Annotated in this window: 66 protein-coding genes and 1 pseudogene (1 of these 67 running past the window's edge); 49 read left to right on the top strand and 18 right to left on the bottom strand. The window is 44.0% G+C overall.

From position 1 onward, the window contains the following. The coding region (locus F6K49_RS12150; protein ID WP_293096912.1) for a hypothetical protein at positions 1–284 on the bottom strand (284 nt) is incomplete at its 3' end. A 589-nt stretch (positions 285–873) separates the two neighbouring features. Between F6K49_RS12150 and F6K49_RS12155 the strand changes: the two genes are divergently transcribed. The 14 genes from F6K49_RS12155 to F6K49_RS12220 all read left to right on the top strand — a co-directional run bounded on the left by F6K49_RS12155 (position 874) and on the right by F6K49_RS12220 (position 19151). Then, a complete protein-coding gene (locus F6K49_RS12155) occupies positions 874–1869 on the top strand; it encodes a sugar transferase (RefSeq protein WP_293020036.1) in 996 nt (331 codons plus the stop codon). 96 nt (positions 1870–1965) lie between these two features. Further along, positions 1966–3111: a glycosyltransferase gene (locus tag F6K49_RS12160; protein ID WP_293020021.1), complete on the top strand. Its 1146-nt coding sequence runs from the start codon at positions 1966–1968 to the stop codon at positions 3109–3111. Positions 3112–3695: 584 nt separating this feature from the next. Next, positions 3696–5957, top strand: a complete 2262-nt coding sequence (locus F6K49_RS12165; RefSeq protein WP_293020019.1) for a polysaccharide biosynthesis tyrosine autokinase — start codon at positions 3696–3698, stop codon at positions 5955–5957. A 141-nt stretch (positions 5958–6098) separates the two neighbouring features. Beyond that, the gene (hepC, locus tag F6K49_RS12170) at positions 6099–6896 is read left to right on the top strand and encodes a heterocyst development glycosyltransferase HepC (RefSeq protein WP_293020017.1); all 798 of its coding nucleotides are present in this window, start codon (positions 6099–6101) and stop codon (positions 6894–6896) included. Between the two features lie 202 nt (positions 6897–7098). Beyond that, on the top strand, positions 7099–8172 hold the full coding sequence (gene gmd / locus F6K49_RS12175; protein ID WP_293020016.1) for a GDP-mannose 4,6-dehydratase: 1074 nt from the start codon (positions 7099–7101) through the stop codon (positions 8170–8172). Between the two features lie 319 nt (positions 8173–8491). Then, positions 8492–8752, top strand: a complete 261-nt coding sequence (locus F6K49_RS12180) for a GDP-mannose 4,6-dehydratase (RefSeq protein ID WP_293020034.1) — start codon at positions 8492–8494, stop codon at positions 8750–8752. A 51-nt stretch (positions 8753–8803) separates the two neighbouring features. Next, positions 8804–10675 carry a heterocyst formation ABC transporter subunit HepA gene (hepA, locus tag F6K49_RS12185; RefSeq protein ID WP_293020015.1) on the top strand — a complete coding sequence of 624 codons (1872 nt, stop codon included), beginning with the start codon at positions 8804–8806 and terminating at the stop codon, positions 10673–10675. Between the two features lie 81 nt (positions 10676–10756). Then, complete coding sequence (locus F6K49_RS12190) at positions 10757–11671, top strand: alpha-1,2-fucosyltransferase (protein WP_293020014.1); 915 nt, start codon at positions 10757–10759, stop codon at positions 11669–11671. Positions 11672–11710: 39 nt separating this feature from the next. After that, positions 11711–12739 carry a glycosyltransferase family 2 protein gene (locus F6K49_RS12195; protein ID WP_293020013.1) on the top strand — a complete coding sequence of 343 codons (1029 nt, stop codon included), beginning with the start codon at positions 11711–11713 and terminating at the stop codon, positions 12737–12739. A gap of 17 nt (positions 12740–12756) precedes the next feature. Next, positions 12757–13863 carry a polysaccharide pyruvyl transferase family protein gene (locus F6K49_RS12200; RefSeq protein ID WP_293096915.1) on the top strand — a complete coding sequence of 369 codons (1107 nt, stop codon included), beginning with the start codon at positions 12757–12759 and terminating at the stop codon, positions 13861–13863. Between the two features lie 135 nt (positions 13864–13998). Then, positions 13999–14922, top strand: a complete 924-nt coding sequence (locus tag F6K49_RS12205; protein WP_293020011.1) for a beta-1,6-N-acetylglucosaminyltransferase — start codon at positions 13999–14001, stop codon at positions 14920–14922. A gap of 270 nt (positions 14923–15192) precedes the next feature. Then, the gene (locus F6K49_RS12210) at positions 15193–16314 is read left to right on the top strand and encodes a glycosyltransferase family 4 protein (protein ID WP_293096918.1); all 1122 of its coding nucleotides are present in this window, start codon (positions 15193–15195) and stop codon (positions 16312–16314) included. Between the two features lie 435 nt (positions 16315–16749). Further along, a complete protein-coding gene (locus F6K49_RS12215; protein WP_293020009.1) occupies positions 16750–17775 on the top strand; it encodes a glycosyltransferase family 2 protein in 1026 nt (341 codons plus the stop codon). A gap of 443 nt (positions 17776–18218) precedes the next feature. Continuing rightward, positions 18219–19151, top strand: coding sequence for a glycosyltransferase family 2 protein (locus tag F6K49_RS12220; RefSeq protein WP_293020007.1), 933 nt, complete (start codon positions 18219–18221; stop codon positions 19149–19151). Positions 19152–19340: 189 nt separating this feature from the next. On the opposite strand, the gene F6K49_RS12225 is transcribed toward F6K49_RS12220, so the two are convergent. Continuing rightward, entirely contained in the window at positions 19341–19514 is a 174-nt protein-coding gene (locus tag F6K49_RS12225) for a hypothetical protein (protein WP_293020006.1), read from the bottom strand. Positions 19515–19567: 53 nt separating this feature from the next. Between F6K49_RS12225 and F6K49_RS12230 the strand changes: the two genes are divergently transcribed. The 17 genes from F6K49_RS12230 (at position 19568) to csaB (ending at position 35455) form a co-directional block, all read left to right on the top strand. Further along, complete coding sequence (locus F6K49_RS12230) at positions 19568–21112, top strand: O-antigen ligase domain-containing protein (protein ID WP_293020004.1); 1545 nt, start codon at positions 19568–19570, stop codon at positions 21110–21112. Positions 21113–21174: 62 nt separating this feature from the next. Beyond that, on the top strand, positions 21175–22254 hold the full coding sequence (locus F6K49_RS12235; protein ID WP_293096921.1) for a glycosyltransferase: 1080 nt from the start codon (positions 21175–21177) through the stop codon (positions 22252–22254). Between the two features lie 44 nt (positions 22255–22298). After that, a complete protein-coding gene (locus tag F6K49_RS12240; RefSeq protein WP_293068243.1) occupies positions 22299–22490 on the top strand; it encodes a hypothetical protein in 192 nt (63 codons plus the stop codon). Positions 22491–22492: 2 nt separating this feature from the next. Continuing rightward, positions 22493–22684, top strand: a complete 192-nt coding sequence (locus tag F6K49_RS12245) for a hypothetical protein (protein WP_293068246.1) — start codon at positions 22493–22495, stop codon at positions 22682–22684. A 26-nt stretch (positions 22685–22710) separates the two neighbouring features. Then, the gene (locus F6K49_RS12250) at positions 22711–24903 is read left to right on the top strand and encodes a hypothetical protein (protein WP_293019996.1); all 2193 of its coding nucleotides are present in this window, start codon (positions 22711–22713) and stop codon (positions 24901–24903) included. 47 nt (positions 24904–24950) lie between these two features. Beyond that, on the top strand, positions 24951–26312 hold the full coding sequence (locus F6K49_RS12255; RefSeq protein WP_293019994.1) for a glycosyltransferase family 4 protein: 1362 nt from the start codon (positions 24951–24953) through the stop codon (positions 26310–26312). Between the two features lie 84 nt (positions 26313–26396). After that, positions 26397–27548 carry a glycosyltransferase family 4 protein gene (locus tag F6K49_RS12260; RefSeq protein WP_293019993.1) on the top strand — a complete coding sequence of 384 codons (1152 nt, stop codon included), beginning with the start codon at positions 26397–26399 and terminating at the stop codon, positions 27546–27548. An 801-nt stretch (positions 27549–28349) separates the two neighbouring features. Continuing rightward, positions 28350–28976: a hypothetical protein gene (locus F6K49_RS12265; protein ID WP_293019992.1), complete on the top strand. Its 627-nt coding sequence runs from the start codon at positions 28350–28352 to the stop codon at positions 28974–28976. 50 nt (positions 28977–29026) lie between these two features. Then, positions 29027–29500: a hypothetical protein gene (locus F6K49_RS12270; RefSeq protein ID WP_293019991.1), complete on the top strand. Its 474-nt coding sequence runs from the start codon at positions 29027–29029 to the stop codon at positions 29498–29500. 54 nt (positions 29501–29554) lie between these two features. After that, entirely contained in the window at positions 29555–29719 is a 165-nt protein-coding gene (locus tag F6K49_RS12275; protein WP_293019990.1) for a hypothetical protein, read from the top strand. 296 nt (positions 29720–30015) lie between these two features. Beyond that, a complete protein-coding gene (locus F6K49_RS12280) occupies positions 30016–30240 on the top strand; it encodes a hypothetical protein (RefSeq protein WP_293019988.1) in 225 nt (74 codons plus the stop codon). Between the two features lie 98 nt (positions 30241–30338). Then, a complete protein-coding gene (locus tag F6K49_RS12285; RefSeq protein WP_293019986.1) occupies positions 30339–30485 on the top strand; it encodes a hypothetical protein in 147 nt (48 codons plus the stop codon). Between the two features lie 417 nt (positions 30486–30902). Next, positions 30903–31595 (top strand): hypothetical protein, encoded by a 693-nt coding sequence (locus tag F6K49_RS12290; RefSeq protein WP_293019984.1) that lies wholly within the window; start codon positions 30903–30905, stop codon positions 31593–31595. 51 nt (positions 31596–31646) lie between these two features. After that, complete coding sequence (locus F6K49_RS12295) at positions 31647–31802, top strand: hypothetical protein (RefSeq protein ID WP_293019982.1); 156 nt, start codon at positions 31647–31649, stop codon at positions 31800–31802. Positions 31803–32267: 465 nt separating this feature from the next. Continuing rightward, the gene (locus F6K49_RS12300; RefSeq protein WP_293019980.1) at positions 32268–32447 is read left to right on the top strand and encodes a hypothetical protein; all 180 of its coding nucleotides are present in this window, start codon (positions 32268–32270) and stop codon (positions 32445–32447) included. Positions 32448–32689: 242 nt separating this feature from the next. Next, positions 32690–34219 (top strand): YifB family Mg chelatase-like AAA ATPase, encoded by a 1530-nt coding sequence (locus F6K49_RS12305; RefSeq protein WP_293019979.1) that lies wholly within the window; start codon positions 32690–32692, stop codon positions 34217–34219. Between the two features lie 192 nt (positions 34220–34411). Further along, positions 34412–35455 carry a polysaccharide pyruvyl transferase CsaB gene (gene csaB, locus F6K49_RS12310; protein ID WP_293019978.1) on the top strand — a complete coding sequence of 348 codons (1044 nt, stop codon included), beginning with the start codon at positions 34412–34414 and terminating at the stop codon, positions 35453–35455. Here the strand turns inward: csaB and F6K49_RS12315 are convergent. From F6K49_RS12315 to F6K49_RS12350, 8 genes are all read right to left on the bottom strand, one after another. Continuing rightward, entirely contained in the window at positions 35385–35609 is a 225-nt protein-coding gene (locus F6K49_RS12315; RefSeq protein WP_293019976.1) for a hypothetical protein, read from the bottom strand. The genes csaB and F6K49_RS12315 overlap by 71 nt on opposite strands. Before the next feature lie 490 nt (positions 35610–36099). Then, the gene (locus F6K49_RS12320) at positions 36100–36612 is read right to left on the bottom strand and encodes a hypothetical protein (RefSeq protein WP_293058579.1); all 513 of its coding nucleotides are present in this window, start codon (positions 36610–36612) and stop codon (positions 36100–36102) included. Positions 36613–36614: 2 nt separating this feature from the next. Continuing rightward, positions 36615–37865 carry an AAA family ATPase gene (locus F6K49_RS12325; RefSeq protein ID WP_293068253.1) on the bottom strand — a complete coding sequence of 417 codons (1251 nt, stop codon included), beginning with the start codon at positions 37863–37865 and terminating at the stop codon, positions 36615–36617. Continuing rightward, the gene (locus tag F6K49_RS12330; protein ID WP_293096926.1) at positions 37858–38799 is read right to left on the bottom strand and encodes a cobalamin-binding protein; all 942 of its coding nucleotides are present in this window, start codon (positions 38797–38799) and stop codon (positions 37858–37860) included. Before F6K49_RS12330 ends, F6K49_RS12325 begins: the two co-directional genes overlap by 8 nt. 3 nt (positions 38800–38802) lie before the next feature. Then, a complete protein-coding gene (locus tag F6K49_RS12335) occupies positions 38803–38943 on the bottom strand; it encodes a hypothetical protein (RefSeq protein ID WP_293019970.1) in 141 nt (46 codons plus the stop codon). A 228-nt stretch (positions 38944–39171) separates the two neighbouring features. After that, entirely contained in the window at positions 39172–39507 is a 336-nt protein-coding gene (locus F6K49_RS12340; RefSeq protein ID WP_293019968.1) for a XisI protein, read from the bottom strand. Next, complete coding sequence (locus F6K49_RS12345; RefSeq protein WP_293068259.1) at positions 39495–39911, bottom strand: XisH family protein; 417 nt, start codon at positions 39909–39911, stop codon at positions 39495–39497. Before F6K49_RS12345 ends, F6K49_RS12340 begins: the two co-directional genes overlap by 13 nt. Positions 39912–40213: 302 nt before the next feature. Further along, the gene (locus tag F6K49_RS12350; RefSeq protein ID WP_293019964.1) at positions 40214–40465 is read right to left on the bottom strand and encodes a hypothetical protein; all 252 of its coding nucleotides are present in this window, start codon (positions 40463–40465) and stop codon (positions 40214–40216) included. A gap of 114 nt (positions 40466–40579) precedes the next feature. Between F6K49_RS12350 and F6K49_RS12355 the strand changes: the two genes are divergently transcribed. Continuing rightward, on the top strand, positions 40580–41020 hold the full coding sequence (locus tag F6K49_RS12355) for a hypothetical protein (RefSeq protein WP_293068261.1): 441 nt from the start codon (positions 40580–40582) through the stop codon (positions 41018–41020). On the opposite strand, the gene F6K49_RS12360 is transcribed toward F6K49_RS12355, so the two are convergent. Then, entirely contained in the window at positions 41010–41195 is a 186-nt protein-coding gene (locus F6K49_RS12360; RefSeq protein WP_293068263.1) for a hypothetical protein, read from the bottom strand. The genes F6K49_RS12355 and F6K49_RS12360 overlap by 11 nt on opposite strands. 152 nt (positions 41196–41347) lie before the next feature. Here F6K49_RS12360 and F6K49_RS12365 point away from each other — a divergent pair, with 152 nt between their 5' ends. After that, complete coding sequence (locus tag F6K49_RS12365) at positions 41348–41548, top strand: hypothetical protein (protein WP_293096931.1); 201 nt, start codon at positions 41348–41350, stop codon at positions 41546–41548. Here the strand turns inward: F6K49_RS12365 and F6K49_RS12370 are convergent. From F6K49_RS12370 to F6K49_RS53325, 4 genes and pseudogenes are all read right to left on the bottom strand, one after another. Beyond that, complete coding sequence (locus F6K49_RS12370; protein ID WP_293096934.1) at positions 41505–42557, bottom strand: glutathione S-transferase family protein; 1053 nt, start codon at positions 42555–42557, stop codon at positions 41505–41507. The genes F6K49_RS12365 and F6K49_RS12370 overlap by 44 nt on opposite strands. Before the next feature lie 136 nt (positions 42558–42693). Then, positions 42694–42894, bottom strand: coding sequence for a hypothetical protein (locus tag F6K49_RS12375; protein ID WP_293019959.1), 201 nt, complete (start codon positions 42892–42894; stop codon positions 42694–42696). Positions 42895–42955: 61 nt separating this feature from the next. Continuing rightward, complete coding sequence (locus F6K49_RS12380; RefSeq protein ID WP_293096938.1) at positions 42956–45385, bottom strand: penicillin-binding protein 1A; 2430 nt, start codon at positions 45383–45385, stop codon at positions 42956–42958. Between the two features lie 319 nt (positions 45386–45704). Continuing rightward, positions 45705–45803 (bottom strand): annotated as a pseudogene (locus F6K49_RS53325) (four helix bundle protein); the annotation flags it as partial. 174 nt (positions 45804–45977) lie between these two features. Here F6K49_RS53325 and F6K49_RS12385 point away from each other — a divergent pair. Genes F6K49_RS12385 through F6K49_RS12395 form a run of 3 tightly spaced genes read left to right on the top strand, consistent with a single transcriptional unit; the run spans position 45978 to position 48371 of the window. Next, complete coding sequence (locus F6K49_RS12385) at positions 45978–47594, top strand: radical SAM protein (RefSeq protein ID WP_293068269.1); 1617 nt, start codon at positions 45978–45980, stop codon at positions 47592–47594. Between the two features lie 5 nt (positions 47595–47599). Then, positions 47600–47758, top strand: coding sequence for a hypothetical protein (locus F6K49_RS12390; protein ID WP_293068271.1), 159 nt, complete (start codon positions 47600–47602; stop codon positions 47756–47758). After that, positions 47751–48371 (top strand): class I SAM-dependent methyltransferase, encoded by a 621-nt coding sequence (locus F6K49_RS12395; RefSeq protein WP_293096943.1) that lies wholly within the window; start codon positions 47751–47753, stop codon positions 48369–48371. The genes F6K49_RS12390 and F6K49_RS12395 overlap by 8 nt, the downstream gene beginning before the upstream one ends. A gap of 134 nt (positions 48372–48505) precedes the next feature. Here the strand turns inward: F6K49_RS12395 and F6K49_RS12400 are convergent, their stop codons facing one another. Continuing rightward, positions 48506–49114 (bottom strand): CDP-alcohol phosphatidyltransferase family protein, encoded by a 609-nt coding sequence (locus F6K49_RS12400; RefSeq protein ID WP_293019955.1) that lies wholly within the window; start codon positions 49112–49114, stop codon positions 48506–48508. Between the two features lie 431 nt (positions 49115–49545). Next, positions 49546–49707, bottom strand: coding sequence for a hypothetical protein (locus tag F6K49_RS12405; protein WP_293046509.1), 162 nt, complete (start codon positions 49705–49707; stop codon positions 49546–49548). A gap of 23 nt (positions 49708–49730) precedes the next feature. Between F6K49_RS12405 and F6K49_RS12410 the strand changes: the two genes are divergently transcribed. The 13 genes from F6K49_RS12410 to F6K49_RS12470 all read left to right on the top strand — a co-directional run bounded on the left by F6K49_RS12410 (position 49731) and on the right by F6K49_RS12470 (position 56784). Continuing rightward, positions 49731–50024: a hypothetical protein gene (locus F6K49_RS12410; protein ID WP_293046512.1), complete on the top strand. Its 294-nt coding sequence runs from the start codon at positions 49731–49733 to the stop codon at positions 50022–50024. 42 nt (positions 50025–50066) lie between these two features. Beyond that, complete coding sequence (locus F6K49_RS12415) at positions 50067–50246, top strand: hypothetical protein (RefSeq protein ID WP_293019951.1); 180 nt, start codon at positions 50067–50069, stop codon at positions 50244–50246. A 258-nt stretch (positions 50247–50504) separates the two neighbouring features. Continuing rightward, a complete protein-coding gene (locus F6K49_RS12420; protein WP_293068276.1) occupies positions 50505–50789 on the top strand; it encodes a hypothetical protein in 285 nt (94 codons plus the stop codon). A gap of 13 nt (positions 50790–50802) precedes the next feature. Continuing rightward, positions 50803–51159, top strand: coding sequence for an SH3 domain-containing protein (locus F6K49_RS12425; RefSeq protein WP_293019947.1), 357 nt, complete (start codon positions 50803–50805; stop codon positions 51157–51159). A 106-nt stretch (positions 51160–51265) separates the two neighbouring features. Next, the gene (locus tag F6K49_RS12430) at positions 51266–51439 is read left to right on the top strand and encodes a hypothetical protein (protein ID WP_293046518.1); all 174 of its coding nucleotides are present in this window, start codon (positions 51266–51268) and stop codon (positions 51437–51439) included. A gap of 318 nt (positions 51440–51757) precedes the next feature. Continuing rightward, entirely contained in the window at positions 51758–52102 is a 345-nt protein-coding gene (locus tag F6K49_RS12435; RefSeq protein WP_293046521.1) for a hypothetical protein, read from the top strand. A gap of 1 nt (position 52103) precedes the next feature. Beyond that, positions 52104–53744, top strand: coding sequence for a S8 family serine peptidase (locus tag F6K49_RS12440; protein ID WP_293068279.1), 1641 nt, complete (start codon positions 52104–52106; stop codon positions 53742–53744). A 377-nt stretch (positions 53745–54121) separates the two neighbouring features. After that, positions 54122–54295: a hypothetical protein gene (locus F6K49_RS12445; RefSeq protein ID WP_293046527.1), complete on the top strand. Its 174-nt coding sequence runs from the start codon at positions 54122–54124 to the stop codon at positions 54293–54295. 254 nt (positions 54296–54549) lie between these two features. Next, a complete protein-coding gene (locus tag F6K49_RS12450; protein ID WP_293046529.1) occupies positions 54550–54723 on the top strand; it encodes a hypothetical protein in 174 nt (57 codons plus the stop codon). A 241-nt stretch (positions 54724–54964) separates the two neighbouring features. Continuing rightward, on the top strand, positions 54965–55138 hold the full coding sequence (locus F6K49_RS12455) for a hypothetical protein (RefSeq protein WP_293046527.1): 174 nt from the start codon (positions 54965–54967) through the stop codon (positions 55136–55138). Positions 55139–55459: 321 nt separating this feature from the next. Beyond that, positions 55460–55603 (top strand): hypothetical protein, encoded by a 144-nt coding sequence (locus F6K49_RS12460; RefSeq protein WP_293096947.1) that lies wholly within the window; start codon positions 55460–55462, stop codon positions 55601–55603. A gap of 127 nt (positions 55604–55730) precedes the next feature. After that, positions 55731–56471: a hypothetical protein gene (locus F6K49_RS12465; RefSeq protein ID WP_293046145.1), complete on the top strand. Its 741-nt coding sequence runs from the start codon at positions 55731–55733 to the stop codon at positions 56469–56471. A gap of 58 nt (positions 56472–56529) precedes the next feature. After that, positions 56530–56784: a hypothetical protein gene (locus F6K49_RS12470; RefSeq protein WP_293096950.1), complete on the top strand. Its 255-nt coding sequence runs from the start codon at positions 56530–56532 to the stop codon at positions 56782–56784. On the opposite strand, the gene F6K49_RS12475 is transcribed toward F6K49_RS12470, so the two are convergent. Then, positions 56774–56933, bottom strand: the 3' end of a protein-coding gene (locus tag F6K49_RS12475) for an aldehyde dehydrogenase (RefSeq protein WP_293068285.1). It continues 1226 nt past the right edge of the window; the window shows 160 of its 1386 coding nt (coding positions 1227–1386); its start codon lies beyond the right edge, outside the window — the gene reads right to left on this strand; it ends in the stop codon at positions 56774–56776. The genes F6K49_RS12470 and F6K49_RS12475 overlap by 11 nt on opposite strands.

Below are 56933 nucleotides of genomic sequence, written 5' to 3' on the forward strand. Positions count from 1 at the left end.
AATTCAGGCAATGATTTACTATCAGAAATCCTTCGACAATACTGGAATCTGTATGCTCCAGGTTGCCAAAAGTCTACTCTGCCGACCACAACAATCTGTGCCAACAGTTTTTGGGATCTCAGAATCAGAACTGATATCAAATCCGGTAATCCCCTAGAAAGGGTGCATCTCAGTTTTGCAATTAGGCAAAAATTCCGGCGAAAATTCCCACACTTCCCGCGCCCCCGCCCCGCGCCCCCGCCCCACACTTCCCACACTTCCCACACTTCCCACACTTCCCACACTTCCCATCTTTTTTACAAATATGAGATGCACCCGGTATATTTACCGTCTTCAAGAAAAATTCATCAAAAATTTTTAGCTCTGTCAGGATTTTATGAAAAACTCGTGAAAGTTGTATTAGTCATTCATCCGGGATTACACAGAACACTAATTGACCAACGTCACTGCTCATAAATGAGTAATACTAAATGGTTACTTATATGGTAACGATATAAAATTATAAATGGGGAATTTGTATCCATTTTTTTTTACCACAGGTTAATTTCCGACGATTTTAAATATACCTATTACTCCGTAAAAATTTAATTGAGGGCTAAACTAGGCTTTTCTATACTAGGCACCCTTAACCAAGGCATTAGGAATCAATAATTAAAACCTAAAACCTTACTATAACCCTCAAACCAAAATTCAAAGAGTAATAAAAATTCTGACATTGCCTGAATCAAGGGCAGAGGATCCGTAGGTCTATGTACGGTAAAAACCTAGGGTGTTCATAGGATTGCGAAACTTTATACACAATTCCTACATAGTTAAAATATACTCTCTAAAAAATGACGATTTAATCGACATTATAATTCCTATTATATCATGATGCAGTCAAGGTTAAAGACTTCTTCCCAGGCAGGGTTTATCAATGAAGCTGCTGTAGTCCAGTTACCGATCCGCCTGAGCAGACTCGAAGCAATAGAATTTAAAGAAACCTGTGATCAGCTTCTCCAAAAACCTTATTGTCCTAAGCTTATCATTGCTGACTTGAGTCAGACAGGGTTTATCGATAGTAGCGGAATTGGTGCCTTAGTCAGGAATCACAAAATCACTCAGGAAAACGGGGTCTCACTAATACTAAGGGGTATAACTCCTCCAGTTATGGCTGTGTTGGTCATGACTGGGCTAGACAAAAAATTAATTCTAGACCCCTCATATAACCTGACAACAATAGCTGTCAATTGGTCAAAGGCTCAGTTACCCACAACTCACCCATCTACAAGCTCTTGGAGTAAGCGATGCTTAGACATAGTGGGGGGAATAGTAGGTTTAGGAATTACTGCCATATTATTTATTCCCATTGCGATCGCGATTAAACTCGACAGTCCTGGCCCAATCTTCTTTAGTCAAATTCGCTGTGGTTGGATGGGTAAAAGATTTCGGATCTGGAAATTCCGCTCGATGTATACTGATGCTGAAGCCCAGAAAGATAGCGTTCAAAATCAAGCTAAGGATGCCAAGATATTCAAAAACGAAAATGACCCTAGAATCACCAGGGTGGGTCGGTTTTTGCGGAAAACTAGTTTGGATGAACTACCTCAGTTCTGGAATGTCATTAAAGGTGAAATGAGTTTGGTAGGTACTAGACCACCGGTACCTAAGGAAGTGGAAATCTATGAGGTTCCCGAGTGGCAACGGTTGAATGTTAAACCGGGAATGACTGGAGAGTGGCAGGTGCATGGGCGATCGCAAGTTCGGGATTTTGCAGATATAATTAAACTGGATTTACGCTACCAAAGAAACTGGAGCTTAATGTATGACCTTAAGCTCATTATCAAAACAATTTTTATCTTGTTGTCGAAAAATAATGGAGCCGTTTAGGCTCAAAAATATCTTGGTAAAATTCCGGATACAAATTAAATATAATGGTAAATAGATTAGAGTATTCTCTAGCAATAGGTTTTCTATTAAACAAGCATGAAAGTTGCCCTAGTTCATGATTATCTAACGCAAAAGGGTGGAGCAGAACGGGTATTTGAACTGCTTTGTAAGCGCTTCCCTAGTGCTGATGTGTTCACATCCTTGTATGATGCCCAGAACACCATTGACCTAGGTGAGCGCCTAGTGCATACCACCGGACTTCAGAACATTCCAGGGTCAACGAAATACTTCAGACTCTTGGCTCCGTTTTACTATCCAGCTTTTCGAGCCTTGGATTTAGAAAATTACGATTTGATTATCAGTAGTTGTTCAAGCTTCGCAAAGGCGGTCAAGAAAAAATTAGGAGCCAAGCATGTTTGCTTTTGCCACAATGTCACCCGTTTTTTGTGGGATACGCAAACTTACCTCAAGGAGTATGGAGAATATAGAGCGTTTTCTCCTGTAATTGATAAAGTCTTCCAATTGATCAGAAAAGTAGACCTGGACTATGCCCAGGAGCCGGACATTTACATTGCTAACTCGACCACTGTCGCTCGGCGTATCCAGAATATCTATGGTAAGCCAGCCATGACGGTCAACTATCCAATTAATAGCCATAAATTTGTGTTTTCCGACCAAAAGGAAGACTTTTACCTAGTATCATCTCGTTTACTGGGTTACAAGCGTATCGATCTGATTATCGAGGCGTTTAATTGGCTAGGCTGGCCCTTATTAGTATCTGGTGATGGTCCAGAGCGAGAGCGTCTAGAATCTAAAGCTTTGGACAATATTCGATTCTTGGGATACGTCAGCGATAAACAGCGTTGTCATTTGATGGCAAAAGCTCGTGGGGTGATCGTGGCGGCTTTAGAAGATTACGGTTTAGTGCCAATCGAAGCCAACGCCAGTGGTACCCCAGTAATTGCCTACGGTGCAGGTGGTGTTTTGGATACTCAGATACCAGGGACGACAGGGGTGTTTTTTCAACGGCAAACACCGGAAGCACTCCAAGCTGCACTACTTGAGGCTAGGGAAATTCCCTGGAATTATGCCAAAATCCGAGACCATGCCCTGAGTCATTTCACTGAAGACGTTTTCTTTAACAAAGTTGGGCAAATTATTGATAAAACCGTCAGCGGGCAGCCTGTTAATTTGAGCTATTCCTTTCCCCATTCAACCAAGGTTCCCACTTTAGCTACGTGACAGGATAGTGGCTGGACTGATTTTAGATTTTAGATTTTGGATTTTGGATTTTTTCGTTGATTTCTTTGGATTTATACTGGTCGATACTCCAAAATCATCAGATCCAATCTGGTGGACTAATCAATATAGTCCTGCTCGGGTGACTGCTGATGGGTAATAGATAATATCATGTCCGGTTGACTACTTCTTTTTATACCCTTTCTCTAAAAGGGATGCAACCTATGATTGTCGGTTCATTGGTAATGGGTAATGGGTAATGGGTAATCAGGCTCCAAGTCCTAATTTCCCATTCCCAAAAGGTAGGTAAAATTTGTTGCAGGTATCCTGGATAATTTTGCTTACCAAAGATTTGTCATATTTAAATTGCAATTTAAATATTGCAATTTTTAAAGGGTTAATAGTTAATTTAAAATTAACTATTTTGAAAAAAATGATAAAACCCTAGGGAATATTAACAACGTGATTAACCGGATTTTATCTCAACCGATTACTAATCATCCCGGGACTAGTTTAGACTTGATTCACTCGACTTGATGTCAATTTAACATCCAATCCAAACTTGTCAATCATTAATCTAAAATCCCATGAAGGAACTTGATTTAAACGGAGCAGCTGAAACAGATGCAGGGTATGGCCAACTGTTGGCAGTTTTGTGGCGCAGACGCTTGTGGATTATAAGTGTACTGTTGACAAGCTTGCCGATTGCCTTCTATCTCACTCTGAAGAAAGAGCCGACTTATATCAGCTCTCTACAGCTGTTGGTGGAGCCTAATTATATAGATAAAACACGAGGAATCGAGAGTCAGTTTACTGAGTCCACTGTTGATATCGATTATGCTACTCAGTTACAGCTGATGCGTAGTTCTGAATTGATTCAACGAGCAGTGGATTTGCTTCGTGATGACTACCCAGATATCACAGTCGGTGATATTAGAGGCTCCTTAAGATTAGCTCAAGTACTGCAGGGTAAAACCGAAACTAAGGTATTTCAAGCGGTCTACACCAGCAATGACCGGATTAAAACTCAAAAAGTACTGCAAGCTATTCAAAAGGTTTATCAAGATTACAACCTAGAGCAGCAGGAAATGCGGTTGAATAAAGGTCTTGCTTTTATCAATCAGCAGTTGCCAACAGCTCGTAATAATCTTGAGCAAGCTGAGCAACGGCTAGAGCAGTTTCGCAAGAGCAAAAACCTGATTGATCCCTCACAACAAGCTCTAGCTGTCAGTCAAACTCTGAATGGGATTGAACAGGAGCGCCGAGCCATCCGCGCTCAGTACATGGAAACTCAAACTCGCTACCAGGCTGTTCAGCAAAAACTGGCTCGTTCACCGCAAAATGCCTTGACATCGTCCCGCTTGAGTCAATCTGGGCGCTATCAAAATTTGCTCAATGAAATCCAAAGAATAGAACTGGCTTTGGTGGAGCAAAGTCGGATTTATACTGAAGCTCATCCTAGTATTCAAAAATTAATTGAACAGCGTCAGAGTGTGTTTGCGCTCTTGCAGGAAGAGACTAGACGGGTTTTAGGGCAAGTTCCGACTCAACTGGTTACCACTGGAAGTAACCTCCTGACAGAAGGACAGCTCGGTGGTGTTGATATCAATCTGGTCAACGAACTGATCACCTCGCAAATTAATCTAGTGAGTCTACAAACTCGTGATCAAGCCCTGGCCAAAACAGAGGAGGAAATCCGTATCCAACTCAGGGAATTTCCAGCCCTGATTGCTCAGTACAATCGTCTACAACCGCAAGTAGCCATTCAACAAAATACTCTGCAGCAGCTACTACAAGCACGGCAGGAGTTAAGCATCGAATTGGCTCGGGGGGGATTTAACTGGCAAGTTGTAGAAGCACCTTTACCGGGCTCGAAGACCGGTCCTAATATGACCCAAGACCTATTATTGGGTGCAGTGGTTGGGTTATTTCTCGGTGGTGTGGCTGCCTTTGTGCGGGAAGCCATGGATGATGGAATTCATACCTCTGATGATCTGAAAAATCAAGTGGCTCTACCCTTGCTAGGTATGATTCCAGAATTGCCAGAGGGTAAAATCAGTAAACCTGTTCTGAATCTTAGCTTGAGCCAGTCCGAGAAAGCACTTCCGATGATGGAACTGTTGGGATGGCGACCATTTCAGGAAGCACTGGACATGATTTATGTGAATATCCAGTTGCTCAATTCTGGTTCTGAGTGGAAATCCCTGATGGTTACGTCAGCGCTGTCTGGTGAGGGCAAGTCAACTCTGGCGTTGGGTTTAGCCTTGAGTGCTGCTCGTTTACATCGACGAGTACTGCTAATTGATGTAGATATGCGCCGTCCGAGGTTGCACCAACAACTTGGCCTCTCCAATCAGGAAGGACTTTCTACTTTATTGGAAGATGATACTGCTACACCCAGCCCAGTTAGTATCTCACCTTTGGGGTCAACCATTGATGTTTTGACTGCTGGACCAACCCCAATTGACCCAGTTAAGCTGTTGGGTTCTAAACGGATGAAGAACTTAATGGCAGAGTTTCAGCAGACCTATGATCTGGTGTTGCTGGATACTCCCCCAGTGTTAGGTATGGTGGATGCACTCCAAGCAGCATCTTTGTGCCAAGGTGTGCTGATGGTAGGACGCCTAGAGCGAGTTACTCAATCTCAACTCACCCAGGCTACTGCTATACTCAGGAATTTAAACCTGATTGGAATCATTGCTAACGGGGTCAAGAGTTCTAATCAGAACTACGCTTACTATGGTTCGCGAAACAGCCATGGTGCTATTGAACCAAAGCAGCCTGTATCTGATCTTCCAGTGTCTCCACAACTAGAGCGTCAGTTAAGCAATCATGTCAAGTCTCGTTGAATTTTTTGGTTAATTGCTAATTGAAACTTGCTCATTAACAAGTTTCAAGTTTCAATTAACGAACACCTGAGAATGATACGTATTAAACCTGAGACTATCTAACCTTTGACTTTTGATTTTCGTGAAATGGAGTAACTATTGATGACGACTTCCAGAATCATACTAACAACCTCCAAAATCTCAATCCTAGATATCGATGATGAGCCAGAAGCACTCAGTTCTTTGCCTCCCTGCAAGCTCAAGTGGCGACAGAAACAGTTGTGGGTACTCCCTATCAAAAAAAATGAACAGCATTATTTACCTCCATTGCAAAGTCAGTCCTGGTTAAGTAATTGCTTGCAACGCTCGTCGGTAGGGCTGGTTTGTATCGACCCCAATCTGGGTGAAACAGGGTTAAAAGTTTGGACCAATGCCTGTGAGCAAGCGAAGAAGAAAGCTGTTCTAAGGGTACCGTTCAACTCAGAATTGTCTAGTAGGGAAAAACTATTCCGATCTCGACTAAGGCGGGTGATGGATTCGAGTTTAGCTGCTCTATTGCTACTGATTCTGAGTCCAGTGCTCCTGGGATTGATGTTGCTGATAGCGATTTTTTCACCAGGACCAGTCTTTTCTCGGCAATTGCTGGCTGGAGAACGGGGTAAGCTGTTCCAAGTGATTAAATTTCGCACTGAAGCTATACACAAAGGCAAAGTCACGTCTAAGATGACACATTTTGGAAAGTGGCTGCGTCAATATTGTCTGGATGGACTACCGCAGTTAGTGAATGTACTAAGGGGTGAGATGAGTTTAGTCGGACCACGTCCTTGGAAACTGGATGAGGTGATTCGGATGACCCAGGAGGAGCGGCGACAGCTGAGGTTGTTGCCAGGAATGATCAGGCTTCACCAAGAAGATATGCGATCGCATGTGTTCGATTCTCAAAGTACTCCAGTGCTGTAATAGCAATCCCTGTAGGAATTGTGAGAATTTTTGATGCCATATTCCCTACTCCCTACTCCCTACTCCCTACTCCCTACTCCCTGTAAAGTTAATAACTTCCTAACTTATTAAGTTATTAATTGCAATTTTCAATTTTGATTTGCCTTTGTGTTCATCCCGTACATTAGCAAACTAATTACTCTAATCAGAGTCGTGAGGAATCGTGACAGACATTAAACGAGCATTAATCACTGGCATTACCGGTCAAGATGGGTCTTATCTAGCGGAACTGCTGCTGGAAAAAGGGTACGAAGTCCATGGCATTATCCGACGCACCTCTACCTTCAACACAGATCGTATCGACCACATCTACCAAGACCCCCACAATCCCCAGACACGGTTATTTCTCCATTACGGAGACCTCACTGATGGCTTGACACTACAACGCATTCTAGAAGACGTGCAGCCGATAGAGGTGTACAACCTCGGAGCTCAGTCCCATGTGCGGGTCAGCTTTGATTCACCAGAATACACCGTCGATGCCACAGGTATGGGAACCCTGCGTTTGTTGGAAGCGGTACGGCACTATCAACAGCGGATTGGCTCTCAGGTACGCTTTTACCAGGCTGGCTCTTCTGAAATGTTTGGGCTAGTGCAGGCTGTCCCTCAGTCTGAAACTACACCGTTTTATCCCCGTAGCCCTTATGCCTGTGCAAAAGTTTACGCCCACTGGCAAACGATTAACTATCGCGAATCCTATGGGCTATTCGCCTGTAATGGTATTTTGTTTAACCACGAAAGTCCCCGGCGCGGCGAAACCTTTGTCACTCGCAAAATTACCCGTGCTTTGGCGCGCATTGTAGCTGGTCAGCAGAAGAAACTTTACCTGGGCAATCTCGATGCCAGACGGGACTGGGGCTATGCCAAGGATTATGTTCGCGCTATGTGGCTAATGCTGCAACAAGACGAACCCGATGACTATGTTGTTGCTACCGGTCAAACTCAATCAATTCGGGAGTTTCTCGATATTGCCTTTGGCTTAGTGAATTTGGATTGGCAGCAATACGTTGAAATCGATCCACGGTACTTTCGACCTGCTGAAGTAGACCTGTTGTTAGGTGATGCCACCAAGGCTAATACCATACTAGGTTGGCAACCTTCAGTGAGCTTTAAACAACTGGTTGAAATCATGGTTAATGCTGACCTTCAGGCACTAGGTATCATGCCTGTCACCTCTTGTACTCAATCCGCTGATACTGCTTTTATTCGTCAGGTTGTTACCACTGGTAATCCCTAGTAATGATATGGTCTAATCCCATTTTTAGTAATGGATTAGAGAGATAGTTAGTCGCCCTTTGGGTAATGGGTAACGGGTAATGGTTAACGGGTAATTGGGAATTGGTAATTGAGAAAAAGACTATTGCTGCTTTGAAACACTACGAGGAGAGCGCAATTCCCCATTATCCATTACCTATTAACAGACTAGTATAAGACGTTGTTGATGGATTAGCGTTGCATAAAATAAGCGATTATCCGTAGGATACGCTACGCGAACGCACTGTCTTAGAAGCAGGAATTACGCACCAAGAGCCTTAAAACCTGGTTTCTCGCTATAAATCAAAGCTCCAGAGAATTATGTGATTGCTTCCGGAGTGAATCACTCCGTTCGTGAATTAGTAGATTGTGCTTGTAGTAACGTTGGTCTTGATTATCAAGATTTTGTGGAAGTTGATCAGAGGTTTTATCGTCCAACCGAAACAGTGCCCCTTTGTGGGGATAGCTGGAAAATTCGGGATGAGCTGAATTGGAAGAGTAAAAATAAATTTCCTGATATTGTCGCGGAAATGGTGGAGAGTGATCTTAGTTTTTTTAGCTAAACTTGTTTAAGTTAAGCATACCCCCCATCAAAATAGGTCTAAATAAAACCAGTGAGTATTCTATATAGAATTGCTGAAATAAAGCTTATTGATTCTGTAATCAGATTTACAAAATCAACTAAATTGTGGCAAGACAACCACTTCATATTAAGGGAATTTAAATTCCTTAAACAAGCTGCTTTTTTTGCTATTGTTTTAACGATACTTGCTTCACTATTTGAAGGATTTGGATTAGGGTTTATCCTAAATTTTTTACAAAATCTAACCGACCCTAATGCTACCCCAATTCAGACAGGTATTAACTGGTTCGATATATCGGTACTTGGAGTAAATAGACCGTTCAATGATAGAATTTACCGGATATCTGCTCTAATTCTGATCACAACCTGGTTCCGTTCAGCCTTTATGTTTGGTGGACGCAGGTACAGCATGATAACTCAGATGAATTTGTTAGATAGGCTGCGCAAGAAGCTATTTGAGCAACTTCAACGGCTGAGTTTGGGTTACTTTTCTCATAGTCGTTCTGGAGCGCTAGTTTACAGTCTAACTACCGAACTAGAAAAAATTAATCAAGCTTTTGATGTGACAGCTTTTATGTTGACTAGAGTTTCTCTTCTAGTTGTCTATGTCACATCAATGTTCTTGCTTTCTTGGCAACTTTCCATTGCCTCATTAATGCTCTTTAGCCTGATGAGTGTTGGTCTTTCTAACTTGGTTAAAAGGGTGCGAGAGACAAGTTTTGATGTTTCAAAGGCAGGCAGTAACTTTACATCAGTTGCTGTAGAGTTTATCAATGGCATTCGCACAGTTAAGGCATTTGCAAGTCAAGAATTTGAGCGTAGACGATTCTATAACGCTAGCGAAAACGTTGCAAACATCACTATCAAATCTGCATCATTTGGGTATGCCATAGAACCGATTGGGGAAAGCTTAGCCACCACAATTCTGATCGGCATGATTATTGTAGCATTTACCATCTTCGTTCCTAATGGACAGATGCAGGCAGCTTCATTACTCACCTTCTTGTTTGTTTTGTTTCGTCTGATCCCGATTATACGTCTGATTAATAATGCCAGAGGGCGTCTTGGGGAATTCACCGGACCAATGAATAACATTAAAGAGCTGCTGAGAACTGACAACAAACCATACTTGCAGAATGGTAACGTGCAATTTTCAGGATTGCAGCGAGCCATTGAGTTTGCTTCGGTGGATTTTGGTTACGATCCCTCTAACCTAGTACTGCACGATATTACCTTAACTATCAACAAAGGAGAGACAACAGCCCTGGTCGGTGCTTCTGGTTCAGGTAAAACAACCCTTGCTGACTTAATTCCCCGATTTTATGACCCAACCGCAGGTAAAATTATCATTGATGGCACTGACTTACAAGAGTTTGACATCAACTCTGTGCGTCGTAAACTAGCTATTGTTAGTCAGGATACATTTATTTTCAACACCTCTGTTCGCAATAACATTGCTTATGGTTCAGAACAGGCAGATGACCTGGCAATTCGAGAAGCCGCAAAACTTGCCAATGCATTAGACTTCATCCTAGATTTGCCTGAAGGTTTTGACACGCAACTGGGTGATCGGGGAGTTCGATTATCTGGAGGTCAACGTCAACGGCTGGCAATTGCTCGTGCTTTACTGCGAGCACCAGAGATTCTGATCTTAGATGAGGCAACTAGTGCCTTAGATTCTGTGTCTGAGCGCCTGATTCAGGAGTCCTTAGAAAAACTTGCTGTAGGACGGACAGTAATTACCATTGCCCATCGCTTATCGACCATTGCCAAAGCTGATAAGGTAGTCGTTCTCGAACAGGGGCGAATTGTGGAGCAAGGAAAGTATCAAGAGTTACTCGAAAAGCGCGGTAAACTTTGGAAATATCACAAGATGCAGCATGAAGTTGGTCAAACAAATTAAGACTAGCTAGTAGCAATTATCAATGTCCAACTCTAGTAGTAACTATCATTGATTGCTTGTCAATATTATCGGAGTATTAACATGTTCGTAATTGTTAGAAAAACAGGTCAATTAGGCAATAGAATGATGCTATTTGCCAACTTTATGGCTTTTGCATTGGAATACAACTTCAAAGTCATAAATCCTGCCTTTGATGAATATGCAGTTTTTTTTGAGGGAACCCATAACGATTTTTTTTGTCGATACCCTGCCCAAAAATCAGTTCTTAAAGGCAATAGTCTTAAACTGAAAAGAAATTTTCATAGATTCGTTTACCATTCAACCCGCTTATTGGTTAAAGATTATACAGATTTGAAGTTCTCCAATATAAATATTTTAAGAGATACTGGAGTACACAAAGCTGTAATTTTTAATGATAAACTTGCCAAGTTTTTTAGTGAAAAAAACTTAGTATTTATTCATGGATATTGGTTTAGAAATTCTGTACTCTTTTTGAAGTATGCAGAAACAATAAGGAAGTTTTTTACGCCAATACAGCAACATACTCAAACGATAAACCAACTCGTAAGTAACCTAAAAAAATCCTGTGACATTCTGGTTGGGGTTCACATTAGACAGGGGGATTATAAAAAATTGCTAGGAGCAAAATATCTCTATACTACTGATGAATATGTCAGTTTGATGAAAAAAACAGAAGCTCTTTTCAATGGAAAAAAAGTCAAATTTTTAATATGTTCAAATGTGCCCCAGGACAGAGAGAAATTCTCAAAATTAGATTTCGCTTTTGCCAACAACCACATTGTAGAAGATATGTACTCACTTGCTCAGTGTGACTATATCATAGGTCCCCCAAGTACCTATAACATGTGGGCTGCTTTTTATGGACGGGTACCTTTGTACTGGATTGAAGATCCCAATGCTGACATATCCTTAGACAGTTTTCAAATTTATGATGTGCCACTAGATGTCGCTCCTCCAATTTCATTTGCACAGTAATTAATTCCTTATTACAACCAGAGGCAAGATAACAAGGATATGTCAAACCATCAAGAAGCGCAAGAGCCGCTAGTCAGTGTTATCATCCCCACCTATAACCGCTTGATATACCTCAAGCAAGCAGTTGAAAGCGTACTCCAGCAGACCTACAAAAATCTTGAAATTATCGTTTCTGACGATTGTAGCCCTGAGAATCCGCAAGCTATGATTGAGTCCTTTCAAGATGCTCGGATCCGATTCCGTCGGAACTCAAAGAATCTAGGAAATGGTCCCAATGTTGCTGGCGCATTTAAACAAGCTCAGGGAAAATATGTAGCAAGTCTCAATGACGATGACCTGTGGAATCCAGACTTTTTAGAAAAGCTAGTTCCTCCCCTAGAAGCGAATCCAAATGTAGTTGTAGCTTTTTGCGACCATTATATTATCGACGCAGATGGCGTAATTAATTATGCAACTACTGAAGAACATACCCGGCTTTGGAAGCGTGACCAACTTAAAGCAAAGGTATACCAGCCGTTCTGTACTATCGGACTAGTAGACCAAGCAGTGTCTCCTGCATCCTCTGCTTTGATTCGCAGGGACAAGGTTAATTGGGATGAACTGTTGTCAGTGGGGGTCTATTGGGATTACTACCTAACCTATCTAGCTTGCCGCAGTGGTGATGGCGCGTACTACTATCCAGAAAGACTGACTCGATACCGCGTGCATGAGTTATCTGAAACCCATATCAGTGGGAGTGGAAACGCCAAGGCTCAGATCCGCAAAGGCAAATCCGGTATTTTTTGCTACGAACACTTTTTAGCAGATGCTCAATTACAAAAGCATCGGAGTTACTTTACCCAGAAATTAGCACAAGCGAACACAACTCTGGGTATTGGACTGATACGGGATGGACGGTTAGCAGAAGCACGCCCCTATCTTTTTCGTGCCTTGAGTCAAAATTTCAGTCTGCGAACTGTAGCAGCTCTCATGCTCACCGTTATACCTCAACAATTAGCAAATCCTTTCGAGATATCTTCCAGAGGGGAAATTATCCAACAGACAAAAGTACATTCAAAATTACATTAATAATTTCAGTAATTACCATGACTATTTCAACACCAGAAAACGTAAAAGAAGTTCTTCATAACTCTCTAGGACAGTTAGACAAATTTGAAGAATGTATACTGCTAGACAATCCTGATCATTACAATATTGGCGACCACCTGATTTGGTTAGGCTCTGTACTCTTTTTGACAGATACCTTAAAAACGAAAATCAAGTATGCCACTGGTATTAACGGTTTCTCTGATGCCAGCCTAAAAAAAATTGATCAATGCCCCATAATCTTTAATGGAGGAGGAGCATTAGGTGATCTATATGAAGGTTTTCAAAATTTTCGAGAATCGATCATAGAAAACTATCGAGATCGACCAATTATTATTTTTCCTCAGACTATTTATTTTAAAAATCCCGAAAACATCAAAAAAGCCGCAAAAGTTTTTAACTCCCATCCTAACCTAACCCTATTTACCCGAGATCAAGTCAGCTATGAAATTGCTCTTAAAAATTTCTGGAATTGTCGGGTGATTAAAGCCCCTGATATGGCATTTCAAATGGCTGGTCTATCTACTGACTCTATCCAGCCTGCTCAAGACAATTCTAGTCTTTATCTTTCCCGAAAGGATCAAGAACTTAAGGCCACTAGTAACCTGAGTCTTTCTTCTAAGATACAAAATCTCGTATTAGAAGACTGGGTTTCAGATAGATGGACTCTAAGAACTACTAAGCAACTCTCTAAAGGTTGGTATTGGCGTATCCCAGGATTGGTCAGAATAATTCGGGAAGTTTATGAGCGAGGATTAGCAACTCCTAAAGAATGGTTATCCCGACAAAACTGGAAGTATTTTCATACTAATACTGCGAAATTTAAAACAACCCATAACTCCCAAATTAATCTAGCATCTTGGGGCCTGATGCACAGCGGCATCTATCAATTCAAAAGGCATCGTTTAATTATCACTAATCGTTTGCATGGTCATATCCTTAGTACTCTTTTAGAGATTCCTCATATCTTTCTTCCTAACTCTTATTACAAGAATGAAGCATTTTACGAAGCATGGACTTCACAAATTCCCTTCGCCCGGTTTATAAAAGAACGCTCAGAACTTGAAGTAGCTGTAGAAGAAATGTTAGAGTCCTATCCTTTATAAATAGGACTTAAGTAATAGATAGTACTTAAGTAGTATGGGGCGTTAATAACACATTCCACAGGTATAGTTACTGGGTAAGGCTTGATAGATAAAACGCGAATAAAATTCGCTAATATTTAAACCTAAGAGTCAATCATGACTAAAATTGTTTACCTAATTGCTTCTCATAGCAATCCAGACCAAATTGTCAGACTAGTCAAGAAACTTAAGACTGGTAACCCTGAGTCCCAGGTCTTAATTCACCATGATCAATCTAAGTCGAGCCTTAGCCCAACTTCTTTTGAGCATATCAACAATGTTCACATCCTGGAAGACTATGTTCCAGTTGAGTGGGCAGATTTTTCTATGGTGGAAATGGAACTTCGCTGCATCAACTGGTTAATAGATAATTCTGTGACATTTGACTGGTTAATCTTCCTCTCTGGTCAAGACTATCCCCTTCAGCCAATCAGCCAAATCGAGCAGTTCTTGCAGAACACCGAATATGACGGATTTATGGAATATTTTCCGGTACAAGAACCACCAGAAACAGCTTGGCAGTGGGGCAAAGATTTGGGCATAGAGCGCTATTTTTTTCGCTACTATAAGCTGCCAGCTAGTCTAAAGACTATAGTATATAAACTATATCGTGTTGTCAATTGGCAGCCCCTAGTCCGGATCAGGGCTGGTAAGTTTGGTGCCAGAATAGCAATCCGTTGCGTTTCAACACCTTTCACTCCAGAGTTTCAGTGCTACGCGGGTTCTCAGTGGCACACACTTTCCTATCGCTGTATTCAATATATCCATCAATTTGTTCAGCGTAACCCAGCATTTGTAGAACACTATCGAAACACACTCGTACCAGATGAGTCTTTCATCCAGAGCATCCTGCTCAACCAGTCGATGCTAAAAATAGTCAATGATAACAAACGTTATATCTCTTGGACTCCTCCCTATCCAGCCATAATGGGTGTCCAAGATTTTGAGTCAATGATTACCTCTGGTAAGCACTTTGCCCGCAAGTTCGATGACAAAGTAGATGCCAAAGTTCTCGATATGCTTGACAAACATCTTGGGTAAGATGGGAAGAATAGGGAAGAATCTACCTATAGTCATTCTGATTTCTCTAAGGTTTACAGCAAGTTTCGCCCCCCTAGCCCCCCAATTCTGGGGGTAAATTGAGTTAAAGTCCCCCAGAATTGGGGTATTTAGGGGGCTTGCAGCTGTCGTTAGTGAGGTCAATTCATCTGAAAACGGCTGTAAATTAGGATTACTAGATCAGGTAGTTAAAGACTTCTGCGAAGGATGCACTAGTCAGAGTTTTCGATAATTTTAACAGGATAGCTACTTATGAAACTCTGTATCGTTACCCACAAAGTCATGAAAAATGATGGCCAAGGTCGAGTCAACTATGAAGTCGCCAAAGAAGCCATTCGTCGCGGTCATCACGTCACCTTATTAGCCAGTAATGTCGCCCCAGAACTCCAGCAGAGTAATCAGGTAAACTGGATTTTGATTCCAGTTAAAAGGTGGCCAACAGCACTAATTCGTCATCTGGTCTTTTCCTGGCGGAGTGGCAATTGGTTAAATCAACACCGTAGTGAGCTGGACTTAGTAAAAGTTAACGGCTCCATTACCAGAGCTGGATCAGATGTGAATGCCGTACATTTTGTCCACAGTTCTTGGTTGCGATCGCCTGCCCATACCTCTCGGCTACGTCGGGATTTGTATGGTCTTTACCAGTGGCTAGTTACAACCTTGAATGCCCATTGGGAAAAAAAATCCTTCCGTCAGGCAAAAGTAGTAGTCGCAGTTTCCGGAAAGGTCAAGAAAGAATTAGTAGACATTGGTGTACCCCCTGAATCCATTCGGGTGATTGTGAATGGTGTTGACTTACAAGAATTTTATCCCGGTGTGGCTGACCGCAAACAATTGGGTCTTCCCGAGGGAGTGCCTTTAGCATTTTTTGCTGGAGACATCCGAACACCTCGGAAGAACTTGGATACAATTTTGCACGCCTTAGTCCAAGTGCCTGAGTTACACCTAGCTGTTGCTGGCATCACAGAAGGTAGTCCCTATCCTCAGCTAGCCGCAACCCTAAATGTGAGCGAACGGGTACATTTTCTCGGGTACCGACGTGACCTCCCTGAGATTATGCGGGCGGTGGATTTATTTGTTTTCCCATCCCGCTATGAAGCTTGCACACTAGTGCTCCTAGAAGCAATGGCTTCTGGCTTGCCAGTGATTACAGCAAGCACAGCCGGGGGGGCTGAATTAGTTACCCCAGCCTGCGGAGTGGTCTTGTCTGACCCCAACGATACCCAGGCTTTGGCAAAGGAGTTAAGTCTTCTGGCTACTAATCCTGAAAAAAGGAAACAGATGAGCCAAGCTGCACCAAAGATAGCCGCCCAATACAGTTGGGAAAAGATGGCACAAAGCTATGTGGATTTATGTGAAGAACTGATCAGGTAGTCTAAATTTAATGTTTCGCAAAGGGAGCAGGGACTTCGGAGCAGGGGGGAGGGAATATGGCATCAAAAATTATCAGAATTCCTAAACGGATCCCTATTGTAATTGATTGGTTTTTGTTGAATGTTGAATGTTGACTGTCAACGGCTAACAGTAGTACCGACTCTGGTCGATAAGTGGTCTTTAAGCAATTATTTTATGCTCTGGCAAGATAAAAAGGTGATAGTATAATATTTGTCTGGTAAATCAGGACTATTGAAACAATTTGTTAATTTTTTTTTAGTCAATAAATAACCCTATAGAGCCTTTTTGGGAAAATGACCGGATAGCTATTTGTTGCTGTTGAATAAAAAAATAGCACTTTTGACGAAGGAAAATTAAACAGTTCTTACGGTTATTTGATTGTAATATAATTTTCGTATAAAGGAACTACTCCTGATGCAGGACATGAAACCAGTTGCTATTTGCATTCCTACCTATAATCAAGCCCAGTACTTATGGGAGTCAGTGGGTAGCGCTTGCCGTCAAACCTATCCTAATGTGGAAGTTTGGGTGTCAGACGACGCTAGCACTGATGAAACCCCTGAGGTTATGGCACAACTATGCCAGCAGTTTCCTCAAGTACGGTACTATCGACAGCCTAAAAACCTAGGTATGGCGGCTAACAACAATTGGGTTTTGAAACAGCCAAACACTGAATTTATTGTTCGTTTGGATTCAGATGATGCCCTGTTACCCAACTATGTAGAAACGTTACTACCCCTGCTAGAGAACCATCCAGAGGCGGGTTATGCCCATAGTGCTGTGCAAGAAATTGATGAACGCAGTCACAATCGAGCTGTGCGACGTATTGCAAGACAGCACGAGTTTCAGAGCGCAGACGAATCACTACTAGCCGCAGTTTTTGGGGTAAAAGTAGCTGCCAATATCGCTATGTTTCGGGCTGAAGCGTTGCCAGCAGTTAGGTTTTATGAAGATAGTCCCGATTTTGTACAGGACTATAACATGTGGGTCAGAATGGCAGATGCGGGTTATGGAAACGTTTATGCCAATGAGATATTAGCCTGTTATCGCGTTTGGACTGATGCTAAAAATCTACGTCCTAAGCGCAAAAATATTGAATTAAAAGGATGTATTCGGGTTTTTGAAGACAGTATCTTTCCTGCTTTTAAGCGACGGGGTTGGGATACAAAGGTGATTGAGCAGCAGCGTCGTAAACTGGCCTTAAGACACACAGCATACTGTTATCGTCCACTCTTCAATGAGGTAGAACGCACCGAGCTGATTGCTTTATTGAAAGAGTTAGGAGATTCACCAGCTTTGCGATTTCGCATGTTCTTATCGAAATTGGGCTTTCGTCCTGTCTTTGAATGGACAATTTATATGGAATTACAGTTGAAAGGTATGGTAAAAGGTTGGTTAAGTACTCTACAGAGTTATTTACGGTCTCAAACAGCAGGATAGTAATCTGTTTAGAATGTAGAATGAAGAATTGAGAATTGAGAATTGAGAATTGAGAATGAAGAATTAAAAATTAAGAATTTAGAATTTAGAATTTAGAATTCTGCATTCTGCCTTCACCATTCTGCCTTCACCATTCTGCCTTCACCATTCTGCCTTCACCATTCTGCCTTCACCATTCTGCCTTCACCATTCACCATTCTTCATTCTTCATTCTTCATTCTTCATTCTTCATTCTGCATTCTTCATTCTTCATTCTTCATTCTTCATTCACCATTCTGCATTCACCATTCTGCATTCTGACAAACAACCTTTAAGCGTCTAACCTACCCTACGGGAACGCCAAAGGCGAACAACCGTCTAACCTTGGCCTATTGGCCACGCTTCGCGAACAACCTTCAACCAAATAACCTTCAACTTTCCAACCTAACTCAACCGTAGAAGAAATGAGAATCACTGTTATAGTCCCCACCTATCGCCGTCCAAAAGACCTAGAACGGTGTTTAAAGGCCCTGGAGAAGCAAACTCGACCAGCGGATGAGGTCTTGGTGATTGTACGGGATACTGATGCTGAAACTTGGGAGTTTCTTGAAGCATTCAACCCTGAGGTTTTACCCATGCGTCCTGTGAAATTAAGTATTCCGGGGCAAGTGGCCGCTCTCAACGCAGGTCTTGATGCAGCACAGGGAGATATTATTGCCATTACCGATGATGATGCTGCTCCCCGTAGCAATTGGTTAGCTTATATTGAAACTCACTTTCTGTCCGATCACCGGATCGGGGGTGTCGGTGGACGGGATTGGGTACATCTGGGTAACTACCTGGAAAATGGTGCTAAAGAACGAGTAGGTCGAGTGCAATGGTATGGAAGGGTGATTGGTAATCATCACCTGGGGGTAGGTTTACCTCGCGAGGTGGATATCCTTAAGGGAGCTAACATGAGCTATCGACGAACTGCTATATCGGGCTTGCGCTTTGATCAGCGTCTGCGAGGGACGGGAGCTCAAGTCCATAATGATCTGGGGTTTAGTCTAGCCCTAAGAAAAGCGGGTTGGAAGCTGATTTATGACCCAGGGGTAGCAGTAGACCACTATCCAGCACAGCGTTTTGATGAGGATCAGCGAGGCATAGTTTTTAGCGATACTGCCCTAATTAATGCGGCACATAATGAAACTATAGTTTTGTTAGATTACTTCCCTGTTCTACAACGGATTATATTTATAGTTTGGTCAACATTGGTCGGAACGCGAGTTCAACCGGGTTTCCTACAATGTTTGCGGTCTTTCCCCAAGGAAGGACTTTTAGCAGGACAAAAGTGGCTTGCTTCTTTGCGTGGACGTTGGCAGGGTTGGTTGAGCTGGAAAAATTGCTTAGGCTAGCAAAAGGGACTGTGGAAGGTTATTTGGTTGAAGGTTGTTCGCGAAGCGTGGCCAATAGGCCAAGGTTATTTGGTTGAAGGTTGTTCGCGAAGCGTGGCCAATAGGCCAAGGTTATTTGGTTGTTCGCCTTTGGCGTTCCCGTAGGGTAGGTTATTTGGTTGTTCGCCTTTGGCGTTCCCGTAGGGTAGGTTATTTGGTTGACTGTTGACTAAATGTGGAAAGGGAATAGCAGATCTCGGAATACGAAATATTGAAAACTGCTGTATATCTAAATATTATGTCACGATAATTATCCTTAATCAAAATCTTCTCCATCTCCCCATCTCCCCATCTCCCCATCTCCCCATCTCCCCATCTCCCCACACTCCCATTAATTATAGGTATTAAACCGGACTTGATATAATCCCTAACACCTAATGACAAAAGGAATTCCGATCAAACTAGAACCAGCCCCTGCTTGGACAGCCATCCTGTTATTTGTTGTGATTACAATACTGGGCATTATTGCTGGTGCTGGCACCATCATGCGTATTTTATTGCCTGTGGTAGGGTTTGCGGTAGGTCTTTTTCTGTATCGACGGTATCCTGTCCTCTACTTAGGTTTTATGTGGTGGCTATGGTTTCTAATGCCGTTGGTTCGTCGTTTAATTGACTATCGCAGTAACTGGGTTAATCCGAGTCCAGTATTGCTAGTAGCGCCTGTGGTGACATGGATTACTGTGGATACCTTTCTAAAATACCTTCCTAGAGCCTATAAACAGGGGGGTTTGCCTTTTATTTTGGGATTCACCAGTATTTTGTATGGCTTTATCATTGGTCTGATTAAAAGCACTCCTATTTTCGCTATTCGAGCACTGATAGACTGGTTCACCCCGATTCTTTTAGGTTTCTACTTATTTATAAATTGGCGAGATTATCCTCGCTATCGCCAAAACATTCAGCGCACATTCCTCTGGGGTGTATTGGTGATGGGAGTCTATGGCTTAGTGCAATATGTGATCGCACCGGAGTGGGATCGATTTTGGCTGATCAACGCCAGAATGTTCTCGATGGGGAATCCCGAACCGTTTGGTATTCGTTTGTGGAGCACGATGAATTCCACTGGACCGTTTGCCGCAACCATGATGGTGGGTTTGCTGTTGTTATTTAATAATAACAGTCCTTTACGTATTCCTGCTTCCATAGCTGGTTACTTGTCTTTTCTACTAACGTTGTCACGGACGATGTGGGCGAGCTGGTTCTTTGGACTGGCTTCCCTAACCAGTTCACTCAAACCCAAAATCCAGATGCGCATCATTATTTCTATCCTGGTGATGGGAATTTGTATCGTGCCGTTAACCACGATTGAGCCATTCTCGGAGGTAATTGGTAGTCGTTTGGCAACATTTTCTGACCTTGGAAATGATCACAGCGCGGAAGTTAGACAACAGATCTATGAAGAGAGTCTTGGCAAAGCTCTTTCTATGGTTCTAGGTAATGGGATTGGAAATACATTCACTATCACTGAACAAGGGGAACTCCGAAGCCTTGTGATTGACAGTGGCATTTTAGATATGTTTTTTACATTAGGCTGGTTTGGCACTCTCCCCTATGTGTCTGGATTGCTCCTGCTGGTATATAGTGTGTTCCAATATCCTGAGATTCGCCGTGATTCCTTTATGAGTGCTGCTCGTGCTATTGGTTTGAGTAATTTAATCGGGCTACCGATTGGTAGCGCCATGCTTGGTGTCGGGGGATGTTATATTTGGGGATTTTTGGGTCTAACTATGGCAGCACATAAGTATCACCAGCATCAAAATAAGCTTTCTTCGGACATGGAAAGTATTGCTGAAGTGAACACTACTAAAGAAAAGATTTATGAAAATTTTCTGATCAATGGCACTGACAGAAGAATAACAGAAGTAGGAGATGGAAAGGAACAGCGGAAGGAACACCCGGATGTTTCAACTACCAATTCCTAACTAACTTATAAACTAACTTATAGGTCAAATATGGCGGTGCTTTGCTTTTTGGGAGAGGTTTGATGCGTATACTCCATATCTTAAACCATATTAAAGAAACTGGTAATGGTATTGTCAATGTAGCGATTGACGTTGCCTGTGAGCAAGCGAAAGCGGGTCATGAGGTTGCTATTGCCTCTGCTGGCGGCGGATATGAAACATTGCTAAGCCGTTATGGCGTCACTCACTTTGAACTTGATCAGACCCGAAAACCGTTGCATCTGCTCAAGGCTGCTGGGCGTTATCGAGGGATAATCGCAGAATTTCAGCCAGATATTGTCCATGGACACATGATGACGGGAGTAGTCCTAGCTTGGTTCCTACGGGGTTCAGCAAAATATAAGCTAGTATCCCATATTCACAATGTTTACCAACGTAGCTCAGTAGTGATGGGATTGGCTGAACGGGTGATTTCTGTGAGTGATGCGGTAGCAACGTCGATGTCTAAGCGGGGTATTCCCATGGGGAAAATGCCTGTGATCAAGAATCGCACTTTAGGTAGTCCCCGATTACCGGCTTTAGATACCTGCACTCCTAAAGCTTTGGAACATCCGGCTATTGTCACGGTAGCTGGCATGAACCGACGTAAGGGAATTACTGAGTTAATTAGCGCTTTTGAGCAGGTCGCTAAGAGTTCTCCTAAGGCACATTTGTACTTAGTGGGAGATGGTCCCGACCGTCAAATGTTTGAAACTCAAGCTGCGGCATCGTCAGTTGCTGATCGTATCCACTTTGAGGGTTTTCAAAAAAATCCTCAAGCTTACATGATGGCAGCGGATGTTTTTGTCCTGGCTTCACACCGTGAGTCTTTCCCTCTGGTTTTGATGGAAGCACGACAGGTGGGTTGCCCGATTGTTGCTACTAGGGTGGATGGTGTTCCCGAAGCACTAGATTACGGTAAGGCAGGAGTGCTAGTTCCTCCGAAAAATGCGATCGCACTGGCAGATCAGATCGAGATGCTTCTGGCTAGTCCATCTGAACAGGATAGATTAAGACGTGCAGCACAGCAAAACATTGAGGAACTAACCGTCACCACTATGGTGGAGAAGATTACTACTGTTTATCATCAGCTTCTGAGATCAAGTCCGGTTGAATACCCATAATCAAAGTGTGGGGCTCGGGCAGGGGGAGATGGGGAGATGGGGAGATGGGGAGATTTTTATTAAGGGTAATTATGCGGACATCATATTACAGTCTTCAACCTTGGCCTATTGGCCACGCTTCGCGAACAACCTTCAACCGTCTAACCTTGGCCTATTGGCCACGCTTCGCGAACAACCTTCAACCGTCTAACCTTGGCCTATTGGCCACGCTTCGCGAACAACCTTCAACCGTCTAACCTTGGCCTATTGGCCACGCTTCGCGAACAACCTTCAACCTTCAACCTTCAACCATCTAACCTTGGCCTATTGGCCACGCTTCGCGAACAACCTTCAACCTTCAACCTTGGCCTATTGGCCACGCTTCGCGAACAACCTTCAACCTTCAACCATCCAACCTTCAACCTTCACCCTTGAGTCTTCAGTCTTTTAAATAGTTTCGAGTTCAGGGAAAAAACTATGTCAAGACCTATCCCCGAATGGCAATATGCTGCGATTGTTCCTGTGATCGCTGTTTTGGTAATTATTGCCCATTCTGTGATTAGCAACAATGACACTATAACTGCTGAATCCAACCCAAGCCAACGGTTAACTTACACTACCTCTTGGATCGGTAATACCTATGGTCCTGGAGGTGAGCTTCCCGGCAAGGGAAAACATGTCCAGCTATCGATTTTAGGGATGGCTGTAAGTCCCGATGGTACGGTTTATGCTAATGCTCCCTGGGATGAAGCTGGTAGAGAAGGGGGGGTTTATAAAAATGGTGATGTTCTTGGTCAACTCGATGCTACCCATGGCTGGGGACGATCGGGGGGAACTGCGATCGCAGTCAATGATAACTATATTTACATGGCGATGACACAAAAGGGTCGCTATGGCGTAGGATATCCCAATTCTGATGATAAATGGTATTGTGTTCGTCGCTATAACAGAAGTAATTATAAAGGAGCAAAGTTTAAGGGGGGTAATGGCTATGATAAGAGTATGTTGATTATCAATACCAATCAAGGTTTGATTCGGGGAATTGCAGCAGATAATAGTCGCTTATATGTTAGTGATACTCCTAACAATAAAATCAAAGTTTATGATGCCCAGACCATGAAACCGGTTAAAAAATGGTCAGTGAATCAACCGGGTAAGTTAGCATTAGATAAAACTGGATCATTGTGGGTTATCCAGAACAAGACCAATAAGATACTTAAGTTAAATATAGAAACGGGCAAAGTTCAAGGTAAAATTGAGTCGGTTCGCATCCCTACAGCTATTGTTGTGGATAATCAAAATCGCCTATTAGTAGGAGATGGTGGACCTGATAACCAGATTAAAATCTTTAAAAATCTAGACAGCAGTGGAAATCCAACTCCTGATGGAACCTTTGGTGTCAAAGGGGGAATATACAGCGGAAGTCCTCAGGAAATTGGAAAAATTAGACCCTTACATTTTAATTCCATTACCGGGATTGGAGTCGATCAGGATAATAATATTTATGTCGCCAGTGATCCCAGTCGAATTTACGCTTGGCAAGCCGGTGGATTAACCGTGGATAGCTACAAACTGGATGGCACTCTCAATTGGAAATTGCAAGGTCTCTTATTTATTGACATTCCTGATATTGATCCAGCGGATGAAACTGTTGTTCATACGAAAAATCAACAGTTTAAACTAGATTACAGTAAATCATCAGGTCAAGAATGGACTCATGTCGCCCATACCGTTAATCCCTTTAAATATCCTAATGATAAGCGAATTAATAAGACTATCAAGCATAATGCTGGTGCTATGATTCGCCGGGTTAAGGGTCGGAAGCTTATGTTTACTAATAGTATGTATACCGAGTCAGCTGGTATCCATGTTTATCGGTTTAATCCGGACACTGATGGGGAAGTTGCTATTCCCACTGCCTCATTTTGGGGAAGTCAATTGGATTATCGGTATTGGCAAGATAAAAACGGTAATGGACAAGAGGAACAGGCTGAAAAAGGTGAATATAATCAAGGACAAAACTATCGGGGTTGGGGATTTTGGCCTGATGATGACGGTAATATCTGGATAGGTACATCAAGAAACGGGATTAAAAAACTATCCCTTAAACGGTTTGATGCCTACGGCAGCCCGATTTACGATATTAACAATCAACAATCCTTTGAAATGCCAAAGGAATTTCAAATTATTCAACGACTTGAGTATCATCCGAAAACCGATACCATGTACATTGCTGGATATTCCCCGACGTTTGATAAAAGGGGTGATTGGGGATTGATTGGTAACAGAGCTGTCAAATATATCAATTGGAGTAAAGCGCCACAAAAAGCCGGTGAAGTAGTCATCGCTTACAATCAAAAATCCGAAGGAGTAAGACCAGATTTACCGAAAAGTATGGCGGTTTCGGGAGACTATTTATTTGTCGGCTATGTCGATAATAGTTTTGAAAAAGATCCGAATCGATACCCTAAAGTGCGAGTTTATGATTTTCGCACAGGTCAAGAGATTGGCAAAATAAACCCCGGCCCAGAAGTCAAATCAACCACAGGTTGGCTGGATGTCCCGATGGCCTTAAGAGTAGTGCGAAGAAAAAATGGAGAATACTTGCTATTTGCTGAAGAGGATTTTTACGCTAAAGCTTTAATGTACCGGATAAAGATAGACCCCTAAGCTAAGCTGTTGTGCATTTAAATTTTGAATGGGAGCGCTTTGGGGAGATGGGGAGATGGGGAGATGGGGTGAAGATGTGGTGGTTTTTCAGGTTTTTTCCTAATTGGAAAATAGGCAATTTAAAGGCACAGCAGCTTACCAATTTAATTGATAGCGTTGATCATACTTATCAGGTACATTCAATTTTTTTCCCGCTACTCCCTACTCCCTACTCCCTACTCCCTACTCCCTACTCCCTTTGCTTTAACAAACACTATCGAGGCTATAGTACTGTGAAAACACTTCAAATTGGTATGGGTTGGTTCCCTGAACAAGCAGGAGGACTCAACCGAGTTTATTACGATTGCACTCGTTACTTACCCCAAGCTGGTGTGGAGATGCATGGCTTAGTGGCAGGCTCAACCGCTGTATCTGAAAACTCCGGTGGTCAAGTCCAAGCCTTTGCTAGCCATAAATCCCCTCTCTGGCAACGCTGGAGCGGTATCCGACAAACGATGCATCGAGTGCTGAAGGAGGAAGACTACCCCCTAGTAGTGTCCCACTTCGCTTTATATACCTTTCCAATTCTCGATCAATTAGACAGTCGCCCAATGGTGATGCACTTCCAAGGGCCTTGGGCCTTAGAAGGGCATGTAGAAGGCAGCAATACCGTTGCGACTCGCTTAAAATGGATGCTAGAGCGGGTGACTTACAAACGGATAGCTAAGTTTATCGTACTTTCTGAGGCTTTCCGCAACACCTTGCACCAAGAGTATCATATCCCACTAGAGCGCATTCACATCATTCCTCCGGGGGTTGATACCGAGCGTTTCGACACCACCATTACACCCCAGGAGGCACGGTCAAAACTAGGCTGGTCTCAAGAGCGACCAATTATCTTAGCTGTGCGACGGTTAGCTAAACGCATGGGCTTGGAAAATTTAATTGCAGCAGTGGATCAGGTGCGTAAGCGCTATCCAGACGTGCTGCTACTGATAGCGGGTAAAGGCACACTGATGCCAACCTTGCAAGCACAGATTGAAGCATTAGGACTGACTGACCATGTCCGCTTGTTGGGTTTTGTGTCGGATCAAGATTTAGCCCTAGCTTACCGTGCTGCAAGTTTCTCAGTTGTGCCAACCGTGGCATGGGAAGGCTTTGGTCTGATTGTTATTGAGTCATTGGTGAATGGAACGCCAGTTCTAGGAACACCTGTAGATAGTATTCCAGAGATTCTACAGCCTTTTTCAGAAGACTTATTGTTTGAAGGGACTTCTGTTGATCAACTTGCTCAGGGCATGATCGAGGTATTTTCTGGTCAGCGTCAACTCCCTAGCTCTGAGGCTTGTCAAGCTTATGTTCATGAGCACTATACTTGGCCGGTGATTGCTCAACGAATTAAATCTGTTTATCAAGCTGCCATCGATTAATCAACATTTAGCTCAGATCAGTTATCAGATTAGTCTCTGAGCTTTTGCACGTTTGAAACACTCTTTTTTGGACTACCCACTCTTATGAAGCGCCGTCGAGTCCTTTTTGTCGATCATGCCGCCGTTTTGGGCGGAGCTGAGTTGAGCCTGCTGGATCTGGCCACTGCCTACCGGGACACCAGCGAAGTACTACTGTTTGCCGATGGCCCGTTCCGGGAACGGCTGGAAGCTGCACAGGTGAAGGTCAAGGTCATACCTGCACCCCAAGCCATCTTATCCGTAAGGAGTTCAGGGGGAATGAGCGCCGCTCTCAAGGCATTACCTCCCCTGTGGTGGATGGCTTGTCGAATAGCAGCAGTTGGACGTGAGTTTGAGCTAGTACACGCCAACTCCCAAAAAGCGTTCATTGCTGCTGCGATCGCAACATTGATGGGCGGTCCTGCAGTGGTTTGGCACCTGCGAGATATTGTGACCGCACCACACTTTAGCTCCCTCAATCGTGCGATAGCCGTTTTCCTAGCTAATCGTCTAGCATCTCAAGTATTGGTCAATTCTCGTGCTACTGGTGAAGCCTTTATCGCTGCTGGGGGACGTGAAGACCTAGTAACACTGGTTTACGGCGGTATTGGTTCAGACCCCTTCGATAATCTCGCATCGGATCAATCAGCTCAAATCCGTGACCAGCTCGGCATTGGTGATGCTCCACTGGTTGGTTTATTCAGTCGGCTATCTTACTGGAAAGGTCAGCATATTTTACTAGAAGCCTTACAGGAACTCCCCAATGTACACGCCCTGTTGGTTGGTGAAGCGCTATTTGGTGAAGCAGAATACACCTCACGGCTCAAAGCCATGGCTGCCGCACCAGAACTTGCTGGTCGTGTTCACATGCTGGGATTTCGCAATGACGTGCCAGCATTGATGTCTGCTTGCGATATTGTAGTCCATACCTCTACTGAACCGGAACCCTTTGGTCGGGTGATTGTCGAGGGTCAGTTGGCAAAACGACCCGTAGTTGCTGCTGCTGCTGGTGGTGCAGTGGAGTTAATTCAGGATGGCGTGACTGGTCACTTGGTACCGCCAGGAGATCCAGTAGCACTGGCTAAGGTCATTGGTAATTTGCTCAGTGATCCAAGCGCTGCAGATAGGCTAGCCAAGGAGGGTTATATCCATGCCAAGTCTACTTTTTCCCTGGAATCCCTGTTGATGACCTTTGACCAAGCTCTGAACAAAGTATAGCGCAGCGCTATACCATCAATCCTAGTTTCACATTTGATTTGAAAACGCTATAAACGCCAGGGTAAGGGCAAGAATCAATAAGGCAGGATTTTTATAAAAAATATTGATAATAAAAATCAATAGTGTTGAGCATCAAGGCTTAATATTGTCTTAATCCTTGCCCTACATCACATTTTGGCTCAATTTTTCTTGCGCTTACCCTGCATGTATCCCCCGGATATTCAGGTGTTTGAATAAGCTGATCATGCTCTTGTGCTTATTGACCAGGCATTTTACACATATAGTGTTTTTTTTATTAAAAAAACACTATATATATGATTCAGAAAATTAGATGCGTTTACCCTGTGGTTATATTCCATTTGTTATAATAATTGTTATCATAAAAAAAACTTATAGGCAAGAGGGAGAGACGAAGGGAGGATAAGCGTGTAAAACGTGTAAAAGTGGTAAGAGGGGTAAAAGGAGTAAGAGGGGTAAGAGGGGTAAGTTTGACAATCTAATACATATTGCTGTCTGATATTTCCCAATATCTGTCATCATCTCAGTTTTATTAACTAATAAATAGCAATAGGTATGTAAATTGCTATCATAAAGGTCGCCTACTGATAACCAGGCTAAGGGCAAGAAAAATTGAGCCCAAATGTGATCTAGGGCAAATATTATGAAAATATTAAGCTTTTATTTTTAGCACTTTTCAGGACTATTGCACTTTATTATCAATATTGTTAAGGGTAATACCTGTCAGTATTCATTCTTACGCTTACCCTGCTACTGATCAAGCTCTAGATTGCTTGTTTAATCATGGTGCAACCATCCATTGAATCAAATACCTCAACACATACCTCAACTTTTCCCAGATCGATTGACATTGCAACTGTGTGCGTCTACGGCATTGGCATTCTATCTGCTGGTCTATTCCTGTTTTTACCTGTTGTTAGTTTGTTAAGCCCTAGCCCCTGGCAACGGACAATGGGAGCTATCCATGGGTCTGCTGCGATGTTAGCAGTGCTGGTTATTGCCTATGCAGGACATCTGGCTTTTCCTTTGTTAAGAGGGTCTGCTAAGATCTTGCCCCAAGTCCGCACATTGACCTTTTGGTCATCTTGCTTAGCTTTTTTGGCAATCGTTTCTGGTAATTGGGCCTATATGCGCTACCGTGCTCCTCTGGGGGGTGCGCGCGCCTGGATCAGAGAAAATACTCCGCTGGTTCATTACCTATTCATGGAGTATCACGAATTTACAGTCCTGTTTACTCTGCCGCTGGGAGTTGCCTGCACCTGGGTTCTCTGGAAATATGGCGACTCAATTTTAGAGAAGAAAAACCGTCCTGTACTAGCAGCTACCAGTATTGCCTTGATGGCGATGATGTTTTTCGCCCTGGGTGGTTTTATTAGCGGACTCAATGTCGCTAAAACCCATGGTCTATAGCTGTTTTTTGTTTTTAAAATTCTTTCTCTGTAGAATATTGCTCAAGAAAAATGTCTCAACACTCCTCTCAAGACCTTTCTACTCAACCTCTATACAGCCAATTTTGGACACAGCTTAAACAATTTCCAAAGGGTTTAGCCTCTGGCTCTAAATCTCCCCCAACGCTCTCTGGACCAGCAGCAGCGGCATTGCTTAGCGCTGCATTTAGTTGTTTCCTGTTAATGGTTAACCAACACCTAACATCCATTTACAAAGTTTGGAACAAAATTGTTTGGGATCTAGGGGGTTGGATTCCAGGCAGTCGGAATCCAGATCCAATTTATGGCGAGATCGGCAGCTACTCTGGCAAAGAAACGGTAATGCTAGTAGGATGGCTTCTCAGTTGGTTTATCTTGGCTCAACTTTGGCAGAATCGCCAAGTCCAGGCAAAGACCCTGATCTTTTGGCTATTTACGTTCATCGCCGCTGCCACAATTATGAACTGGCATCCAATTTTTCCCTATTTACCGCTCATGCCTAAGTAGCACTGACATATCTAACACCGCAGTAAGGATTCAGCCCTTAGCGGTCAGCGGTCAGTGGTCAGCGGTCAGTGGTCAGTGGTCAGTGGTCAGTGGTCAGCGGTCAGCGGTCAGCGGTCAGCGGTCAGCGGTCAGCGGTCAGTGGTCAGCCATTCGTGTAGCGTGAGTCTTGGCCAAGGCCAAAAGGCCACGCTACGCGAATGGCTGAAAGCTCAATACTGAATACTGAAAGCTGTTCGGTGTAGCGTGGGCGTAGCGTATTAGCTGATAGCTGAATACTGAAAGCTGTTCGGTGTAGCGTGGGCGTAGCGCATTAGCTGATAGCACCTCAAGTAGCGTGGGCGTAGCGCTTAAGCTGATAGCTGAATACTGAAAGCTGTTCGCCTAGCGTGGGCGTAGTGCATAGGCTGATAGCACCTCAAGTAGCGTGGGCGTAGCGCTTAAGCTGATAGCTGATAGCTGAATAGTTACACACGGCACATATGTGACAAGATTACAGATCTGACAACAGAGGTACTATGCAACAATCAACAACAACAGTTAAGCTCACAAAAAAAACAGTATCGATCCAGGAACTACATAAGTATGTAATTTGGGGTGTTGGTATCTGGATCATCTTTGTATTGACCTTTGTGAGCGCCTACTATCGAGTCAGTAAAAGTGAGAAATTTGACGGCATGCCTTACAAAACTCTCACAGATGAAGATTCCCAAAAACCTGCTGAATCTTATCCAAATAACTAAACCCAACATCCTGTGCTGGGTGCGGCAATAGCGCACCCAGGTCTAGGTGTAAAAAGTTGGGCGTTGCTTAATAATGGAATGATTTTAAGAGTTTTTAGGTGCGCTTTCCGCATCTAATTATTAAATTCGCCACGGGTCGCACCTGTGGAATAGGCATCTTGCCGTGGAATGGGCATCTTGCCCGTTATAGCGCTACGCGCAAGTCAGAAGTTAGAAGTCAGAAGTCAGAAGTAAGCTATGACTAAGTTTGCTGAGTTTAGGAATGTCCTAAGCTTAATGCGTAGTGCTATACAATCTTCGGGCGGGCAGGATGCCCACTCTACTCCTATTCATTGCTCTATTCAGCAACGCCAAAAGTTGCGCTAAGTCAATCACAATCTGTGGCAGGTGTTGCTGAATTGAAGTGTGAATGCGCGATCATTTGATTTTGCTAAAGTCCCGGTTGGTTAGGGCTTTCAGCTTGTTAATAAATGTTTCGCCAGCGGTATCAAAATTAAGGGGCTAGGGGAGCACAATCATAGCCATAATCAGCAACACCATGAAGTCAAAACAACAACAACTTAATGACCAATGAGTAATTACCAATGAGTAATTACCAATGACGGATGTCAATAAAATTTAGATGTGTTTGCTCTGTACTAACCTGTACTAATTAATTAATCATGAAAAAAAGGAACAGCATCAAAGGGTTTAGTTTCATTAGTTCTGCTGTTGTCGCCTTAAGCCTTGCTCTTGTGGGATTGCAAAGCTCGTCCCCAGAAGCAAAAGCACTGACGATTGAGGGTGACTCTACTGCCGCAGAACTATTGAGTACTTTGCAAAAAGGGGGTCATGTCATTTATTTTAGACACGGAAATGCTGTCAGAAATGTGCGACCAGATGCGGTTGACCAATTGCCTGACCAGTTTCAAGAGTGTTTAGATCCTGGACGACCCTTAAGTGCTGATGGTTTGGTCGATATGCAGAATGTTGGAGAGCATTTTAAACAGCTCAACATCCCTGTAGGTAGAGTCCTGGCAAGTCCGGCTTGTCGCTGCATCGAAACACTTTGGTATGCTTTCAATGAGGATGTGGCGGAGATCGAAGTTGTCAAAAGCCTAAACGCTATTCCAGACACACCCAGTTATGATCCAGTAGGGCTTTGGAAAAATCTTCATGAGATGCTACAGACAGTCCCCAGGGTAGGGACGAATACGGTTTTATCTGCCCACAGTACAAACATTAAGGCTCTAACTGGTTTAAAGGTCGCTCAGGGAGAAGCAGTAGTATTTCGACCGGATGGGAAAGGGTGGTTTGAGTTAGTGGCTCGCATCGAACAAGATGATTGGCAATCGCTTCCTCCAGAAATCAGATAAAGTGAGAAGGCGACAAACTTGGACATGAAAGCAACCCTTGAGCCCACGAGTGTGAGACTATGCCTACAACCTCCCGATGGCGGGAGGTTGAGTGAATCTAATCCTCTACGCGATTGCGCACCGGCGCACGCTACGCGATCGCCCATAATTCCCCTGGAACTCCTTCCCAACCAACTCCCAACTCCCCAAACGAAGTTTTCTCAATAGGCGGAAACCGGCCTTTAGAATTAAACTGTGATTGATGTGATGGATTTTTCAAAAAGCGTTCGGGAAACGGTTCTTTTGGAACATCGCCAGTTAGTGAAATCATACCGTGATTTAGCAACGCCGGTAAAAAAAGCTGGTATTTCGTTCAGATGAGCAACGGTTGTGGTTGCCACGGGGCTTTGAAGGTGCGAACACAAGCCTGAGCACACAGCTTCTCCAACGGAAATTCCCCTTAAATAGGTACTAACTAGCTTGTCAGTACCTATTTAATAGGTACAGTACCTATTTCTTCCGCCAACGGGCATCTGGCCTTCGCCCAAGGCATTCGAGCCGCCCAGCGTTCCTTTCCTGGCGCAAGATACGACGAATCAGATCAATTCCTACTTGACGGTAGAAGGGGCTGTTGGATTAATGTCTTCCCAAGTAGTCCCTGGATTTTTGGTAATAGGTAATTGCTAATGGGTAATGGTCGTAAGATTACTGATTACTGATTACCGATTCCCGATTCCCGATTCCCGATTCCCGATTCCCGATTCCCGATTCCCCGAAAATCCTAGGTTACATCCCTGTTATGAACAGGATATCAGTATTTATGTAATTTTCCGGTTAAACTCTCCAGGCGATAAGCACTATACTTGCCTTTAAGTGAAGGTTTCTAAAAAGAGAAACGAAGGAAAAAGTGAGACTGGTAATAGGGAGATGGGGAGTTTTCCCACTCTCCCCTTATTTTATTCAGGACTTACGCATTTGCCCCCTAAATACCCCAATTCTGGGGGACTTTGACATCATTACCCCCCAGAATTGGGGGGCTAGGGGGGCGAAAGACACTTAACCGCGTAAGTCCTCTTATTTTTTCCTTGTCCCAAAACACGTATCAGGCTAACACTATGCTGGCTAGGGTTTGGAGTGGTTCAATTATCGGCATTGATGCTGTAAAAGTAGGGGTTGAAGTAGATGTGTCCGGTGGCTTACCGGGAATTGTAGTCGTTGGTTTACCGGATACCGCTGTCCAAGAGTCGCGAGAACGGGTGAAAGCAGCACTGAAAAATGCTGGTTTTGCCTTTCCGATACGCAAGATTGTGATTAACCTGACCCCGGCTGACTTACGGAAAGAAGGTCCTAGTTTTGATTTACCGATCAGTGTTGGTATTTTAGCGGCATCGGAACAGTTAAATCCTCAGTTATTGGGAGACCACCTATTTCTCGGAGAAGTGTCCCTTGATGGCAGTTTGCGACCTGTGGCTGGTGTACTTCCAATTGCTGCGGCAGCAAAGCAAATGGGAATTACTGGGTTAGTGGTTCCTGCTGACAATGCTACAGAAGCTGCAGTGGTGAATGGCATCACTGTGTATGGATTTGAGCACCTATCAGATGTTGCTGATTTCCTTAACCAGCCAAACCGCTATTCACCGGTAGAGATTGATAGCGTGGGGCAGTTGCAAGTAACCCAGTCCACTGCACCGGATTTGAAGGATGTTAAAGGTCAGGCTCATGGGCGTCGAGCGTTAGAAATTGCTGCGGCTGGGGGACATAATTTAATCTTTGTCGGTCCTCCTGGCAGTGGTAAAACGATGTTGGCGCGACGATTACCGGGAATTTTGCCACCGTTGAGTTTTGCTGAAGCTTTGGAAGTCACTCAAATTTATTCTGTTGCTGGCTTATTGAAAAATCGCGGCAAACTGATCTGCGATCGCCCTTTTCGCAGTCCCCATCATTCCGCCTCTGGCCCATCTCTTGTGGGTGGTGGTAGTTTTCCGAAACCGGGAGAAATTTCCTTAGCCCACCGGGGAGTTCTATTTTTAGACGAGTTGACAGAATTCAAGCGCAATGTCTTAGAGTTCCTACGCCAACCTTTGGAAGACGGACAAGTCACTATTTCCCGCACCCGCCAATCGGTACAGTTTCCTGCTCAGTTTACCTTAGTGGCTAGTACCAATCCCTGTCCCTGTGGATACTTTGGTGACCCGATCCAACCTTGCACCTGTTCCCCTCGCCAACGGGAACAATATTGGTCGAAGCTATCAGGACCATTAATGGATCGCATTGATTTACAAGTAGCTGTGAATCGGCTTAAACCTGAAGAAATCACTAGAGAGTCTACAGGAGAAGAATCAGCACCGGTGCGAGAACGAGTCCAAGTCGCACGCGATCGCACTCATCACCGCTTCCACACTGAACCCACTCTTCATTGCAATGCTCAGATGCAAAGCCATCATCTACGTCGATTCTGTAAATTAGATGATACTTCCCGTAATGTATTAGAAGGGGCTATTCGCAAACTTGGTCTTTCTGCTAGAGGCACCGACCGTATTCTCAAAGTTGCCCGTACCATTGCCGACCTGAGTGGTGATGATGACCTTAAAACCCAACATGTTGCTGAAGCCATTCAATATCGTACTATTGATCGGATGCAATAAGCTCCAATCAGGGGCAATTGATGGGTTAACGGATCTAACGGATGGCACTATAGCTTGTAGGGTGGGCAAAAATAGTTTGGTTATGCGTGAGTATTCTAGATAATATTACTTTGCCCACCCTACTTTAATTGGCATTTTTTTTACACTCACGGATGGGAATATAGGGAGTCGTAGGCAGGACGAGTTGAAGGCATGAAGCAAGTCAAAGCAGTTTTATGTGGATATTACGGCAAGGGCAACGGTGGCGATGAAGCCTTGTTAGCGTCACTGCTGCAAATGCTCCCAAAGTCAGTGAAGCCGATAGTCCTTTCCGGTAACCCTAGTCAAACTCGTCAGCGCTATGGAGTAGAAAGTTGCGATCGCATGTCTACCCTACCAGTGCTCAAGGCCATGCGCTTTTCGGAACTATTCATCTGGGGGGGTGGTAGTTTAATCCAAGATGTGACTAGTGCCGCTAGTCCTCTCTACTACTGTGGTTTAATGGGATTAGCTCAAAGGATGGGTCTGAAAACCATTGCTTGGGCCCAGGGGGTTGGTCCAATTAAGCGTCGGCTGATTGGTTGGCTAGCCCAGCGGTCCTTCACCGGATGTACAGCAGTCAGTGTCAGGGATTATGGCTCAGCGACACTCCTAGCGGATTGGGAAATTCCGTTTATTATGGCTCCCGATCCAGTTTGGGCATTAGACTCCAAACCTGTACCAGGATTGTGGGATTTACCAGCACCAAGAGTAGCAGTTACTTTGCGATCGCATTCTACCCTAACTCCCAAACGCCTGAATAATCTGACCCATGCCTTAGTGGATTTTCAGAAAGCGACACAAACCTGTATTTTATTAGTCCCTTTCCAAGCTTCCCGAGATTTGACCATTGCTCAATCTATTGCGTCTCAGTTAACCGGTCCCCATCAGATCTTTTGTATAGAAGACCCTAGAGAATTAAAAGGATTATTTCGCGGGGTGGAAATGGCGATTGGGATGCGCTACCACAGTTTGATTATGGCAGCAGCGGAAGAATGTCGATGTTTTGCCCTCAGTTATGACCCTAAAGTTAACTACTTGATGGAGCAACTGGATTTACCTGGATGGGATGTTGCTAGTTTACCAGATGACCCAAATGTGATTAGTAAAACCTGGCTAGAACACTATGCTAATGGTGAACCATTGACTAAAGACCAAATTCAGTCATTGGTAGACCGGGCAAGGATGCATCAGGATCTGCTGATGACAGTTTGTTAATTGTTAATTTTCCAAAGGGAACAGGGAGTAGGGAGTAGGGAGTAGGGAGTAGGGAGTAGGGAGTAGGGAGTAGGGAGTAGGGAGTAGGGGTAGGTTTTTTACATTTAGGGTTAAACAGGGAGTGTGGGGCGGGGGCGCGGGGGGAAAATATCAAGAGGAGATAAGAGGAGATATAGCACTACCCATTAAGATTAGGAGGCTGGCAACTGTTAAGGATTTTATCCAAGAATGTTGCACTATCTACAAAGATGTGTTAGACTTTAAACATAGATTCAGTTTCATTAGAGATACTTTGCGACTTACATTAAAGCCGAAAACCAAGGGTTTAAGGGTTGCGTTTTTTGTCAATAGTGGAATCAAATTTATGCGCTAAGCCGGGCATAGTCCGGGTTTAGCCTTGGGAGATACCCCCTGGCTGGCAAAATCCAGCTTGCATTAGTGAGCCAAAATCTGATTTGTAGATTTTGGTAGCTAAAAAGTATCGGAAGTGAAAATAACCTATAGTGTGAGGATAAAATACTAATGCCGCGATCGCATTCTCAAAGGTTGGTGGGCATTGCTTTGGTGAATTCGGGCAGGTAGGGGAGTGGGAAACAGGCAATGCTCACCCTACAAAATGCGTAAGCACTTGTCACGCCCTCAGCTCATCTACTTCTCCTGCGTCTGGGAATTGGGGCTGGTGTAGTGGGTTGGTATGCCTTAAGTCCATGATCACCAGTAAGAATCTCCACCTGGCAACCAGTTTTTGCGTAGAATTCTGCTACAGTTTTGATGGTAGCATCACCTATTGAAACTTTTTGTGCTGCGAGTTGAGACCATTCCACTGCTAATTTTTTCAGTCCTTGAGCGTCCCAAAGCACTGACTGATCCGTGAAAGCTGCCCAAGGTGTTTTTTCATCTGCTGCTTTTTCCATAATCTCAGCTAAAGCTTGGGCAGTTTCATACCTTTTTGTTCTAGCTTGAGCAATATGATTACCAGTTTCAATAATAGCAGCCAAGGGTAGTACAAACGTTGTCGATGCTTTTTCTTCTTTTTCCAAAAGCTCAACAACTCGCTGCTTATTCCATTTATTATTACCAGACCCACAAGTCTCTTTTCCAGGAACTTCTAGGTAAACGCAGAGAATCGATGTATCGATAATCAGAACCTTCCTCATGTCTATAGTGGCTTAGGATCAGAAATATTCCTTTCAATAGCTCCTTTAGTCACTAGGTTTCCCAAGGAACCAGATGCCATTAATTTAGGTAAATTATCAATAGTTTCTAGAAGGGTGAGTGTGCTTTCTCCAGTTTCTGAAGCCCGGTGTGCCACAACTACGAAGGGAATCATTTCTGGTCCTAAAGCATCTAGCAAAGCCGGATTGTGAGTAGTGACTAATATGTCGATTTTTCTCTTTTCTCCAATTTCTTTGAGCATGTTTATCAGCAGATGTAACCGAGATGGGTGCAATCCATTGTCTACATCTTCAATTACTAATTGACTCCCTTCTGGTCGTGTGATCAGTGCGGTAATAATTGCTAAGAAATGCAGGGTTCCATCCGACATTCCTCGCGCATCAATTTCTGTAGTTTGACCAGGTTTCCATTGTTCTTTACAGTAGAGCATAGCATCTGTACCAAACTTTCCTACTGGTTCCGCCCAAACTTCCTGTATATCTCGTTCTGGCAGATATTTCAAGTAAGCAGACACCGTTGAGTCAAACTCGTCTTTTTGCTCTTTAGGTAATGCGGCTAGCACACCAGCAATATTAGAGCCATCACTCTCAATGCGATCAGAAAGCGGTGAATAGTTCCGCATTCTGGCCGGAATAGGATTAAAAATAAAAATATTTTCTATAAGTGTACAAAGGTTTAAGATTACATCCCTAACATCGGCATGGGAGTCTATTTCCCTAAGTCTAGTCAAACTAGAATTAGAACCTTTCCAGTATTTTGGCAAAGGAATTTGTTCTTGCTCCGGCAATTTAACCTGAATACCTTGGTCTGGAGTTCTAGGATAAGATACTTGGAGCAAACTAGTTTGAGTAGGGAGTTGATTACTATCTGGTGAATAGACCTGGCGAATTAGAGATTCATCAGATAACTGAACACGTGGTTTCGTTTGTACTGTAATACTATAAAGGTAATCCGTTTGATCATCCTCTCCCTCAACCACAACTTTCAAGGTAAAGTGAGATTCTGGCTTGAGTGACGCCCACTCTACTCCACCTCGAATCCCAGGAAAAGCAGCATCCCCTGCCAAAGCCGATTGAATCTCCTTTCCAAACACTATTCGTTTTAAAAGTTCCAAAGCATCAATTAGATTAGATTTTCCACTAGCATTCGTTCCGATTAACACAGTCAGGGGATCAATCGGGAGTTCTGCATAACGGAAGCTTTTCCAATTTTTCAAAATAAGTTTCTTAAGCATTTCCTACCTCAAACCGTTCCCAGGCAGTGCCTTGATAACCAAAGGTGAACAGGTCTGGATGCAAAATTTCCGCTATCATTTCTACTGAATCGACTAGTCTTGGTCCTGGACGATTGAAATACCCATTACCATCAGTAACAAAAACCTTCCCCTGGCGTACCGCTTGCAAAGTTGACCACTGCGAATGGTGAGCCATCTGTTGGGTTTCTTGTCTTGTGCGTTCCAAATCAAAGCCGCAAGGCATTACAATAATAACCTCTGGATCAGCTTTGACTAAAGCATCCCATTCCAGATAAGGGGAATGTTTACCTAAAGCCCCAAACAGAGGATTACCACCTGCAATTGTGACTAATTCAGGAATCCAGTTACCAGCAGCCATCAGAGGATCAGTCCACTCGATGCAAGCAACAGTAGGGCGGTCATTTTCCGACATTTCCTGTGTCTTTTGCCTACAGGTTTCCACGCGAGACTGTAATTGGTTCAGTAGAGATTGTGACTCTACTCCCAGGATGACAGCAACTCGCTCAATATCTGCCCAAACTTCAGTTAGCAAGTTTGGCTGCAAGGAAATTATCTGAGGCTGGCTATTAGTAAGCTTGGCAACTGCTTTCTCGACCACATCGAAGTTCACAGCACAGACATCACATTGATCTTGAGTAACAATGTGGGTTGGTTGCAATTGTTCTAAAACATCAGTTTTTACTTGGTAAACACTCAAGGCACGTTTTACCAGATTGTTTATATCATCATCAATCTCAGCACTAGGTTTGTCGCTGTTGATTTGAGCCTCGGTGCAGACAGGTCGATTTTTGATGGTTGCGGGATAGTCGCATTCGTGGGATCGCCCCACAATGGCATCAGCTAATCCTAAAGCGGCCACAATTTCTGTGGCACTGGGGAGCAGAGTAACAATTCTCAGGTTTTGTGAAAGCATAGTTTAGAGGTTGATAAGTTCAGGATATAAATAGTCAATAATAGGGAAAAGGGAACAGGGAACAGGGAGTAGGGAACAGGGAACAGGGAGTAGGGAACAGGGAACAGGGATTAGGGAACAGGGAACAATATTATCACAATTCATTTAGCTTTTGTAGGGTGGGCAAAGGTCGATGATTCCTAATATAATTGCCAAATTTTCAATATTTGCCCACCCTACCCCACTGATAGCTGTTCGCGTAGCGTGCGCGTATCGCATTGGCTCTTGTCAGGTGGGCAAAGGTCGATGATTCCTCATTAAATTGCCAAACTTTCAATATTTGCCCACCCTACCATGCTGACCGCTGACTGCTGACCGCTGACTGCTTATAAATTAACCAACACCATAGTCCGTATATTGCCGAAATTCTGGTGCTTGAAACCCCAGCACAATATCGTCCTTCGCTACCCCTCTCTCCACAAGTTTTTGGGCTATTCTCATTTCCGTCATATTTTGTTCAATCCAAATCTTTCCCTTCTTAATATCCAAGTGTAAAACACAACCATAGACCCGCCGATAGCCATCCCATCCCACAGTCATTACCATGTAGTGGTCTTGTTTGGTATCAAAAACCGTGTAGCAATCAATCACTCCATTGGCGATGGGAATGGCAGCATAATCCGTCAACAACGACTGAATGATCTGGCGATAATACTCTAGGTTATCCATTGTACAATTACCTCTTGAATCGGGTCATAAATTATTTGTTTAATCTGATATCTTTCTAATAAAAATTGGGTAAATTCGCGCTTGAAAAAAGCTTCATAAGCAATCACAGGCACGGCTAAATATAGAATACGAGTTGGATCATTGATTTCTAAGGCAAGCCGATAATTCAAAAACTGTCCTAATGCAGCATGGTAAGCTGTTAGTGGCGAATCACTCAAGAAGGTTTTAATCTCTACTGCAATTTTTTCTTGGCCTCGCTCTGCTGCTAACAGTTGCTCCGCACCTAAATCAATTTCAAACTTGGTTCCGCCTACTTCCAGTCGCAACGGATCATCAGTAATCTTCCACTGCTCTTTTTCTAGGGCGATTCTAACCGCAGCATGAAATTTATCTTTGGCTGCCATTGTTATTTTTTTGTAGTTTACTTACAATCATAGAACAATTCAGATTCCAGTGCGATCACTAATAGTAGACCCCTTGCCAAAGTAGTATTCTGATACTGTTATTGATGTAGTCGCTCAAGTCGGGAACCCCATCAGTGCCATTCGGCTATATTATCAAGATCAGCGTAGGCATTTGGGATCGCACTAATCCGACCCCATGCAGTTATAGTGCCTGATAGCTGATAGCTGACGCCGGCAGGTTCGGGGGTTGGTTTCAAGCAATGCCCACCCTACTAAATCCGTACTACAACATGCGATCGCTTTTAGCGGAAGCTTCGCTTCATCGCGTAGCGTGACCATTCGCACCTCAAGCAGCGTGGCCAGAGGCCAAGCGTGGCCTTTTGGTCAAGGTCAATCGCGTAGCGGCTCCAAAGGAGCATCGCACTAGAAAAATCTCCTGAGCCGGAGCGTGGAGCTAGGAAAGATGGTGAAGGTAAAACAGTTCTTGAGTTTTCGGTGATGACGCAGGGAGTTAAACTAGGAAAATTTGTGGCATTCAATGGAGATGCCGCCATTCACACTCAGGCTTTTGCTGCCCTAGAGAGTCTTGAAGGGAAGTGTGGGAGGTGTGCTAAGTTGGGACAGTTTGGGAAGTTTGGGAAGTTTGGGAATTCGACTAATTTATAGTTATGAGAAATCCTAAAAAGCAGTTAAATATATTATCATTGACTCACTACATGTTTGGGGGATTTGTCGGATTTTACTCCCTGTTTATACTAATGTTGTATATCCCTTTTGGTCTGTTCATGATTGGTGCAACTGACTCAATTCCTCCAGACTTATCAGGAGAGTTATCAGAGTGGTTTAAGTTATCACGAAATGTCTCATCGGACTTGCCTGGCTATTTGCTGGTCATTTCTGGTGCCATACTTTTCATCCTTGGAGAAATCTTTGCTTTTGCTATCATTATCTCTGGATATATGCTCAGAAAAAGCAAGAATTATTGGTTTTCGTTTATGATAGCTTGCCTACTCTGCTGGTTCAGACCATTTGGCACACTTGTTGGAGTTTTAACGATTGTTGTTCTATCTCGGGAATCGGTAAAAAAATTATATCCTTTTAACTATTAAAAGGGAATAGGGAATCGGGAATCGGGAATCGGGAATCGGGAGTCGGGAATCGGGAATTGGGAATCGGGAACAGGGAGTCGGGAATCGGGAATCGGGAATCGAAAGCAAGGAACAGGGAAAAAATTTTTTGTATCTCATTGTCTTGATCCAAAGCGCGAATGGGGGTTTCCCACAAGACCGGGCTGCATCGCTACTATAAGAACCACTGTAGTTAGTATTACTATACTTGTGATTAGTGTAAGAGTGAACGGCTGAGTGCGATGGCCTTTGGCCACGCTACGCGATCGCATCCAATTCAATCAACACTATAGGGTACCTAAATAAATTGTGAGAATTTTTGTTCCCGACTCCCGACTCCCGACTCCCGACTCCCGACTCCCGTTTCCCGATTCCCGACTCCCGACTCCCGATTCCCGATTCCCGACTCCCGACTCCCGATTCCCGATTCCCGACTCCCGATTCCCGATTCCCTGTTCCCTACTCCCTACTCCCGACTCCCGACTCCCGATTCCCTACCATGAGGTTTAAGGAGGCTAGTCAGATCAGGGCCACTGGGAATAATTCCACCTGGATTGAGGGGGAACAGATTGCCGTAGTAATCCCGCTTGACATCCTCCAAGCTACAAGTATCAGCAACTCCAGGAAGCTGATACAAGTCACGCAGGTAGGGGCCTAAGTTATCGTAGTCCTGAATTCTGAAACGGTTGCACTTGAACAATCCATAATAGACCACATCAAAACGGAACAGAGTGGTAAATAGACGCACATCTGCCAGAGTTACCCTATCCCCACACAGGTATCTACTGGTCTCCAGGGCTCGATCAATCTTATCCAAGGTTGTGAATAGCTGATCGCAAGCTTTCTCATAAGCTTCTTGGGTCTGGGCAAAACCGCAGCGATAGACTCCATTATTCACCGTGTGGTAGATGGTCTCATTCCACCCATCAATGGTTTCCTTCAGTTCCTCTGGATAAAGGTCTAGGGTAGGATTAGTCGCGAACTCATTGAACTGTGAGTTCAGCATTACGATAATTTCTGCACTCTCATTGTTGACAATGGTTTTGCTCTGTTTATCCCACAGCACTGGAACTGTGCAACGACCGTTGTAGCCTGTTTTTCCCAGCTCGTAAAGTTCAGGAAGGGTATCGCAACCTTCCTGCTGCTCATTAAATACCCAAATCCCCTGATTTGAGGAAGGAGACGCAATGAATACCGGTATTGCGTCTTGGAGTCCCTTGAGTGCCCTGACGACGAGAGTGCGGTGCGCCCAAGGACAACCGAGTCCTACAAAAAGACAGTAGCGTCCTGCTTCAGGTTGGTAAGGATTCTCTGCTTCTGTCCCAATAAAATTCCTAAACTCGCTCTTCGGGCGAATGTACTCTCCAGAATTATTCCGTGGAGCCAGCTTCGACATCATCATTTGCCAGAGAGTTGTCCAGACAAATTTTCCCAACCTGATGATCAGTGTTGGCGGGAGTGACTTGCCTTTTTTCTTAGTTTCAGCAGCTCCGGTCATGATGGTCATTTGGTAAGACATCTCTAAGATACCAACAAATCCTGACCAGTGGCCTGATTCCCCTAATAGCGCTGAAAAAGAACCCTGACTTCAACACGGTAAGCCAGGGCTCTTTCTCAGTCAAATCTTCTGGTTTTCCCAACCAAACTAACTTCTGTTAGGATTGGTCTCCCTTAGAATTATCCTCTGGATCATCGATCTTTGGTACCCAATTAGGAGTGTCTGACCCTTCCCAACCAGCAGGACGTTTAGAGTTGTACCAAGCAATCGAGCCAATCACAACTGCTGCCACAAAACCCACAACATACACTAGGGTAAACCACAAGGGAAAACTGCCTGCTTCCATCAATACATACATAGCCAGTTTAGATTTTCTCGTATTTCGGTTATCGTACCATCCAGCATGATGGCTTCGATACCTACTTTCTAGCTGCTGGGGGAGCTAACGGACCTCCTGCTGGCTTGCGTTGAGGCTTAGGACGAGCCACCGGCTTGGGAGCAACTCTGGGTGCTGGTGCTGGTCTGCGCCTTGCTCGTGCTGGTGCATACCTGCGCTTGGCTGGTGCTGACCGTCTCGGGGCAGTGTTTCTAGGCGTATAGCGTCTGGTGGTACTTTTACGGGGATAAGACCGTTTAGTTGTAGCTTTGCGACGGTAATACCGTTTGGGTTGAGAGTTCTTCCTAGACACCCTGACCCGACTACTACGCCGCCGTGTAGAACTGGCTCTTCTGGTTGAACTAGCTCTTCTTGAACTAGTTCTTCTCCTTGACCGAGTTGTGGAAGCGGTAACGGTAGTGGGAACAAATTTTTTGTTAATAACTCGTTTGGGTTTAATCGGCTGAGCTTCAATGGTAGCTTCCCGACCTGATAACTTCCTGGGGCGCTCAGTAAAGGACTCACGGTCTAAGTCTTCGATTACCTCCAACATGAACTGACGCCAGGTGGCAGCAGCAGTTGCACTAGAACCCTTGGTAGGCTTATTATCATCATTACCTAACCAAACCCCAGCTACTAATTGGGGAATATAGCCCACAAACCAGAGGTCACGGGCATCATCCGTAGTACCGGTTTTTCCAACTGCTGGTCGTCCAATTTGAGCCGCTGTTCCGGTACCCCCGGTAACCACACCCCTGAGCATCCAGGTCACAATGGCTGCTGTTTCTGCATCAATAGCTCGCTCACCCTCGAGTTTGTGGTCATAAATCACGTTACCGTGCTGGTCAATAATGCGGCGAATCCCATGAGCATCGTGGTGAATGCCTTGGGCGGCTAAGGTGCCATAGGAACTGGTAAGTTCTAACAGGTTTACCTCAGATGCTCCTAAGGCTAGGGAGTAGGTGGAATGGAGTTTGGATTTAATCCCCATTTTTTGAGCTAGTTTAATGATCGGCTCCCAGCCCACATCCACTAGGGTTTTTACGGCTACTACATTCACCGAAGAAATCAGGGCATCCCGCACTGAGATCGAACCCCGGAATCTCTCACTGTAGTTTTTAGGTTCGTAACCATCTACTATATATCCGGCATCCATGTAGCCTTTATAGGGAGACATCCCTGTTGCTAATGCTGCGGTATACACGAATGTTTTGAATGTAGAACCAGGCTGACGCTGAGCTTGGGTGACCCGATTGAGGTAATTATTGCTATCTAGGTCATTAAAATCCTTACCCCCGACCATGGCTTTGATCTGACCATTGCGGGGATCGACGGCAACTAGTGCAGCTTGTCCAAACCGTTGGTACCGACCATAGGTTTTCATGGTCTTTTGGACAGCAGTTTCAGCAGCATCTTGCCACTCTAAATTAATTGTAGTTTCAATAGTCAGCCCTTTCTGAGCCAGTACTTCTTTGGAAACGTATTTGGGCAATTCTTGTTGGATGTATTCAGTGAAATAGAATGCTTTACGCTCCAGTCGCTTCGGTTGGCTTGGCTTAATACTCAGGGGCTCGGCCATGGCTTTGTCGGCTTCAGCCTGGGAGATGTAGCCATTTTCCAACATCCGCTGCAATACTACATCACGACGCTCTTTGGCTGCTTTTTGCCTAGAGCTATTGATTTTGCCCTCAAACAATGGCGAGTAAACACTAGGAGCTGGAGGTAATCCCGCCAGTGTTGCTATTTCTCCCAAGGTCAGGTCTTTTACGGGTTTACTAAAATAGACCCAAGCCGCATCAGCAATGCCGTAAGCACCGGAACCCAAATAGACTAAGTTTAAATAGCGCTCCAGGATTTGATCTTTGGTCAAATCCTGCTCAATTTTCTGCGCCATGCGCATTTCTTTGAGTTTCCGTACGATGCTGCGTTCGTGATCAAAGTAGACAATTCTAGCGAGTTGCTGGGTAATCGTGCTACCTCCTTCTACTACTCCCCCAGCTTTCAGGTTAGCCACAGTAGCACGGAGAATACCCTGGGAATCTACCCCTTTATGCTCTTTAAAGCGTTGGTCTTCAATAGCAATGAAGGCTTCAATCAGGGTTTCGGGTATTTCCCAAATCTTGAGGGTCTCATGGGTAGCTGGCCCAATTTGCTGGATAATAGTGCTATCGGCAGCTTTGATGGTGATGGTGTCATCTCGAACATAGGTCAAGACATCCTTAGTAGAATCTGGCAGAGAGCTTTCTAGCTTTTGCCAACCCCAACCCAATGCGATCGCACTGCCACCCACCCCTAGTCCGATCCAAAACCAGGAGCGACGATAGATTGCTTTTGGTCCGATTAGCGGTTTGATAACTGTAGTAGATACACGCTTGATTCCGTTGAGAGTTTGGGCAACTACCCTCGACCGCTTCCGCCGTCTTGGCTTTGATGAGGGGGGCTTGCCATTATTAGACACAGCACTCCTATTCAAATCCGATTTCTCCGTCAGTTTCTTTGAGGGATTCGGAGGGTGGTGGCTATGTCGATCTTGGGGCTTCGGGGAAAATATTGACACATCAACTCCTTAGCAATACAAAAGCAGCCATAACTTGTTGTCTTATAACTTGTTGTCTATTTTAGGGCTATAAATCTTAAATTTAGTGAATCTGTCACTTTTTTCTTTCTGCTTGCCTAAAATCCGGATTTCTACGTACTAGGTAAGCATTCAGCTATCAGCATTCAGCTATCAGCTTTTGAATAAAACAGGTAAGCATTCGGATAATGCTGAGTTACCTCTGCTGGGATGGGATTCATAGTCTTTGGCTAATAGTTAAGTTAAGATCTTCTGCCAGTAACAGGTGATCTTCAAGTTCACTGGCTGAACCCATAGCAATTTGAAGGAAACGGGCTAGTTCGGCAACTCCGTTGCCTTAAGCATTAAGCTAACTGCTGACAGCTGACGGCACCTCAAGTAGCACCATCTGTAGCGCATATGCTTACTCATGAACCAAAGCATAATGGAAATAATAAAATAAACGTTATTTTTTGCTATTGTTCAACATGATTCGTCAACTTTAAACCCTGTGGTATTTTCCTCCGAGCGTCTTCTGTTTACACCAGCCACTCCTGACTCCAATGCCATTCCTACTATCTTTGCCTTTCCTAATCAATACAACGTCGGTATTACTAGTCTTGGCTATCAGATAGTGTGGGCATCTTTAGCCTTGCGCCCTGACCTAATGGTCAGCCGCTTATTCACCGATTACCATGAGCCATTACCGAGACAGCCAGAATTACTAGGTTATTCTATATCATGGGAATTGGATTATGTCAATATCTTAGCGGGATTGGAATTTTTGGAGATACCCCTATACTCAGCACAACGAGACTCTAGCCATCCCCTAGTGTTTGGTGGCGGTCCCGTGTTAACGGCTAATCCAGAACCCTTTGCTGACTTCTTTGATGTGATTTTGCTCGGAGATGGGGAAATCCTGCTAGATAATTTTATCGATGCTTATCAAGAGGTTCGCACTGCTGAACGTAATACTCAATTGCAGCATCTGGCTCAAGTCCCTGGAGTTTATATACCCAGTCTATATCAGGTAACCTACCATGACCTAACGAGTGCGATCGCATCCATTCAACCAGTGTCTGATCAGATTCCTGCCACGGTATCTAAACAGACCTATCGGGGCAATACCCTGTCTGCTTCCACAGTGGTCACCGAAAAAGCCGCTTGGGAAAACATCTACATGGTAGAAGTGGTGCGCAGTTGTCCAGAGATGTGTCGTTTCTGTCTGGCCAGTTACCTGACGTTACCATTTCGTACTCCTAGCGCTATCGATTCGTTGATTCCAGCTATAGAAAGGGGATTAAAGGTAACAGACCGGATTGGCTTACTGGGAGCATCCGTCACCCAGCATCCCGAGTTTGATGTTTTGTTAGATTACCTAAATCAGCCACAATACAACCATGTGCGCTTGAGTCTTGCTTCAGTGCGAACCAATACAGTTACCGAAAAGCTAGCCCAAACCCTAACTAAACGGAACACCCGTTCCATTACGATTGCAGTGGAAAGTGGCTCACAACGGTTGCGCGAGATTATTAATAAGAAACTCACCAATGACCAAATTATCCAGGCAGCAGTCAATGCTAAAGCAGGGGGATTAAAACGTCTGAAACTCTACGGGATGGTAGGAGTTCCCGGAGAGGAAATAGCAGATGTTGAAGAAACTGTAGCGATGATGGAACAGATTAAGAAAGCAGCCCCCGGTCTAGGCTTAACCCTCGGTTGCTCCACCTTTGTTCCCAAAGCTCATACACCCTTTCAGTGGTTTGGTGTCAATCCCCAAGCCCAGAAGCGCCTCAAGTTGTTGCAGAAAAAATTGCGATCGCAAGCCATAGACTTTCGACCAGAAAGCTACAACTGGTCAGTAATTCAAGCACTGATTTCCCGAGGGGATCGTCGCTTATCCCAACTCTTAGAACTAACCAGGCATTATGGGGATTCCCTAGGCAGTTTCCGCCGTGCCTTTAAACAATTGCGAGGACAGTTACCTGAACTAGACTTCTACGTCTATACCGACTGGTCAACAGAGCAAGTCTTGCCTTGGAGTCATCTGCTTGGGCCACTTCCTATGGCCACCTTGCTTAAGCACTTAGGTGCTGCGACAGCCCTGGGGGTAGGGAATGGGGAATAGGGCGTGTGGGAAGTGTGTGGTGTCAGTTATTTTATTTGATAGGATATCTATTTGATCCGAAGTTCGCTATTCCCTACTCCCTACTCCCTACTCCCTACTCCCTACTCCCTACTCCCTGTTCCCTTTACTATTTATTACTGTTACTAATTACAACCTATGCTTGAGATATTCAATGAAATACAGAATACATGGCAGGATCTAGTCCTACCTGTAGATAAAAGTAAAGATTGTTGGACAGTTAGCCAACAATTCCGTGATCATGTAAAACAATTTTTCCCGAAAAAAAAATCTACTTTATTAGAGGTGGGATGTTACAAGGGCTTGACCGCAAAGCACCTAGCTGATCACTTCACTCAATATCTGGGTTTAGATGTTAACGATAGGTACCTGAGAGTAGCAAGACTAAACAATCTTTTTAATTTTAATGTAAAATTCAAAAGATTTGATGTGTATAATTCTGATTGGAATGAGTTAACCTTTCCTGCTGATGTGGTTTTAATAGATGCACGTCACAAATACGAGTATATCAAACAAGATATTGATAACTGTTTAAAGCGATTTAAGAATGCATTGATCATTTTTGATGATTACGGAGCATGGGAAAGCGTCTTTAGGGCAGTTAATGAAGCGATCGATGAAGGTAAGTTAGAGGTAGTTAAAGAAATTGGAGTTGAGAAAGGCCAGCAACTGTGGCCAGATCAGAATAATCCATACTCTTACACACATTTTGGATCAGAAGGATTGATTTGCCGTAGTAGTAGAGCGGTTTTCAATTAGGTTAGGTTTTGAGGGAGTAGGGAGTAGGGAGTAGGGAGTAGGGAGCAGGGAACGACGACTGTTCCGAAGATTCCTGCTCCCTAAAACCTAGGATTAAATTACCTCACTCGTCCTGAGAACTGCTATATTATTCTTCAGCCAATCTTCTCCTGAATTTTTAATTTTGCAATCAAGGTTTGGCGTAAGTTGAATGCATGGAAGATGCTTAAAATATCACATTGCCACTCAGGCAAGAGCAACGTCATCCCAATCTCTTCTAAACTATTGAGCAGACAAAGGGCGATTGCGAACCACAGGGTTTTAGCATAGTCAAAACCAAATAATCCCACCGTGGCCACCAGTAGCGTTAACCCCCATATTTTCGCAGTGTAGGTATGGAAGCTAGGGAATTTTCTGAACTTGATTAGACTGATTGTGAACAAAGTAACTTGGGCAGCGATCGCTAACAATAAAGGGATTTGGAAATCTTTGATAACCTTGGGGTATACCAAGCAGGTGCTAATGGCAACGCACAAGTATAGACAGATATCTGCCCAACTATCTGCTTGACGAAGTTGGACTGTACTAACCTTTAATCGACGAGCAATGATGCCATCAAAAATGTCTGACAGTACGGCAATGATATAACCAATAATAAACCAATAGCTGATGTTACGATCCAGGGCATCTAAAAGGAGTAAGGGAGCAATTGCAAAGCGAATCCTAACTAGAAGGCTAGGAATATGTACTAGTTTGATCATCATCCTAAATTTGCTACCTCTAATTTTTACATTAAGGCTCTAGGGAACCTAGTATCTATAACACGCCCTTATTGCCCACTAATTATGATTGGGCGCTGGCTTGATACTCCCTTATAAAGTATTAGCAGCACAGTTTACTCACAATAGGATCATAGACCAATTTCTCAATTGTCTTTACTAGCAAAGTGTTAACTATGGAAAAATAAGGTTTTATTGCCGTCAGCTTTAGAACTGCTGATCAACTGGCACTGTCTCCAATTACTCCAACTGTTATTTCGGTTTTACTACTAAATCAGAACCGTTGATGATTGAAGAAAAGAAATGAAAAAAGCAATGTTCTGATTAGCTACAGCTGCTGCAATTGCCGCTATTTCAGAGCATCGCGTTACTTTTGAGAGGGTAATCATGGGTACGCTTTACTGTGGAAAGGGTAATCATGGGATCACATTCCAGTTGACAGGGGAATTATGCGTTCGCGTAGCGGCTCTTTGCTGAGCATCGCGTAGCGGCTCTTTGCTGAGCATCGCATTCCAGTTGACAGGGGAATTATGCGTTCGCGTAGCGGCTCTTTGCTGAGCATCGTGTAGCAGATCCATTGGAGTTACCCCAGCCAAGCTGCGTGACCAAAGCAAAACGGATTCAACCGTGTCTAGCAAAGTGCGAGAGCTACTCGATTTTTGGCATTGCTGAGGGGCGGAATGAATATGAGTGGGGTGGGCATCCTGCCCGCGCGAAAATGAAACGGGCAAGATGCCCGTTCCACGGCAAGATGCCCGTTCCACGGCAAGATGCCCGTTCCACGGCAAGATGCCCGTTCCACAAAACTATTAAAATCATTCCATTATTAAGCAACGCCCAAAAAAAAGGTACCCTCAAGGGTACTGTGAAGCCAGAGTTAGATCTGACATTCTAGAAATGTGTTGATTGAAATGAATTGCACCAAGAGGTAAACCCCATGGCTTACAAATACCATAAACCCTGTGTGTTCCAAGTTCCGATCAAATTAGAAGTACCCATTGTTCTCGACATCGCTGTCGCTGCTAAGCGCAAGTGTTTTGACAAATATGAGGAAATGGAGCTCGAAGAGGCCGAAGGTAGCGAAACTACTGAGTCACCCGAACCCGTTGGCACTTAGTACCTTTAGGAATATTTGACAGGAATCTCTGACGGCTGGCTTTGAAGTAGCTCATAGTAATTAATCCCTGAAACCCCCCTAGGCTGATCAAGCCAGGGGTTTTTTTTACCAGTCTCCTGCTGATATAGCGCTACGCGCAAGGGCATTGGCAAGAGGCATGCATGCTAGAGTTAATCAAGTAGCGATGCAGCATGGTTTTAGCGGTTTCCACTGCAGTTGCTCATCTCCCCATCTCCCCATTCCCCTCCTGGGAGGGGAATGGGGTGGGTCCCCATCTCCCCATCTCCCCATCTCCCCATCTCCCCACACTCCCTACTCCCTATTCCCTACTCCCTATTCCCTACTCCCTACTCCCTATTCCCTATTCCCCGCCCACAAGACCAGCATAGACCAGTTTCTCAACTGTCTGTACTAGCAACAGTGTTAACTATGGAAAAATCAGGTTTTATTGGTGTCAGCTTTAGGACTACTAATAAACTGACACTGTTTCCAATCACTCCAACTGTTATTTCTATTTTACTAGTAAATAAGAAACGTCGATGATTGGAGAAAACAAATGAAAAAAGCAATCTTATTCCTAGCTACAGCTGCTGCAATTACCGTCCCGACAACTGAGGCTTTTGCTCAGCATACTTTTCCTAGTGAGCGTTCCCACTGTCTAGCCACCCTAACTGCTAACAACCCCAATTCTCGGATCACCTTACGTTCTGGAGCAGGAACTAATTATAGAAGCTTGGGTTATGGTTTAGTGGGTGATAATGTCTACGTCCTGACAGCAACTCCTCCAGAGCCAGATTACAAAATAGACAGCTTTGGCTATGGTTGGCACAGAGTAGGTTTTCCAGTAAGTGGAGCCAAAGGATGGATTCGCGACGATTTACTCAAGGTCGAATGTGCTCCCATTAATGATTAAGTAGGTCTATAGGGAAAAAAGGTACCCTCAAGGGTACTGTGAAGCCAGAGTTAGATTTGACATTATATAAATGTATTGAAATTAATTAAAGCAAGAGGTAAACCCCATGGCTTACAAATACGATAAACCCTGTGTGTTCCAAGTTCCGATCAAATTAGAAGTACCCATTGTGCTCGACCTAGCTGTAGGTGCTAAGCGTAAGTGCTTTACTAAATATGAGGAAATGGAAATCGAAGAGAACGGAGCGGTTACTGAGCCAGCTGAACCCGTTAGCACTTAATCTCTTTAGCAATCTTTAACAGGAAGATCTGGGCATAAATTAATTCCTATATCTCCTCTCTATCCAGGGTAAGCGCATCTTGTTGGGTAACCGGGGGTAGTTCTCAATAAACCCGGCCTTGTCTTGATGCAGTCGCTCATGGGGGAAACCCCCTTTGGCGGCGCTGCATCGCTATTGTGCTTATTGACAATAAATTGCCTATATATAGTGTTCATTGAATTCAATAAAAACTATATATAGGAATAAAAAAATTAGATGTGTTTACCCTGTTCTAGCTGTAGGGATTATAAAAATAAAAGTACAAGAGCTGTTGTTCGTATGTTCTACTTGGAATATTCAGTTTTTGCTCACTTAGAGACAGTTCAAGTAGCTTGCCACTTGAATGTCAACCAAGCTAGAAAAATGCGTTACTTAATTACACTCAATCTACCGCCTCCTAACAATTCTTTGGAGTTCGTGAAGCAACTAGATGGAATCAAAGACTTAGAGATTGATGAAGATTATGGTCTAATTCTCATAAGTCCGAAGCGGGATTTGTATGTCATCCGTGTATCGGGTGACATGGATTCTCAAAAACTGATAGCAATACAACCGTTAGTCAAGGGAGTTCACGGTGATATAAAAATAGCTCCCACAGAATCTCAAGAAGAAGAGGATAAATAACATGCGTGTGTTAATTCAGATGCGATTTATGCCGGAACTCCGTGCTGCAATGACTGCCGAGAGTTTCACTATGACAACAGAGGCTGTTTCTATTGATGGCTTTTCACTGGATCAAAGTTATACACCTGTTTTGGTGCCTAATCGACAAAGACGAGAAGAGGTTGGAGTCACAGAAGTGGGACGACTATTTTCCTTTGATGCTCGCCCTGAAGTTTCCACTTATCTGTTAAGAGGTGAGGTGGCAGATGAGGCACTAGAGCCTTTAATAGCGGCAGTTGAACAAGACCCTAATGCGATTGGTGTGTTTTCAGATCCACGAATTAGTGCGATCGCTATTTGTCCAACTGCTTCAGTGGGAACCCATCGAAATGTGGAGAATTTACTGCAATTTCCACAACTTCAAGCAAAAGGAATGGATGGGTCTAACGTAATGGTGGCGATCGTTGATAGCGGAGTCAATCTATCCCATCTAAACAGTAAGGGTAAAACACCTCAATTCGATGGGAGCAAAAGCTGGACTCCAGTATCTGGACTTACCCCAGGTAATATGCCTGTCGGTCATGGAACAATGTGTGCCTTTGATGTCTGCATTGCTGCGCCAAACAGCACTCTTCTCGACTATGCCCTTCTCCGATCGCAGACACCAGGTGGCTCGCTAATGGATGGGTTTTTGAGTGATGCTGTCAAAGCTTTCAGTAACTTGCTGCAAATACTCTCAACAGCCCCAGAACCTAAACCAGCTTTGGTAGTTAATAATAGTTGGGCAATGTTTCATCCCTCTTGGGACTTTCCGGTGGGCCATCCTGGCAATTACAGTGATAATCCCAATCATCCCTTTAACATCATTGTTGAAAGTTTAGAGGATGCTGGTGCTGATATTCTTTTTGCTGCTGGTAATTGTGGTGCAGAATGTCCTGATGGAAGATGCCAAGGCGTTACTAACAGACCCATTTATGGTGCGAATTCTCATCCAAGTGTCCTTAGCATTGCTGGGGTGACAGTTAATAAAGAGCGAGTTGGCTATTCTAGTCAGGGACCAGGACATCTCGACTCTCAAAAACCCGATCTTTGTGCCTATACTCATTTTGTTGGCTCAGGAGTTTATCCAGCAGATATTGGCACTTCAGCAGCTTGTCCTGTTGCGGCTGGTGTTGTAGCATCGATTCGGACGAAGTATCCGCCTTCGGTTCTCTCTCCCGCTGAACTTCGTCAACTGTTGCGCCGAACTGCCGAAGATTTGGGTGTGGCAGGTTTTGACTACGATCATGGGTTTGGGCTGATCGATGTTCCAGCCATCCTCAATGCCCTAGAGCGGATAGAAATACCGGAATTACAAATAGGAGAGGCGGTTTCAGGGCATTTAAAGCAGACTGGCGATTCTAGCTTATATCGGGTGAGGGTCGGCACCTCATTGAGCCTTGAGCTAGATGGACCCGATGGTGTAGATTTCGATCTCTATGTCAGAAAGGCATTGCAGCCAACTATCAGTGAGTTCGACTATCGTGGGTATACCAGTTTACCTGACGAGAAAATTAGTATCCGACCTTCAGAACCAGGTGAATATTTTGTTATGGTTCGTTCTTTTCGTGGAGCAGGAGATTTTTCTCTGAAAGCTAGTGTGGAATCCATCTTGAACGTGTAGGTGTTTGAGTAACAACTGTACCTGAAGGGGCGACGAAACAGGCTGAAATACTTGGTATCTAACGCTATAGCATTTTTCAATTGGGTGAGGTACAAAGTTCTAGGTTTTAGGGAGTAGGTAGATTCTTATCATCCCTTGTGTCAAGCCTGATTGAGATGCTCTTACCTTGCCTCTATATCCTCCATTCTGACCTCAGGATGGAGGAGTTTTTATTTATTCGTTAAGCGATAATAATCCCCACCAATACCGAGGCTAAGTTATGCCATCTTATTATCAGCTGCTAAAAAGGTACCCTCAAGGGTACTGTCAAGCCAGGGTTAGATTTGACATTATATAAATGTGTTGATTGAAATTAATTACAGCAAGAGGTAAAACCCATGGCTTACAAATACCATAAACCCTGTGTGTTCCAAGTTCCCATCAAATTAGAAGTACCCATTGTGCTCGATCTAGCTGTAGGTGCTAAGCGTAAGTGCTTTACTAAATATGAGGAAATGGAAATCGAAGAGAACGGAGCGGCTACTGAGCCAGCTGAACCCGTTAGCACTTAGTCTGTTTAGGAATCTTTAACAGCTGGCTTTGAAATTTTGGGCATAAATTAATTCCTATCTCTCCTCTGTTTCCTCCCTCCTGAGCTCAGGATGGAGGAGTTTTATTGTAGAGCTTAACCTATAATCACCCCTAAGTTATGGGAGACTATCATCAGTTGAAAAAAGGTACCCTCAAGGGTACTGCCAAGCCAGGGTTAGATTTGACATTATATAAATGTGTTGATTGAAATTAATTACAGCAAGAGGTAAAACCCATGGCTTACAAATACCATAAACCCTGTGTGTTCCAAGTTCCGATCAAATTAGAAGTGCCCATTGTGCTCGATCTCGCTGTAGGTGCTAAGCGTAAGTGCTTTAGTAAATATGAGGAAATGGAAATCGAAGAGAACGGAGCGGCTACTGAGCCAGCTGAACCCGTTAGCACTTAATCTCTTTAGCAATCTTTAACAGGAAGATCTGGGCATAAATTAAGTCCTATCTCTCCTCTATATCCTCCATTCTGAACTCAGGATGGAGGAGTTTTTATGGTTAACCGATAATCACAGCTAAGTTAGGCTATCTTATTATCAGTCAAAAAAAGGTACCCTCAAGGGTACTGCCAAGCCAGAGGATTATTTGACATTATATAAATGTGTTGATTGAAATTAATTACAGCAAGAGGTAAAACCCATGGCTTACAAATACCATAAACCCTGTGTGTTCCAAGTTCCCATCAAATTAGAAGTACCCATTGTGCTCGATCTCGCTGTAGGTGCTAAGCGTAAGTGCTTTACTAAATATGAGGAAATGGAAATCGAAGAGAACGGAGCAGCTACTGAGCCAGCCGAACCCGTTAGCACTTAATCCCCTTAGGAATCTTTGACAGGAATTTTTAACGGCTGGCTTTGAATTAGTTCATAGAAATTAGTTCCTCGAATCCCCCTAGGCTTATCAAGTCAGGGGGTTTTTCTTAACCAGTCTCCTGCTGATAACCATAACATTTATATCAAGTCTGGTTGAATAGCCATAATTAAGGAGAGGGTGGGGAGGGTGGGAGGTCTGGGGAGATGGGGAGATGGGGAGATAGGGAGATTTTTATTAAGGGTAATTATCCTGACATGATATTACAAATAGAGCAGGACTCTACATAGGTAAAAGTGACCAGCTATCAAAAAGTTCATACTCATGAGGTACATAATTGTTTCCACTATCACCCCCTTTACCGCGCCCGAAATTACCACTCCAAAAACTTTTAAACCTAATCCCTGCTCCCTACTACCTGCTCCCTACTCCCTGCTCCCTACTCCCCCAAATTTTGTATCTCACTAAACTGAAACATGCTATAATAAACGTTAACTAAAAGGTACCCTTAAGGGTACCGCAACCTGTTAGTAAATTATGAGACCATTGGGAGAGATTAACACTACCTGCAAAACTACCTGATGGAGGGCAAATCATGCCTGACGAAAATATCCACGAATCCGCTTACAACTGTGAGTTTGAGATTCCGATCAATTTTTTAGTTCCCTTCTCATTCAAGCCCACATTTGCTCCACAAAAGTGTACCTTCCAACTTTGCAATCACCCTGGTGCTAGTGCCAGTCCACCACCCTATGGCTTGCGTCTTGATGGACTGCTCACTGGTAATCCCAGAGATATCTATACCTTTGATTTTGAGTACGAGGGGGCAGAAGTATTCCTCGACTACACCAGCACAGGTGAGATCCACATCTACGGAAAAGCCTTCGGTGGACAAAAAGAAGGGAAGAATTACAAAAAAGGGACAACTGACTACTGGGATATCGACTTTAGCTACAAGATTGTGGGACATAAAGACAACGATGCCTATGTCACGGAGAAAGCCTATGGCAAGTACAACATTGGCATGGGTAAGGGGACAATCAAGTCTAAGAAGTTCAAGTCCTTTGATTTAGTAGACTACTTCGGTAAACATCAATACTCCTTCCGGTTTGGTGATGATACGGAGCACCGGGGCTATAAAGGTATCTCTGGCTGGGGCTGGCTGAATCATAGTGGTGCCAAAGATGGTATCTATGAGCACCTAGATTACTCTGACTGGCTATTCGTTGCTAAAATTCCTAAACTATCCATGGCTAAATGGAAGATGATCTGCTGGAGTGGCTTAGCCAGTGGAGTCTGGTGTGAGGATGAGCCTAAGAAGTCCGATGATGATTAGGGATTAATTATAGCGCCGCGCGCACTGTGTGGAGATGGGGAGATGGGGAGATGGGGAGATGGGGAGTGTGGGAAGTGTGGGAAGTGTGGGGAGATGGGGAGATGAAGAGATGGGGAGATGGGGAGATCAGCAACTGGCTCCCCAAGACGGCGGTACCTTCCGACTCCCGACTCCCTACTCCCGACTCCCGACTCCCTACTCCCGACTCCCGACTCCCGACTCCCGACTCCCTACTCCCGACTCCCTACTCCCGACTCCCTACTCCCTACTCCCTACTCCCTACTCCCTAAAACCAATAATAACTAACCACTAATAAATTTCTTGATCTGTTCCAGTTTGTCTTTGTAGGGAGCATAGCGCAACTGCAAATCCAGCCAGAAGGACTTCTTCAGCACGCTTTTTTGGTGAGAAAAGGTATCAAAACCAGCTTTCCCATGATAAGCACCCATGCCACTATCACCA

Source organism: Moorena sp. SIO3I6, assembly GCF_010672095.1.

What these genes read in the sequence shown, in the direction of transcription:
- F6K49_RS12375 (WP_293019959.1), bottom strand. Translation starts at nt 42,894, where the DNA reads ATGTATGTATTGATGGAAGCAGGCAGTTTTCCCTTGTGGTTTACCCTA.
- F6K49_RS12430 (WP_293046518.1), top strand. Translation starts at nt 51,266, where the DNA reads ATGGCTTACAAATACGATAAACCCTGTGTGTTCCAAGTTCCGATCAAA.
- F6K49_RS12305 (WP_293019979.1), top strand. Translation starts at nt 32,690, where the DNA reads ATGCTGGCTAGGGTTTGGAGTGGTTCAATTATCGGCATTGATGCTGTA.
- F6K49_RS12355 (WP_293068261.1), top strand. Translation starts at nt 40,580, where the DNA reads ATGAGAAATCCTAAAAAGCAGTTAAATATATTATCATTGACTCACTAC.
- F6K49_RS12240 (WP_293068243.1), top strand. Translation starts at nt 22,299, where the DNA reads ATGGGGAGATTTTTATTAAGGGTAATTATGCGGACATCATATTACAGT.
- F6K49_RS12400 (WP_293019955.1), bottom strand. Translation starts at nt 49,114, where the DNA reads ATGATGATCAAACTAGTACATATTCCTAGCCTTCTAGTTAGGATTCGC.
- F6K49_RS12470 (WP_293096950.1), top strand. Translation starts at nt 56,530, where the DNA reads ATGGGGAGTGTGGGAAGTGTGGGAAGTGTGGGGAGATGGGGAGATGAA.
- F6K49_RS12465 (WP_293046145.1), top strand. Translation starts at nt 55,731, where the DNA reads ATGCCTGACGAAAATATCCACGAATCCGCTTACAACTGTGAGTTTGAG.
- F6K49_RS12345 (WP_293068259.1), bottom strand. Translation starts at nt 39,911, where the DNA reads ATGGCAGCCAAAGATAAATTTCATGCTGCGGTTAGAATCGCCCTAGAA.
- F6K49_RS12370 (WP_293096934.1), bottom strand. Translation starts at nt 42,557, where the DNA reads ATGTCTTACCAAATGACCATCATGACCGGAGCTGCTGAAACTAAGAAA.
- F6K49_RS12270 (WP_293019991.1), top strand. Translation starts at nt 29,027, where the DNA reads ATGTCTCAACACTCCTCTCAAGACCTTTCTACTCAACCTCTATACAGC.
- F6K49_RS12405 (WP_293046509.1), bottom strand. Translation starts at nt 49,707, where the DNA reads ATGGATCTGCTACACGATGCTCAGCAAAGAGCCGCTACGCGAACGCAT.
- F6K49_RS12265 (WP_293019992.1), top strand. Translation starts at nt 28,350, where the DNA reads ATGGTGCAACCATCCATTGAATCAAATACCTCAACACATACCTCAACT.
- F6K49_RS12280 (WP_293019988.1), top strand. Translation starts at nt 30,016, where the DNA reads ATGCAACAATCAACAACAACAGTTAAGCTCACAAAAAAAACAGTATCG.
- F6K49_RS12155 (WP_293020036.1), top strand. Translation starts at nt 874, where the DNA reads ATGCAGTCAAGGTTAAAGACTTCTTCCCAGGCAGGGTTTATCAATGAA.
- F6K49_RS12210 (WP_293096918.1), top strand. Translation starts at nt 15,193, where the DNA reads ATGAAACTCTGTATCGTTACCCACAAAGTCATGAAAAATGATGGCCAA.
- F6K49_RS12230 (WP_293020004.1), top strand. Translation starts at nt 19,568, where the DNA reads ATGACAAAAGGAATTCCGATCAAACTAGAACCAGCCCCTGCTTGGACA.
- F6K49_RS12395 (WP_293096943.1), top strand. Translation starts at nt 47,751, where the DNA reads ATGCTTGAGATATTCAATGAAATACAGAATACATGGCAGGATCTAGTC.
- F6K49_RS12235 (WP_293096921.1), top strand. Translation starts at nt 21,175, where the DNA reads ATGCGTATACTCCATATCTTAAACCATATTAAAGAAACTGGTAATGGT.
- F6K49_RS12190 (WP_293020014.1), top strand. Translation starts at nt 10,757, where the DNA reads ATGTTCGTAATTGTTAGAAAAACAGGTCAATTAGGCAATAGAATGATG.
- F6K49_RS12435 (WP_293046521.1), top strand. Translation starts at nt 51,758, where the DNA reads ATGTTCTACTTGGAATATTCAGTTTTTGCTCACTTAGAGACAGTTCAA.
- F6K49_RS12260 (WP_293019993.1), top strand. Translation starts at nt 26,397, where the DNA reads ATGAAGCGCCGTCGAGTCCTTTTTGTCGATCATGCCGCCGTTTTGGGC.
- F6K49_RS12200 (WP_293096915.1), top strand. Translation starts at nt 12,757, where the DNA reads ATGACTATTTCAACACCAGAAAACGTAAAAGAAGTTCTTCATAACTCT.
- F6K49_RS12165 (WP_293020019.1), top strand. Translation starts at nt 3,696, where the DNA reads ATGAAGGAACTTGATTTAAACGGAGCAGCTGAAACAGATGCAGGGTAT.
- F6K49_RS12450 (WP_293046529.1), top strand. Translation starts at nt 54,550, where the DNA reads ATGGCTTACAAATACCATAAACCCTGTGTGTTCCAAGTTCCGATCAAA.
- F6K49_RS12320 (WP_293058579.1), bottom strand. Translation starts at nt 36,612, where the DNA reads ATGAGGAAGGTTCTGATTATCGATACATCGATTCTCTGCGTTTACCTA.
- F6K49_RS12195 (WP_293020013.1), top strand. Translation starts at nt 11,711, where the DNA reads ATGTCAAACCATCAAGAAGCGCAAGAGCCGCTAGTCAGTGTTATCATC.
- F6K49_RS12300 (WP_293019980.1), top strand. Translation starts at nt 32,268, where the DNA reads ATGGTCGTAAGATTACTGATTACTGATTACCGATTCCCGATTCCCGAT.
- F6K49_RS12160 (WP_293020021.1), top strand. Translation starts at nt 1,966, where the DNA reads ATGAAAGTTGCCCTAGTTCATGATTATCTAACGCAAAAGGGTGGAGCA.
- F6K49_RS12445 (WP_293046527.1), top strand. Translation starts at nt 54,122, where the DNA reads ATGGCTTACAAATACCATAAACCCTGTGTGTTCCAAGTTCCCATCAAA.
- F6K49_RS12425 (WP_293019947.1), top strand. Translation starts at nt 50,803, where the DNA reads ATGAAAAAAGCAATCTTATTCCTAGCTACAGCTGCTGCAATTACCGTC.
- F6K49_RS12325 (WP_293068253.1), bottom strand. Translation starts at nt 37,865, where the DNA reads ATGCTTAAGAAACTTATTTTGAAAAATTGGAAAAGCTTCCGTTATGCA.
- F6K49_RS12250 (WP_293019996.1), top strand. Translation starts at nt 22,711, where the DNA reads ATGTCAAGACCTATCCCCGAATGGCAATATGCTGCGATTGTTCCTGTG.
- F6K49_RS12340 (WP_293019968.1), bottom strand. Translation starts at nt 39,507, where the DNA reads ATGGATAACCTAGAGTATTATCGCCAGATCATTCAGTCGTTGTTGACG.
- F6K49_RS12415 (WP_293019951.1), top strand. Translation starts at nt 50,067, where the DNA reads ATGGCTTACAAATACCATAAACCCTGTGTGTTCCAAGTTCCGATCAAA.
- hepC (WP_293020017.1), top strand. Translation starts at nt 6,099, where the DNA reads ATGACGACTTCCAGAATCATACTAACAACCTCCAAAATCTCAATCCTA.
- F6K49_RS12205 (WP_293020011.1), top strand. Translation starts at nt 13,999, where the DNA reads ATGACTAAAATTGTTTACCTAATTGCTTCTCATAGCAATCCAGACCAA.
- F6K49_RS12420 (WP_293068276.1), top strand. Translation starts at nt 50,505, where the DNA reads ATGGGGTGGGTCCCCATCTCCCCATCTCCCCATCTCCCCATCTCCCCA.
- F6K49_RS12440 (WP_293068279.1), top strand. Translation starts at nt 52,104, where the DNA reads ATGCGTGTGTTAATTCAGATGCGATTTATGCCGGAACTCCGTGCTGCA.
- F6K49_RS12350 (WP_293019964.1), bottom strand. Translation starts at nt 40,465, where the DNA reads ATGGCGGCATCTCCATTGAATGCCACAAATTTTCCTAGTTTAACTCCC.
- csaB (WP_293019978.1), top strand. Translation starts at nt 34,412, where the DNA reads ATGAAGCAAGTCAAAGCAGTTTTATGTGGATATTACGGCAAGGGCAAC.
- F6K49_RS12290 (WP_293019984.1), top strand. Translation starts at nt 30,903, where the DNA reads ATGAAAAAAAGGAACAGCATCAAAGGGTTTAGTTTCATTAGTTCTGCT.
- F6K49_RS12335 (WP_293019970.1), bottom strand. Translation starts at nt 38,943, where the DNA reads ATGAATTGTGATAATATTGTTCCCTGTTCCCTAATCCCTGTTCCCTGT.
- F6K49_RS12220 (WP_293020007.1), top strand. Translation starts at nt 18,219, where the DNA reads ATGAGAATCACTGTTATAGTCCCCACCTATCGCCGTCCAAAAGACCTA.
- F6K49_RS12455 (WP_293046527.1), top strand. Translation starts at nt 54,965, where the DNA reads ATGGCTTACAAATACCATAAACCCTGTGTGTTCCAAGTTCCCATCAAA.
- F6K49_RS12330 (WP_293096926.1), bottom strand. Translation starts at nt 38,799, where the DNA reads ATGCTTTCACAAAACCTGAGAATTGTTACTCTGCTCCCCAGTGCCACA.
- F6K49_RS12460 (WP_293096947.1), top strand. Translation starts at nt 55,460, where the DNA reads ATGAGGTACATAATTGTTTCCACTATCACCCCCTTTACCGCGCCCGAA.
- F6K49_RS12215 (WP_293020009.1), top strand. Translation starts at nt 16,750, where the DNA reads ATGCAGGACATGAAACCAGTTGCTATTTGCATTCCTACCTATAATCAA.
- F6K49_RS12255 (WP_293019994.1), top strand. Translation starts at nt 24,951, where the DNA reads ATGGGGAGATGGGGAGATGGGGTGAAGATGTGGTGGTTTTTCAGGTTT.